The sequence below is a fragment of the Bacillus sp. HMSC036E02 genome (assembly GCF_001836235.1).
Lineage (GTDB): Bacteria > Bacillota > Bacilli > Bacillales > Bacillaceae_G > Bacillus_A > Bacillus_A cereus.
The window spans coordinates 1-57,671 of sequence record NZ_KV827796.1 but is presented as its reverse complement, the minus strand read 5'-3'; the positions used below and the strand labels follow the sequence as shown (position 1 = coordinate 57,671).

Below are 57,671 nucleotides of genomic sequence, written 5' to 3'. Positions count from 1 at the left end.
CAAGTATTAACAACAAATCATGCTGGTGAGCAAACAGCTATTTTATCGTTAGATTCTGGTATTAAATCATTAATGATGCAAAGTCAGTCATTGGTCGAAAGTTCGAAGCATAGTTTAGCAACTTCAGACGATGTATATAAAACATTTGATCAAATTAATGGACAAGCAAAAGAAATTCAAGACAGCGGAACGACAATTGTTTCAAAAGCTGATCTATTATTAAATGACTTTACGAAGAAAATGGAAGATGATAAATCATTCTCCAAAAACTTTACGAAAATTTTAGCGAATAGCCGTATTGGAGATCGTCAAAATGAGATGCTATATGACTTTTTAGCTAGTCCAGTTCAAAAGCAAAATGATGGAGTAATTGTAGCAGGAAATGCTTTTACACCATACTTAATTGTATTAACTTGTTTCATTGTTGCATTATTTACAGCATACGCAATTGCGAATCAAGAAAAGAAACGAATGCAATCAGATCATTTTGAAGAGAAATTCTCATTAATTGATATGAATGTACCAACTACAGTAGTAGCTTTCGGTATATCAATTGTGGAAGGGATTAGTATAGGTATCATTTCTGGGCGTCTTTTAAAGTTCGGTCAGGATCAAAGTTTACTATGGATTGCGTTCATCACATTTATTATGATGGCGTTTGTATTGGTCTCAACCTACTTATTACGACAAATAAAAATGGTAGGTATGTTTATACTATTAGTATTTTTAAGCATGTACCTATTTTTAACTGAGGCAGTTGGAAGTAAAGTAGATCAAATGTCTTCTGTCGGAAAGATACGTCAATTCTCACCGCTTCAGTATATAGAAAGTTTTCTAAATGATTTTATTAGTGGTAAAGATACTGGGAAAGTTATTTTTGTCGTATTGTTTGTAATTGCCATTATTGGATTGGTTAGTAATCTATTTGTATGGCATAAGAAATGGGAGGAAAAAGAAGTAAATGATCAAACAATGGAGCATAGTGGCTAAGTTATCATTTCTCTCTATCCTTTTACTGTTTGTCGCGCTACCGATAAGGAGCGCGGCTGACAGTTATCTTGGTGATGATGGGAAGATTAAGTTTAAAGTGGATCGACTTGAAGAAAGCGACCAAGAAAAAAATAAAAAGGAACATAAGGAAACAGAATTAGATAAAGCATCGATTGAGTTATTTAACAAAGATATAGAAGAAGAAATTGAGAAAAAGAAAAAGAAAGAACAAAAAGATATGGAAGCTTTGCGAGATTCTCTTTTTACAAAACCAAAAGAGAATAATAGTGTTAAAGATACGAAAAATAGTTTGTTTAGCAGTGAATACATTGTCAGAAAAAGTGCAGATGAAGTAGCGAGTAATGAAACAATGAATGAAGAGCCAATTAGTATAACAATAATATTATTATTTGGCGGCGGCATTCTACTTATTTGCATCGGTATTTATACGGTTCTTCGTAAAAGTTGGAGGTAAAGCGATGGCAATACAAACACATATCAATGTGACAGTAGATTTTAGTAAATGGAATGGAAATACATATGATTTGCGTATTCCGAATCATCAATCTATTAAATATTTATTAAAAAACTTATTAGATACGCTAAAGATTGATAATCATGAAGGTTCACATTTTGTAATTAAAGTGAAAAATAAGTCAATTGTTTTAACAGATAATGATCGTTTAATTGATCACCAAATAACAGATGGAGATATTTTGCAAGTTTTATAAAGAATATTTTTTACTTTTAGTTATTTGAAAATAAGTTATTACGGGTTATAAAGAAAAGGAGAAGAGGATAAACATGACGGAAAAAATAATTCAAATTGATGCAATGAACTATCAATTTCAAATAGAAAAAGAAAATTGGAAATTGGAGATGACCAAATCTCAAACACGTATAAAAGACTTCCGTCAATTCGATATAATTACGGGCGAATCATCTGAATTTGTACCATTAACAATAGAAGAAACGGATGATATGTTTACGTTTCTATATCAAGTAGATAAAAAATTATATAAGTGGGACGATCTTAGCCGTTTTGGAAGAAATGAGAAATTAAGACTACTTCGGAATGTTGCGCAGTTTCGTAAATATTTAAATAAACGAATCACGTTCTTTTTACATCCAGACAATATAGTTTTTAATGCTAATTTAATACCAAGTATTATACATAGAGGAATTCGAGATATTGTTCCGCCAACCCCGTTATTAGAAGAGCAATTTTTAACACAATATAAGTGTCTAATTATTGCTTTATTCTCCCAAAAACATAACTTTGATGATTTGTATGCTGGGTTACTAAAAGATGCAAAAGAAACAACATTTGAACAGACCGTTGCTCAAATGGAAAGCTTAGATGCATTACTGCAGTTTCTTGATGACAGCTTTGAGAAGGAACAAACAAAAACAGAAAAAAATATGCAGTTAGTACCTAAAAAAAGCTATAAATCATTTAAATACTTAGCTTTTTCCTTCATAGCGGCGACAGTTATTTTAGCTGCTCCTTTAATATATTTCACTTTTATAAAATTTCCTTATCAAAATAAATTGTTAGAAGCAAATGCAAGTTTCATAGCAACTGATTATGACAAAGTCATTACGCAATTGAATGAAGAGGAGTTTGAATCATTACCGATTGCATCTAAATATGAGTTAGCATTCGCATACATTACAGCTGAAAAACTAGGTGAAGCTCAAAAGAAATCGATTATGAAAAATATTAGTTTGAAAAGTGATGAAAAGTATTTGCTGTATTGGATGTATAACGGAAAAGGTAATTTTGATAAATCATTAGATTTAGCTAAGACACTTGATGATCCTCAGCTTATTATGTACGGCCTTGTTAAACAAATTGAATCACTGAAAAATAATCCAGATTTATCAGGGGAAGAACGTGATCAAAAGTTAAAAACATATGAGCAACAATTAGATGAATATAAAAAGAAATATGGCAATTCATCAAACGATAAAAATTTGTCGGACACAGAGAAAAAAGAGTAAGCACTTGATGAGACAGTTGAAAAGGAGCAGTGAACACGGATGGAGCAACTATTAGTATTGACTTATGGAGACAAAATATATAAGTGCACATTACATCCAAATGAGCAATCAATAGTGTCGATTGGAAAAGAGTGGACAAATGATATTACGAATCCAAGTTTAGAACAAGAAGTAGAGTTAAAGTGGAATAATGAAGTAAATGCTTGGATGGTACAGGATCAATTAATAGAATTCAATAAGGAAATTGAGATTGGGAAAACAAGAGATGTGAGCTTGAAAATCTTTATATCTATTGTTGGCACAACTAAAGTGTTTGATATTGGAACGAAACATTCTCTTACAGTGAGTCAAAACGATTACGATGATATTTCTATTACCGGGACTAGTGTAGATTTAATGCTATCTCGCGAAACGTTGTACGATTCTTTTAAAGTGAACGTGTATGGCGGGGATGTATTTCATAATTATACGAAGTTAAAAGATAGCGTTATGTTGGAATCAGGAGACGTATTATATTTTGATGGTATTTTATTGGAGATTGGTAGTGAAGACATTCAAGTACTTTCTTCAGAAGATAAAGTGAAATCTGCGTTACCTATTTTAGTAGAATCAGAAACGAATTATCAAAGTGGTTATCCAGACTATCATCGTTCACCACGTATTATTTACCGTGAACCAGAAGAGAAAATGACAATTGCAAAGCCTTCAAGTATGCCATCAAAACCAACGGAGCATTTAGCAAGAATCATTGCACCTTCACTTGTCATGATTGTCGTAACTGTATTACTTGCTATTTTCATGAAATATGGAATGTTTATTATCGCATCGATTGCGATGACATTAGTAACAATCATTGTTTCTGTCACATCGTATATTAAAAATTTGAAGCAATATAAAGTCGACATTGTTGAACGAGATAAAAGCTATAGAGAGTATATAAAACAAAAAACGAAAGATTTACATGCAGAAAGTGAAAAACAGCGTCACGCATTACATTATCACAATCCAAATGTAGAAGTAATACGTAATATGGCAGTTCAAGTAAATCCTAGAATTTATGAAAAAACAATGTTACATCATGATTTCTTAACATTTAGCGTTGGAACAGGACAAGCTAATACGAGTTTTGAAATTCAATTTAATGAAGAAGAATTTAGTCAAACGAAAGATGAATTAATCGATATAGCACGTGAACTAAGACAGCGTTATCTATCATTGGAAGATGTACCAGTTGTAACAGATTTAATGAATGGACCAGTCGGTTATATTGGCCAACGCTCTTTAGTGTTAGAGCAATTACAATTATTAGTTGCACAAACGGCTTTATTCCATAGTTATTATGACTTGCAGTTTATTACTATTTTTCCGGAAGAAGAAAAAGAAAAATGGGATTGGATGCGCTGGTTACCTCATGGAAGTGTTCGCGATATAAATGTACGTGGATTTGTATACCATGATCGTAGCCGTGATCAAGTGTTAAATAGTTTGTATCAAATATTGAAAGAACGAAAATTAAAACTAGATGAAAAAAGTTCTACTAATGAAAAAATGTACTTTACACCGCACTATGTCGTTCTCATTACAGATGAAAAACTAATATTAGACCATGTTGTTATGGAATTCTTTAATGATGATCCGAGTCAATTAGGTGTATCACTTGTATTTGTACAAGATGTTATGCAAAGTTTACCGGAGCATGTGAAAACGGTAATAGATATAAGAGATGCAAAACAAGGGAACATCATCTTAGAGCAAGGAGAGCTTGTTAACCGTCAATTTAAACTAAATCACGTACCGAAAGGGTTTAATTTAGAAGATATTTCACGGGCATTAGCACCATTAAATCATTTGCAAAACTTAAAAAATAGTATTCCAGAAAGCGTAACATTTTTAGAAATGTACGGCGTTGAAAAAGTAAAAGAACTGAATATCACAAGTCGCTGGGAGAAAAATGCAGCGCATAAATCTTTAGCCGTACCACTTGGATTACGTGGTAAAGAAGATATCGTAAACTTAAACTTACACGAAAAAGCACACGGACCACACGGATTAATAGCAGGTACAACAGGTTCAGGTAAATCGGAAATTATACAATCGTATATTTTATCTCTAGCAGTCAATTTTCACCCGTACGAAGTAGCCTTTTTACTAATTGACTATAAAGGCGGCGGAATGGCGAATTTATTCAAAAACTTACCGCATTTATTAGGAACAATTACGAACTTAGATGGAGCACAAAGTATGAGAGCGCTCGCATCAATTAAAGCTGAATTACAAAAAAGACAACGATTATTTGGCGAAAATGATGTAAACCATATTAATCAGTATCAAAAACTGTATAAAGAAGGCTTAGTAAGTGAACCGATGCCACATCTATTTTTAATTAGTGATGAATTCGCGGAACTGAAGTCAGAACAACCAGAATTTATGAAAGAGTTAGTTTCAACAGCGCGTATCGGTCGTTCACTCGGAATTCATTTAATATTAGCTACGCAAAAACCAAGTGGTGTTGTAGATGATCAAATTTGGAGTAACTCGAAATTCAAACTAGCACTAAAAGTTCAAAATACGTCAGATAGTAATGAAATCTTAAAAACGCCAGATGCCGCTGAAATTACATTACCAGGACGTGCTTACTTACAAGTTGGGAATAATGAAATTTATGAACTATTCCAATCAGCTTGGAGCGGAGCAGACTATGTAGAAAACAAAGAGGATAAAGAACATTTAGACGCAACAATCTATGCAATAAATGATCTAGGACAATATGAAATATTAAGTGAAGATTTAAGTGGACTTGGTAGCAGTAAAGAAGTAATAAGCGTACCATCTGAACTGGATGCTGTTATTGACTACATTCACGATTACGCAGAAATAAATGAAATTGAAGCATTAGCAAGACCGTGGTTACCACCACTTCCAGAAAGCGTATATTTACAAGACTTACATGCTATTCAGTTCAAAGAAGCATGGACGAAAGAAAAGAAACCATTACAAGCAACAATTGGCCTACTAGATCAGCCTGAATTACAATCACAAACACCATTAACACTAGATATTAGTAAAGACGGACACGTAGCGGTCTTCTCAAGTCCAGGCTACGGAAAATCAACATTCTTACAATCAGTCATTATGGATGTAGCTCGTCAGCATAGTCCGGAGCATTTGCATGTGTATTTAGTGGACCTTGGAACAAATGGTCTTCTACCTTTGAAAGGATTACCTCATGTAGCGGATACGATTACGATTGATGAATCTGAAAAATGTTTAAAGTTTGTTGAAAGATTAACTCAAGAAATGAAAAATCGTAAACGATTATTAAGTGAATATGACGTTGCAAATATTGAAATGTATGAAAAGGCAAGCGGGAAAGAAATACCACATATTATTATTGCAATCGACAATTATGATGCAGTAAAAGAAGCGAAGTTCTATGAAAGCTTTGAAATGCTAATTATGCAAATTGTCCGAGATGGTGCAAGTTTAGGAATTCATACCTTAATTAGTGCAGGGCGACAAAATGCACTTAGAATTCAATTGTACAATAATATTAAAATCCAAACTTGCCTATATATGATTGATCAAAGTGAAGTAGCTAGTATTGTAGGGAGATCTGATATAAAAGTGGAAGAAACAGCAGGAAGAGCGTTAATAAAACTAGAATCTCCTACATTATTCCAGGTTGCACTACCTACGAAAGCAGAAGATGAATTACAGCAAATTCAATTATTACAACAAGAAGCAAATGATATGGATCGAGAATGGGATGGAGAACGTCCGAAGGCAATTCCAATGATGCCAGAAGTGATTGATATTGCTACTTATCGTAAAAATAAAGACGTTACAAAAGCTCTACAAGCAGCAAGAATTCCAATGGGGCTTGATTTTGCAAACGTAGAAGTTGTAGCTCATGATATTGCAGTGAATGATCATTTAATGATTTATAGTGTAGATGATAGTATGAGAAAACAAATTGTATCTAGCATCCTATCTCAATTGAATAAAGATTATTTTGAAAGTGTGACGTTGGTGGATACAGCAGAGTATAGTTTCGTTCAATATAAAGACGATGTGACGCACTACATTGTAGACGAAAATGAAATCAATATGCATGCGAAGTATTGGATGGAAGTAATTCGTGAACGAGCTCTTGAATTAGCACAAGCAAGACAAGAAGGTAGAGAAATTCCTGCATTCACAAAACAACTCATTATCATGACAAATGTTGAAGAGTTTAGTAAATTTGTTTATTTAGAAATGGAGGATGCAGCGACTTTAATTGATTTATCTCGTACAGTAGGTATTTACTTTGTATTAGCAGGTCACCACGACTACATGGACCGAAATCGTGAAGCTCTACCTATGAAAATGAGAAGTAAGCTAACAGCAGCAATTATCGCAATGCCATTAAATGATCAAAGTATCTTCAACATAAAATATATAAGCAACGAAGCACCATTAGGTAAAGATGAAGTGTATTACTATCAAAAAGGGAACATAATGAAACTAAAAATGCCTAGAGTAACTAACGAGGTGACAGTATGAAATTAAAGAAGAAAGCTAAGGTGATGATAGTCGTGTCAATAGTGGCAAGTTTATTAAGTGGGTGTGGTTTTGGAGAGACAAAGATAGAGTATGAGAGATTAGTAAAGGCGTTGGATGAAGGGGATATGAAGACTGTTATGTCTGCTAGTGATGATGGGTATGCGTATGTGAAAGAAGAGGTTAGCGATAGTACTTATGAAGAAAAAGAAGACGGTGAACATAGTAGGATAATATATCAAACAACTCATGGAGTATATAATGTGAAAGATAAAGATTTATATGGGGAAACAACTCAAAAGGTTGCTACTGATATAAAAAATGACAAAAACGTTGGTGACAATCAAAATTACAAAAAAGAAACTGTTTATAGTACAATTTTAAAAAATGAAAAATCCCGTTTAATACCCCAGAATCAAGGCATAGATATTTCATATGTAAAATTAATATTTGGAGGGTTAAACGGACTGAGTAAATTGAAGCCAAGTGAGGATAAAAAAAGATTTAGTGAACCGAGCATAATAAGCTATAATTTAACGGAATTACAGTTTAAAAGCATAATTAATGATAAGTTAAATTTAAAATATGATAAATTTGATTCTGCAGTATTAATGATTGAATTTAATACACCTAATGATGCAAAAGAAAATAATATGAGAATAATGGAAATTACTATTTCGGTAAATTATGAAGAAAAACAAGAGAATAAAATTATAAAGCGAAATCAAGAAATTTCGACATATTATCATGCTAGGGAAGAAAATAATCAAAATTCCAAAAAAGAATATATAGATTATGAAAAGGAGTATATAAATCAGCAATAATTTATATTAGGAGGAGTTTAATGTGGGGAGAGAAATGAAAAATGAAGAGGACTTTAAAATAGATAGCGATGTAGGTAAGCTGAGGTTAGCTGGTAGAGATATTTATCAATATAATGGGAAAGAGAAAATATATAGTAATTCAAATGAAAAGACAAATCAGAGGGAATTAGAGAAAAATTTTAATGCTGAGCTTATAGCTGATGATGATAACCATCCAACATCAGGGTTTGGAGCATATGCCTTACGAAGTAAAGATACGGATGAGATTTTCATAGTATACGTTGGAACTCAACCGAATCAGGTAGGCGATTTAGCAACCGATGGAGCAATTGGGCTACATAATTTAACTAATTCACCTATATTGGGGTCATTAGCGGAATTTCAGTATAGTCAAGCAGAAAAATTTTATGAAAAAGTCAAGGCGAAGAATAAAGGAAAGAAGATAACTTTACTAGGGCACTCCTTAGGTGGCGGAGCAGCGAATACAGTTGCATTAAGACATCAAGAAGATAATATAAACGTATTAGCTTTAAATCCTGCGCCTGTTTTAAATAAAGATGTGGTTAAGTACGGATACGGGACCAATATGAAAAATTGCCGCAGTCTTATAAATGAATATGATCCTTTGTATGGCGCCATTAAGGCCGCAGATTTTGTAATACCTGGACAGGTTTATAAAATGGAAAATGGGGAAGGGCATTCTTTTTTATATGATCCAAAATTTTATTCTAGGAATGGGAATGTAGCAATAGATAAATTGAAAAAGGTTAGCGAAACAGGATTTGATTGGAAATTTGGTTTTTTAGAAATATCAGAATCTGCTGGGGACCTATATAAAGGAATCACTGGAAAAAAAACATTAAGTACAACAGAAGAAGTTGTAGTGGATTTAGTGGTAAATGGAACCCCAGTCAGTGCAATTCTAGTTGCAATAACAGTAGTGGGAGATACTAGTGCTCTAGCAACAAAAATAGCAAGTATAGGTGTAGAAACAGGAAAAAAAGCTTTGAAATTTAGTAAGGAAGTTATACAAGAAGTTAGAAATCAGGTGAATGCGGCTGTGGATTGGATAGAGAATAAATTAGCAAAATGTAAGGAAAAGGTACTTGAAGTGTTAGAATCAGTATTTAACGCAGCTGTAGATTTTTTAGTAGGATGCATCATTCTTTATTTATCCCGTGATGAAATTATAGCAATTGCAAAAGAAGTAGCATCTTCTCTTGTTCAAGATATTTTAGATGTATTTAAAGGTGACTTTGAAATTGATACAAATATTGCTTCAATTGCTGGAGATTATGTAAGAAGCCATCGCCAATCATTATTAAACTATTTTATGAATGATGGTAGTAGAGGATTAAATCGTTCATTATTAGTAGAGATTTCCAGAGATGTGAACGAACTTTCAAATGATTTAAAAGAGTTAAGTCAAGATGTAACAGATGCGGTAATTTCTATGATAGCAAAAGATGAAGAGTTAGCTTCGGTTTCCTATTATTGATAAATGTTAAGGAAGGGGGTATGAGGATGGATTTACATATGATAATGTCGAGGGTTCATAGTACATTTCCGGACAGTGGTGGGCGAGATCAAATTATTAACGTTGTTATGCAACTTGAAAAAGCAGCTGTATCTTTGACAGGAGATATTAGAAGATTAGAAAGTAGTATTGATAATAGTTTGCAAGGTAAAACACGTGATGCTTTTATTGATCGTATCCGCCAATTAGAAAAAAGGCGACAAAAAATAGAAGAGAAAATTATCGTATTAAAAGGATCGGTGAATTAATATGAAAGATTATATGGAGAAAGTTTTGCCTTTAGGAAGTGTAGTGAGGTTGAGTACTGAGGAAGAAAAAGATGTAGAGTATGTAATTACTACAAGAGGAATACTTCTCGATGAAGACACTTTCTATGATTATGGTGGGGTATTACACCCAGTAGGATTGACGGCAGAGACATATAAATTATTCAATGACTTTGATATTTTAGAAGTAAAATTTGAAGGATATAAAAATTCTATTGAAGGAAAATTTGCTCACAATTTTAAAATATGGCGAAATGAATTTGTAAAAACGATAAAGAACAAGGCTGAAAATAATAAGTAACAATTATTAATAAAACAAGGGCTATAATATATTTAGAAATAAATAGACTTTCCTCTTCCAACATGGAAAGAGGAAAGTCTATTTTTGATTGAATAAGAATCTAAATATCTAGTATTACGTGGGAACAACATGAAAAAGAACGTCAAGAATTTATAGCGAATAGAAAAAGAATAAAATAAAAGTTGAAATAACATTTGTAAATAATAGTCATAGACTGTTTTTTATGGTGGAAATCTATTTGTGAAGAAATAAATCATTTTATCCTATACGATGAAAATGGGATATTTCGGTATTTTTATAGTTAGGAAAAAGTTATTCTAAAAGGAGTAAGTTGGGGGAATCATAGACGCAAGAAAAAGAAACCGAAACAAATAAGAAAGGAAGCTGTTCAGATAAAACCGATAGTAGAAGAAAAACCACTAAAGAAGAGTAGCAACAAGTTAGTTGATATTCTCCTAGGTATTCTTCTTTTCCAAATTTTTATATGGGCTGTCTTGGAAGGTTCTACAACACAAGTAAGCAAAGGGAAGACGTTCCTTATTATCGTTTTCTTTCTCTTAATTGCAATAGGGTTATCTATGATAGGAAACAAATAAGGGGGAGTTCAGATGTTTAAGAAGAAGGAGAAAAAAAACATTTACGTTAGACTGGTAAACACACAAGGGGAAATCATTCGAGAGTTTAATTGTACAGAAAAAGACTTGCGAAAAGTAAAAGAAAATGGTGCTGAAATTCGTTTGGTTAGAGATAAGTCATATGAGATGGTAGCAACCGATGAACAATTAGAAAAACTAGCAAGAGCTGAAGCAGAAATCGAAGCGGAAATTAAGGCATGGGAAGATGCTTTAAATGAGAGCTTGGATGAACGCGAAGAAAGAGAAGCGAGACAGAAAGAATTGAAAGAAAAGAATAAATGGAGTACAAAGAAGAAAGTAATCGTATTTGGACTGATATTTTTTGTGTTTATTGGATTACCTATTATCGAAGGGTATCAAAATAGTAAATTAGTTGAAGAAGGTACATCATTAAATGCAGAAATTGTAGGTAGGCACGTAGAGGAGGAATTTATATTTACACACCCCACACTAGTAGTTGAGGTAGATGGTAAAAAGCATAATGTATGGGTAAGTGAAGAGACATATAACGGAGCAGAGTGGTTAGGTAGACTAAAAGTCATCAAAACAAAAGATGGTAAAGTTGAGAAAGACCCTAGATATGAGGGTGAAGACTTAATTACGAGTTATTAAGCAGTATGTTTTTAGTATTCGCTTCTCTCAAATTAAATAACATTATTATTTGCAAAAATCGAATCCATTAAAATAAAAAACAAATTTTAAATAACTGTAATAACCTCCTAGCATATTGTCGATGGGAGGTTATCAACTTTCTGAAGATACAATTGTGATAACAGTAACGTTTTTACTAAGTGAGTGCAATTTCAGAGAAACAAAAATAGAGTATGAGGGATATGGTTAAGTGAAAGAGAGAAGAATATTTAGAGCTTTTGAGGAGAAAGAAGGCTATTTGTACTATCAAAAGCATTCGGATTATGTACGGCAATTAATGTAGTGATGATATACATACAAGATTATCTAAATTTAGTTATACAAAAGATGAAGATACTTAAAAAAGTTACGAATGTAATGGGAATTTAGTGAATGAAAATTATTTAAACTGTATAGAAGGTGAAAAACTGAATGTGGAATATAAGAGAAGGAGATATGGGTCTTTTTGAAATTGAAAATAGAAATCGATTAAGTCCGGATTATATAAGAATTTTTTATGGGGGAGTTTTTGTATATACTTCTATACCAATGCTCATCATGTTTTTAGGTGTTTTGCTGAACGGTGATAAGATTTCTTTAACACCTTTTGAAACATTTTTGGTACGATCTGAGGTAAAGTTATACATTTTGGAGTTGATTTTTTTAATAATTTTCATGTCTTCAAAGGTTGCTTTTAAATTACAGAAACTCCAAGCCATCGTGACTTTATTTTATTCTTTTCAATTAGCAACATTACCATTTATTGTTATGATGGTTGAAGGAATGTTTGATTTTCCAAGTAATAATAAAACGTTAGTTTATATTGGTTTAATAATGTTAGGGGCGCTTTGTACTCACATTGTAACTACAATTGATGTTTTTAAAAAGGCAAAACATGGAGGATATAAATCGGAAGGACCAGCCGTCTCATTTTTTACTAACGCAAAATTATATTTATCGATTGGAATGACAATTGGTGTAATGGTTCTACTTATATTAATTTTTTTAAATCTTAATTATACATTTAGCCAAATGGCAATTTATGTTGTACAAACAATAATATTATATACATTTGCTGTAGTATCAGCAGAATTCGTCCTATTGGTGTATTGTCGCTTTAAAGTTCCATCATTTAATATTACGTGGGAACAACATGAAAAGGAACGCCAAGAATTTATAGCAAATAGAAAAAGAATAAGAGAGAAAGAACAAAAGCGAAACAAAAACTGAAATGAAAGTTATAAATGATACTCGTAAACTTATATTGAAGATAGAATGAATACATTATTCATAAATTAACTAGTAAAGGGAGGAATGTAAGATCTTGAATAAAGATTCTAAAGCCGTAAAAAAAGAAAAAGGTTTTTTTGAAGGTGTAATAGCACCTATTATTGTTGGGATTATATTTATCTTTTTAATTCTATATAAAGTAGCAGAGTTTCTGGGGAAGTGGATTGTTATCTTCGGAATAATATTTTTTATTGGTAGTATATTTCTTTGCATATATCTAGAAGAATATGGAGGGGTGTTGGGCGGTGGGACAGGGTTAATATCGATGTTATTGTTATACTATATGTTTATTAGAAAAAGTAAAAAAGGCTAGTTTAATATGAAATACCAAAACATTTATTTACTCCTAGTTTGTTTACAAATATAGAGTTATTACATGATGTTAGAAAAGATGGTGTAATTATATGTGGAATATAAAAGAAAAAGATTTAGATGAATTTAAAATAACATGTAGAAATCGCTTAAGCCCAGAACGCTCCGTGGTGTTTATACTTGGCGCAACTGTTTATAGTTCATTATTCATGCTTTTTATTTTGGGAGCATTAGTTAAATTTGGCTGGGGTTATTATCAAAATCTCTTTGACAAAATAATTGTTAGTATTGAATTAGTTTTATATACCTTGCAAGTAATCTTTTTAATTCTATATCTATTTCCAAAAGTTCGTTTTAAATGTCAAAAGTTGCAAGCGCTTGTAATATTATTATGTACATTTCAGCTGGGAACTATAGGATTCACATTATTTATACTTCCAGCAATTTCAAATTATTCGATTGATCAAATTACATTATTGTATGTGGATTTATTGTTTCTAGGAGCAGTTTTTGTTCATCTAGTGACAACAATTGATACCTTTAAACAAGCAGAGAGTGGAGTATTTAGTATGGATGAAAGGACAGCTTCATTTTTTAGTAAAACAAAAAACAACGTAATGATTGGTATTACGGTATATGCACCAATCCTTCTTATTTTAATTTATTTTCATAATGATTATGAAATAGAGATATTAGCAGGGTATATAGCAGGAACTCTTGTAATGTACGCGGTAGCCATAGGTGCAGCTGAATTCCAATTATTAGCCTATTGTAGATTTAAGTTTCCGTCATTTTATATTTCGTGGGAAGAGCACGAAAAGGAACGTCAGAAAAGACTAAAGCTTTATGAAGAAAAGGAAAAAAAACAAGCCAAAGAAATAAAATAAGTTTTGATTTCTGAAAATTCGAACGGAATATATAAACAATTAAGGATTGTATAAAAATCGATGCTATTAAAAATTAAAGTATCTTCAATATAATCTGTATGAGTTAATAAATACCGGTAAGTAAAGGTGAACTATATTACTATCAAAATGGGAATGTAATGAACCTAAAAATGCCTAGAGAAATCAAGGGGGTGTCAGTATGAAGTTAAAGAAGAAAGCTAGGATGATGATAGTTCTGTTAATAGTATCAAGTTTATTAAGTGGATGTAGTTTTGGGGAGACGAAGATAGATTATAAGCCATTTGTCAAAGCTTTGGATGAAGGTGACATGAGAAAGGTTATGTCTGCGAGTGATGATGGGTATGCGTATGTGAAACAAAGAGGTATATATAGTACATATGAACAAAAGGAAGATGGAGAGCATAGAAAAACAATCTATCAAACTTCGGAAGGGATATATAATACGAAAGATAAAAGTTTATATGGAAGTACAACACAAGCGGTTACTTCAGCAGTAGACAGCAAAGATAATAAAAAAGAAGGTGTTTATCGTACTAATATTATGTATAAAAATGGACAGGTGAAAAGTCCGGATTCAAATCTGGATGTTTCATACGTAAACTTAATTGTTGATCGTTTAAAAGGAATAGGGAAACTAAAGATGAAGCCCGGAGATGATATAAAAAAGTTTGATCAACCTAGTACAGTTGGATATAAACTAAATGAATCAGAGTTTCAGAGTATTGTTAATGATAAGTTGAAAATACAATATGATGAATATGATGGTGGATCGATTGTACTGCATATAGATTCTAAAGATAGTTCAGAGCAGATATTGGAGGTAAGTATTGTAATAAATTATAAGAAGCGAAATGATGAAGGTAAGTTAGTAGAATATATATCACAAATACACACATCTTTTGATAGTCATCAAGGTAATAACCAAGATGTGAAACAGGAATATATTGATTTTAAAGCAAAGTATAATGAGACGCAGTAATATTTAGAAGGGCATTTGTACGGAAAGATAATAGCGACATAAGTGTGATAAATGTTTCATAAATATTTCTATTTGTAGTGGAAAGAAATTGAGTATAAATATGTAGCCCCAGTTGCTGGAGTAGATGCAACTGGGGCGTTTATCTGTCTAAATTTAGCTTGAATACATGACATGTTTTAGTTAGGGGCACGGCTTTACAAGTAGTTTCTCCATCTTCATAATAACGGTGTGAGTTATTTTGTAATTTGCTTGTATTACTAAGTTACGACTATTTCCTCTTATAGAGTACTTCTTATTATCGATACATCGTCCACATCCCAATGTCTTTAAATCCTAGTCGTTTATAAATTCGTCCAGCAGCTGGATTGTTATAAAATAAACAAAGTGTTCGGCCTTCTTTCGTAAAGTCTTGAATCATTTTTTGTAATATGAGTGAAGCAAATCCATTTCCACGATAATTCGGGTGTGTACATACACCAACTACCATAGCGGATAATGAATTTTCAGCGGAAGTAGAGGCGGATGCGATGATTGCACCGTCTTTTTCAATATAATATGTACGTCCTGTATTTGTTTCAATAGATTGTCGTAAAATTTTTTCTGATTCATGAGCAGTTCGGAATTCAGTGATGCTACTTCTTAATTGCATAATTCGATCTACATCATCTATTGATGCAAGCTTAATCGTTTCATGAATAGGCGTGTCAGGTACGTTGTTGCCATTTAGACATTCACAAAAATACATATCACTTTTGACACCTAGTTGAATAGTAGGAGAAGTTTCAAATTTTTTTACGATAGTTGACTTACCAGATAGTTTAAGCGGCTTATACGCTGAAAGAAGTGCCTCATAATCAGTGGTAACAAAGTCTTCTTTACTATATAGTATAAATGAATCGTGGAATCGGAGTAAAATTGATTTTAATGTTCCATCCTCTTTAAATACTCCCCATAATTCTTGAAAATCTGTGTCATAACCGAAAGCTTCAATATCTCCAATAATAAACAAGTTAAGGGCTGCTTCTTCTTTTAGGTAAGGGAATACTTGTTCATGATCTTTCTTTGTTAATTTTCGCATCATAACGAATCGACCTCTTTTTTATTTTTCTAAATATTACAACTTAAGTTTTTTGAAATCAATATTAAATTTTATGTTTAGTTCACAAACTTTCGGAAAAACTAGGAAAGATATGACAAAGGAGGTTATGAACGGTGGATCATCCAATTCAAGGGTTAATGAAAGCAGCAATGGAAAATTTAAAAGAAATGGTTGATGTAAATACGATTGTTGGAGAGCCTGTTCAAACGGCTGACGGTGGTGTGGTGTTAACGGTTTCTAAAGTAGCGTTCGGTTTTGGAGCAGGAGGTTCTGATTTCCAAACGAATGATGGACAAAGAGCGAACGGTAACGCTGCATTTGGTGGCGGTAGCGCGGGTGGTGTTTCTATTACACCAGTAGCATTTCTTGTGGTGAATAAAGATGGAGTAAATATTCTTCATCTACAAAATGCGACACATTTAGCAGAAAAAATGATTGAATTAGCTCCACAAACAATTGATAAAATTCAATCGATGTTCCAAAAAGAAGAAAAGAAAGAGGGAAATCATCATCCTCAAAACCCTGATGAAATCCTTTAAAAACGCCTGCTCATGAGCAGGCGTTTTTTCTTGTAATCACTATGTAATAAAACACATGAAATTGTAAATAGTTTTTGAAGTTTTTTCTATGTTTCTAAAATTTTTCATGTTAAAATATGCTATAGAATTGAAACATATAAAACGAAGGTGGCTAGGTGCTTTGTCTGGAGGATCTGACCAAGTAAAGAATATGATATATATTAATGGTAATCGTCGAGGTCATTGTTTTATTACATCAGGAATTACGTTTAAAGAGTTTGCGAGTAACATCCCTTCACCGCTTCATCAAGTGTTGCTTTTGAAGCACAACTTTGAATGGACGGATTTTCATTATCATACTTTATTTGAATATGTTGAGGAAGAAAATATACATAAGTTAATTCAAGCAGAGATTGATGAATTTGATGAATTTTGTTGGGTAGATTTTGATGATGCAAGCGATTTAGATGAATTAGAGCCGAAAGAAATTGCAGAATTATTATATTTGGCTCACAAAAAAGAACCACTTGCAAGAACATTCTTTCCGCTGTTGAAAAATCGATTTGTTTATTTTTCACATGATGACGGATGGTACAACAAAGTGTATTATCGTAGAATTGCTGATTTTGTAGGAATGTTAAGTAAAGTCATTCCGTATAAACTCGGTGCTTTCGGTAAGAAACGTTTTTCTTTCTTCCAAAAATCAAAAATTTTCCCAGCAATTTCAAAAGAATTGATCATGGGACTGATTCCACTAATGGAAGATGGTCTTTACATAGATCTAGCAGGGAAGATTGAGTCAAGAAGAGGTCTTGAAATTCCGGTATATGTAGTTGGTTCGTATGAAAGTACGGATGAGGTGTTAGATAATATCGATGAATTGAAAGAGGAAGCAACAGAAACAGGTTGGCTCATTTTTGATAAGAAAGAACAAGAGTGGCAATGGGTTGTTGACTAAGAAAACTTGGCGTATGAAGTCAAGTTTTCTTGTCATTTGAAAGGAGTACAAATGAAGAAATATTATACAATTGTGGGTATTATAAGTATTATTCTCGTGGCAATATTACTTATAACTTGTCCGAAAGAATCAGATTTTAAAGTGTATGTAGAGGATAAGTATGCGTTGAATTGTAATGAGAGTAGTTTTGAATGCACGCAAAATGTAGAGGGTAAAAAAGAAAAACTACAATTTGAAAGTACAGATGCACGAAATGGTGTATTCTTTATGACTGTAAAGCAAACATTTAAAACAGAAGCTGGTGTTTCAAAAGAATATAGCGGAGTAGGAATGTTTGGTACATTTCTTTTTGTTTCAGAGAAGACTTTCTAGTAATAGAAGGTCTTTTTTTTATGCTTATGTTCATATAGATGAAGTAAGACAAGCATAGGAGGGATAGCGATGAAGAACACATGTATCGTTTGCGGTGGTGAGGAGTTTTTTTCCTCAACGTTATATGCACGTACGAAACAAGATTGGGCATATGCACCAAACATGTATCGATTTGAAAAAGTATTTATTGAGCATCGAGATGAAGAAAATTATCCAGTGTTTCAAGAAATTACAGCGAAACATTGTTGTGGATGCGGTCATATTATGTTGTATCACGAATGAACACACCAAGTATAACTTGGTGTGTTTTTTTAAAACGCTGACAAAGCAAGCGGATAAAGTAAAGTAAATAAAACAGAAAAACTACCAAAACCAATTGCTGTATATCCAAGTGTTCTTGCTCCGAAATTGACAGCTAATAAGCCAACTAAAATTGCTAGGGAGCCAAGCGTAACGGGATAAAAAGCAATGGAGAATAACGAAAGAAATAAAGCGACATAGCCTACCATTGCGCCGGTATTTGTACCTTCTATCTCATTTGCAATTTCTTTACGCTTATGTCTAATTGGAATGCCAGCTGGTGATATTTCAGCAGCATACTCTTCGTTTTTTTCACCACTTTTAAAATGATGATTTCTCTTTCTTCGCATGTACATCCCTCTCTTTCAATTGGGTGTATCTATAGTATCTTTCAAAATGAGAAGAGCATGAGTATGAGTTAAACCCAAGTAAAGCAAAAATTGGAGAATACGCATTCCATCGTTAACATATCCATCTCCTAGTGAAGATAAAGTGTGGGATTTTTTCCACTAGGACTGATTATCAGCCAGCAACAATTGGATTTTTATGAGCAGTTCTCTCCCATTAACTGGTCCGCATCCATTGAATTTTGAGGTAGGTATCTTACTGCAAGCGGGATAAAACAGGAATTTTGGAAAATGATGTAGAATGAAATGAATGATAATACGTGAAGGTAGGGGAATGTATGACGAAATTTAATTGGCATGAATCAGCAGAAAAGAAATGGGATAGTAGTGCAGAGTTTTGGAATCAAAATAGTCAAGAGATGTGGGACAGCGGGAGTAGGAGCACAATTATTCCGTTTTTTGAACAATACGTGAAGAAAGAAGCACTAGTGCTCGATGTTGGTTGTGGTGATGGGTACGGTACATATAAATTAAGTCGCGCAGGCTATAAAGCAGTGGGAGTAGATTTATCGGAAGTGATGATTCAAAAAGGTAAGGAACGCGGAGAAGGACCGAATTTATCTTTTATAAAAGGAGATCTTTCTGCATTACCATTTGAAAATGAGCAATTTGAATCAATTATGGCAATTAATTCTTTAGAATGGACGGAAGAGCCATTACGAGCGTTAAATGAAATAAAGCGTGTGTTAAAGAAAGATGGATATGCATGTATTGCAATTTTAGGACCGACAGCAAAGCCACGAGAGAATAGTTATCCTCGCTTGTACGGAAAAGACGTTGTTTGTAATACAATGATGCCTTGGGAATTTGAACAGTTAGCGAAAGAACAAGGTTTTAAAGTTGTAGATGGCATCGGCGTATATAAGCGCGGAGTAAACGAGAAGATGTTAGGTCAACTACCTACAGAGTTGCAACAATCGTTAACATTCTTATGGGTATTTATGTTAAAAAACGTATAAAGAAATGAAAGAATTTTTAGGAGGTAAATAAGTGCAGAAAATACAAAAAACTGATACAATATCATCAGAACCAATTAAAGGGGGACTAGGGTATATGACAACTACTACAACAGTGAAATCCGATATTGAAATCGCACAAGAAGCGAGTATGAAGAAGATTCAAGAAATTGCAGCTGATTTAAATATTTTAGAAGATGAATTAGAGCCATACGGGCATTATAAAGGTAAGTTATCTCTTGATATTTTTAAGCGCTTACAAGATGAGAAAGACGGTAAAGTTGTTTTAGTAACAGCAATTAACCCAACTCCAGCTGGAGAAGGTAAATCAACAGTAACAGTTGGTTTAGGTCAAGCTTTTAACAAAATTGGTAAGAAAACAGTAATTGCACTTCGTGAACCATCTCTTGGACCGACGATGGGATTAAAAGGTGGAGCAGCAGGTGGCGGTTTTTCACAAGTCGTACCAATGGAAGACATTAACCTTCACTTTACTGGAGATATCCATGCGATCACAACTGCCAATAACGCATTAGCAGCGTTTATTGATAATCATATCCAACAAGGAAACACACTTGGAATTGATACGCGTAAAATCGTTTGGAAACGCTGCGTTGACTTAAATGATCGTGCCCTTCGTAACGTAGTAATTGGTCTTGGTGGACCTGTACAAGGTGTACCACGTGAAGACGGTTTTGACATTACAGTAGCATCTGAAATTATGGCCGTGTTCTGCCTTGCAACAGATATTCAAGACTTAAAAGCACGTTTATCTCGCATCGTAGTTGCCTATAACTTTGCAAATCAACCTGTAACGGTTAAAGATTTAGGTGTAGAAGGTGCGTTAACACTATTATTAAAAGACGCATTAAAGCCGAACTTAGTACAAACGTTAGAAAATACACCAGCTATCATTCATGGCGGACCATTTGCGAATATCGCTCACGGTTGTAACAGTGTTATCGCTACAACAATGGCAGCAAAATTAGGTGATTATGTTATTACAGAAGCTGGATTCGGTGCTGATTTAGGCGCTGAGAAGTTTTTAGATATTAAAGCTCGTGCAGCTGGCATTAAACCAGAAGCAGTTGTTATTGTTGCGACGATTCGTGCGCTTAAAATGCATGGCGGCGTTGCAAAAGATCAATTAAAAGAAGAAAATGTAGATGCATTAGCAAAAGGTATGGAAAACTTACAGAAGCATGTTGAAACAATTCAAAGCTTCGGTGTGCCTTTCGTAATTGCAATTAATAAATTCATTACAGATACAGATGCAGAAGTTACATACTTACAAGAGTGGTGTAATGAGCGTGGCTATGCAGTATCCTTAACAGAAGTTTGGGAGAAAGGTGGCCAAGGCGGAGTTGACCTTGCTGAAAAAGTACTAAAAGAAATCGAAAAAGGTGAAAACAACTACGCACCACTTTATGAATTAGAATTACCCTTAGAAGAAAAAATTCGTACAATTGCTCAAAAAGTATATGGCGCAAAAGATATTGAATTTGCTCCGAAAGCACGTAAGCAATTAGCTCAATATGAAGGAGAAGGTTGGAGTAACCTACCAGTTTGTATGGCGAAAACACAATACTCTCTTTCTGACGATGCAACAAAATTAGGTCGTCCATCTGACTTTATTGTTACAATTCGTGAGTTAAAACCATCTATCGGTGCAGGTTTTATCGTTGCGTTAACAGGTACAATGTTAACAATGCCAGGTCTTCCAAAACAACCAGCAGCACTTCAAATGGATGTAAATGAAGATGGAAAAGCAGTAGGTTTATTCTAAAAGGTTGTAATTCATCTCGTTTATCTGTAAACTATATATACATCAAGTGGCGCCTTTCCATCGAAAGGCGCCTGTTTTTTGGAGGAAATTATGTTTGATCCAACTGCTTTTGACAATTTAAAAGTAATCGTAGAAGGTGCTGTGTATGATTTTGATCTACATGGAGATATTCTTGTAACAGATCGAAAAGATATGATGGATCTTGCTTCATTAAGTCGTATATATCATATCTCATTTCAATTAACAGAACCGTTTGAACCATTAGTAGAAGCAACATTTTCATTATCTGTGGATGCAAAGAACTTGTCTGGTGAAATACTAGAAGTGCCTCAGTTTACACCAGGTTGTGAAATGAAGCTAGCATTTTCATTCCCGTTAGAACAACCAGAAGTAAAATGCGAAGAAATTGAAACATTAATGCGTTCTATATGGGGAAAAGAAAGAATGATTATGCAGAAAGTTTCATACGAATATAATAAGCAAGCGATTTCATATCATAATAAGGTAGAGGTTCTATTTCAAAAAGCGATTACAGAAGACCATGTTGATGATTTAATAGCTGTTATTTCACACATGATAGAAACGGTGCGAACAATACAGCATTTTCTTCAAAAATAGAGATAAAGGAGAAAAACAAATGATAAAAGATATGCAACCATTTTTACAACAAGCTTGGGAGAAGGCTGGTTTTAAAGAGTTAACTGAAATTCAAAAACAAGCGATTCCAACTATTTTAGAAGGACAAGACGTTATAGCTGAATCTCCAACTGGAACAGGAAAAACATTAGCGTACTTATTACCACTTTTACATAAAATTAATCCTGAAGTAAAACAGCCACAAGTTGTTGTTTTAGCGCCAACACGTGAACTTGTAATGCAAATTCATGAAGAGGTTCAAAAGTTTACAGCAGGAACTGAAATTTCAGGTGCATCTTTAATTGGTGGTGCAGATATTAAGCGCCAAGTTGAAAAATTAAAGAAACACCCAAGAGTAATTGTCGGTTCACCAGGCCGTATTTTAGAATTAATTCGTATGAAAAAGCTAAAAATGCATGAAGTAAAAACAATTGTATTTGATGAGTTTGATCAAATTGTAAAGCAAAAAATGATGGGCGCAGTGCAAGATGTAATTAAATCAACGATGCGCGATCGTCAATTAGTATTCTTCTCGGCGACAATGACAAAAGCGGCAGAAGATGCGGCACGTGATTTAGCAGTGGAACCACAATTAGTACGTGTAACACGTGCAGAATCAAAAAGCTTAGTTGAGCATACGTATATCATTTGTGAGCGACGCGAAAAAAATGATTACGTAAGAAGAATTATGCATATGGGCGATGTAAAAGCAGTTGCTTTCTTAAACGATCCATTCCGTTTAGATGAAATTACAGAGAAATTGAAATTCCGTAAAATGAAAGCGGCGGCTCTTCATGCAGAAGCAAGTAAACAAGAGCGCGAAGCGACAATGCGTGCTTTCCGCGGAGGGAAATTAGAAATTCTACTTGCTACTGATATTGCAGCGCGCGGTATCGATATTGACGATTTAACACATGTAATTCATCTAGAGTTACCAGACACAGTAGACCAATATATTCACCGCTCAGGACGTACTGGACGTATGGGTAAAGAAGGAACTGTCGTATCTCTTGTAACTCCACAAGAAGAGCGCAAATTACTGCAATTTGCGAAAAAACTAGGCATCGTATTTACGAAGCAAGAAATGTTCAAAGGATCATTCGTAGAAACGAAACCGAAAGCACCAAAGAAAAAGAAACCAGCATTTACTGGGAAGAAAAAGCCTAGATAAATGATGGAGAAGGCGTAACTATTTGTAGTTACGTCTTTTTTGTTTGTAAACAAGTGATAATGGGAATTGTATTAGTGTTTTTAATGTGCCTATCATATATATGCTTCTACTGGGAGTATCGAAAAAAGGGTAGTTTATTTATTTGGTTTATACGAGGAAATAATATAAAAAAGTCGAATATTAAAATGATGCGAAATAATAAAAAGAAGGTACATATATGGATAGGAAATTAGGAATGTTTTTGAATACAAAATATATTGAAGTAAACGAAGGAATAAAAAAGGCGAGAGAATGGGGGTTAGAATATATTCAATTATATGCTATGAATAAAAACTTTAACTTAGCTAATATTCCAATGGCAGAGTGGAATGCTTTAAAGAAAAGCGTATCTTTTAATGGAATAAAGATTCCATCATTAGCAATTAGTTTTGGAGAAAATGGAATTATGGGAATAGAAGCTGAGAGTGCAATAGATCAGTTTAAATATATTACTGACAGAGGTTTGGAGCTTGGGACAAAGAACATAACAGCTCATATTGGGAAAGTTCCAGATGATGAAAAAAGTGCCTACTATGATAAAATGCTACGTGTTTGTAATGAAATAGGGGACTTAGCGTTCAGATTTGGAGGATTCTTCGCCATTGAGACGGGATCTGAAAAAGCAATAGTATTAAAACGATTTTTAGAAACTGCAAACTCGAAAGGACTAGCTGTTAACTTTGACCCAGCAAATTTAATAAGTGATGTAAATGAAAATCCGGGAGAAGGTTTATTACTATTAAAAGATTATATAGTACAAACTCATATTAAAGATTGTAAAGAAGTGAAAAGTGATCGTTCAACTAAGTATATAGAAGTCGCAGCAGGGAATGGTGAAGTAGATTTCGATATATTCTTCAAAGTATTAGATAAAATTGGATTCGACGGATATAACATGATTGAAAGAAATGATTATTTTGATGAACTGGATGGGATGAGTCAGTCGATAAATTTTGCAAAGAAGTACATACCAACTCAAAAGGAATAACGATAGTATTTGTAGAAAGCTACATAGAATATAAAAACCATTAGGGGGAAATGTAATGATCCATAAAGTAGGACAAATTATGTTATATGTAAATAATCAAGATGAGGCAGTAAATTTTTGGACGGAGAAGGTAGGGTTTCATGTAGTTGCAGAGGAAGATAATAAGCAAGGAATGAGATGGATTGAAATCGCTCCGAAAAGCGGTGCGGAAACGAGCATTATATTACATAATAAAGAAGTTATTTCGAAAATGAGCCCAGAATTGAATCTTGGTACACCGTCTTTAATGTTCTTCTCAGAAAATCTTGATCAACTATATACAGATTTAACAAATAAAAATGTTACTGTTGGAGAAATGGTAACTATGCCTTCTGGTAAAGTGTTTAACTTTGCTGATAGCGAAGGGAATTATTTTGCGGTTATGGAGAAGAACCAATAATAATATTGCTATGTGAAAATCCCCCTCAAATATATTTGAGGGGGATTAAATTTTTGAAGTGGATTTTTCATTAGAGAGTTGTTTAATAAAAAATACTCCTTTTTCAATAGCTGTCTCAATATAGCCAACGATTTGATCAAACGTAAATACTTGTAAGTCTTCATGCAAATGTTGCTTTGGATACAACATATCTTCAAAAAGATACTTTCGAAAAGCTAAAACGTTTTCTTTAGAAACCTCTTCAATATCCACAATGTGAGCCTCTTGATTGAGAAGAGAGAAAAGCTGTTGTTCTTGATCGTAATGATGAAGCAACTTTGCATTTAACAATTTAAAATCGTTATAGTACAGGGGTGCGATAGTTTCGTCATTCTCTATTCTATTTTTTAGCCAAGGTAGAAAAAATCCACTTAGCCAATTATCATCGGCAATGAGGTGGGTATAATAGCCTAAAATAAATGGGGAATCTATATGTGATTCATATTTATGAAAAAATGAATCATAATCTATTCTTCTCGTATAGTTCTTCGTTGTACCGGCATAAAAATGTGAGGTTCCTTTTTCTTTTTTTGAATGAACAGCATCAGGGGCTACAGCTCCAAGTAAGAAAGAAGTCTTATCGTGAATTGATAGTTTCTCAGCAATACCACTAGCGATAATAACATGCATAATTCGTGATCCCATGAATGCCACCTCTGTTTCCAGTATTCATTTCAGGAAGAGGACTAAACAGTTAGTATTACTTTCCCTGTACTTTTTCTACTTTCGACCCATTCATGTGCTTTCCCTGCATTTTGAAGTGGAAAAGATTTCGTAGCCTTAATTTGTAAACGTCCGTCACGCAAATAACGGAAAACTTCATTTGCAGTTTCTTGGAGCAGTTTAGGACGCTTTTTTCGTGTGGTTCCAAAGCTAAAACCGAGTATAGAGCGGCAACTTGCATGTAAATCTTTCGTTTGAAAGTTACCAATTTCACCGCTAGCATTACCGAAATGAACGAGGCGACCGTAATAAGCAAGGCAGTTTAAACTTCTTTCAGAAACCGTTCCAGAAATAGAGTCTAAAATTACATCAACCCCTTCACCATTTGTCAGTTCATTGACTTTCTCTACAAAATCTTCATCTTGATGACAAATAACATAATCAGCTCCAGCATCTAAAGCAATTTCTTTTTTTGCTTCACTTCCGACAGTGCCTATAACTGTTCCAGCCTCTAATAGTTTAGCAAGTTGAATAGCAGTAGTGCCAATTCCGCCAGCAGCCGCATGAATGAGTACAGATTCACCTTGTTGAAGCCTTGCAACATTTGCGAGTAAATTATAGCTTGTAAAAGATACGATTGGACAAGCGGCTGCAGTTTGAAAGTCAACTTCATGGGGTAATACGAAAGTAAGATTTTCATTTGCAACAACGTATTCTGCGTAAGATCCATTTTGAGGAAAAGCAATGACACGTTGTCCAGGGTGAATATTTTTCACATGAGAACCGACACGTTCTACAATACCAGTGGCATCTATACCTGGAATAAAAGGTAGTGCTTTATTTCCTTTTTTACCATAACGTGATTTAATATCAGCGAAATTTACACTAGTAGCAACAACGCGAATTAAAACTTGATCTTCTGAAATAGCCGGTATATCCAAATCTGTATATTTCATCACTTCAGGACCACCGAACGACGTTACAACGATAGCTTTCATCATATATCCTCCTAAATTTGACTATATAAATTATTTTAAATCTTTATCAGAAATTGGAAAATTATATAATAGTTATGTGTGGTTATAAGTGAAGCTTATGAACTCAATGAATCATAATATTAATTTATATAAAAAAACTTTAAAAAAATCGAACGAAATATGAATTACCTGCCAATATATAGTGTAAGACAAAGGAGGGCTGGAATATGAAGGGTGAAATAGATTACGCACATTTAATCCAATTAACTTTATCAGGAAATAAAGAAGCATATAGCAAGTTGTATGATAAAACGATTCAAGAAGTATATAAAACAGCACATTTTTTAATAGAGGATAAAACGGATGTAGATGATGTCGTTCAAGAAATATACATACAACTATATGAATCGCTTCGTAAGTATGATAGCGAGAAGCCATTTCGTCCTTGGCTAATTGGACTTGCGATTAAACAAATTCACTCTTATAGAAGAAAGAGGTGGATGCGACTACGAATTATAAAAAAAGCAGAAGAGCAAAGAAAGTCAGTGCAAATTGATTTTTCTAACGATGTTGTAAGTAAAATATCAAACCAAAAACTAATTGAACTCATTCATAAATTACCGTATAAATTGAAACAAGTTATTATCTTAAGATACTTACACGATTATTCACAAGAAGAAGTAGCACAAATATTACATATTCCAATTGGTACTGTGAAATCTAGAATTCACGCAGCATTAAAGAAACTACGTCAAAAAGAGCAAGTAGAAGAAATCTTTTTAGGAGAGGTAGGGAATGTGAAATGAGTTTAGATTGTAGAGTTAGGGAATCTATACAAGAAGAAGCAAAAGGTATTGTTGCCCCGCCGGATTTAAAAGAAAAAGTAATCGTACAAATAAAAATGAAGCACGGGCGGAGTAAGAGGAAGAAACGCCTTATCGCAGGAGTACTTGCAGCAGCTCTTTTAATCCCGACGACTGGTTTTGCGTATCAATCTATTATGGCGGATGGTATATACGGATCTTTCGAGAATTTAAAAAAACATGCCGGAACGATGACATTAGAGGCGTATATGCGTTTTAGTGCAAAATTATCAGAGGCGAAAGATGAAATGGGTACGAAGGAATATGAAGAGTTTACAAAAGAACTAAAAAAATTAACAAATGCAAAACTTACGTACGGAGATTCGAACGGTAATATTGATTATGATCAATTATCACCAGCAAAAAGAGAAGAAATGAAAAAGGTAAGTATGGGTCTTCAGCCATACTTTGATAAATTAAATGGTCATAAGTCTAGTAAAGAAGTATTAACACAAAAAGAGTTTGACCGTTATGTGGAAGCTTTAATGACATATGAAATCGTACAAGTGAAGACAAAATCAACTGGTGGGATGAAAGTAGAAGAAGTACCTGAGGCGTACAAAGAAAGATTTATTAAAGCAGAGCAGTTTATGGAATATGTAAATGAAAAGGTGCAATAATTAGAAAAGCTCATAGCCTTAGCTTTGAGCTTTTTTATTGAAACAAAAAAGAGTGTTCAATTATACTTTTTCATATTTGCATTATCTTTTTGTATAAAACAATCTAAAAGGGAATAACCAGCTATTAAACTAATTATCGTAACAAAAGTTGTATTTATTAGAATAATATTAACTAAATAAGGTAGGTATTCTGCAAGTGGTGAAAAGAGTAGTGCTGGGGAAAAGGAAATGAATAGTGTAGGCACTGTAATAGCAATAAATTTATCCGGTTGAAAGCTCCAGTTTTGTTTACTTGTTTCGCGATTAATAGATTGAAGGAATCGTAATAAAATGCCAACTATAAGAGGGAAGAGTGTAAAGTAGAATAATCTTGGATAAACGTTAAAGTTCACTTGCGTGTCTGTATCTAAATAAAATTGAATTTTTACTCCTACAAATAATAATAAGACGATAAATAATGTAAAGCAGAGGTATAGCATCAATTTTTGCATTATATTCCACCATCCTTTACTCAAAATATATTCAAAAAAAGAAGAGATATACAATAACTACTGTTGTATATCTCTTCTTTTACTGTTAGTTAATAGTGGAGTTTCCTTTTTCTTGCTTCGTGAAATAATCAATAATGCCCATTGCACTAATTTCTATATCTAGATGTAAAATATTATAAACGGAATGATCTGATGGAACGTTTAACTTTGTAAGATGAGAAGAGATTTTATCCATTAACAAAGTTTGTAAAGCTTTAGTCGCTTCATCGAAATCATTATACTTTTCAAAGACTTCCTTACCAGTATGAACGAAAATAGGTAGCCAATGTTCCAGTTGATTGTATACTTCTGTAACATGAGAGGATGCGCCGTAATGACCGAAATAAATAGTATCTACATCCATACTTTGAATATGATTTTTAGAAGCAATCATCGCATCTGGTTGAAATTGTGAAGGGGACGTTGATGGTAGATACAGTTCTACACCAACGTTTGCGAGTTCTCTATAATAAATTCCAATTGTATCACCAGTGAAAATCCCGTTTGTTAATGAATCGTGAATGCTAATATGGTGCTTCGCATGTCCTGGTGTATCGTAAAATGTAAGGGTGCGGTCTTTTGCAATTTTTAACGTATCACCATGTTGTACAATACGAACACGTTCTTCTTCTATAGGAAGAATTGGATCAAATAGTTTATCAAAATCTTCTTTGTATACAGCTTTTGCACCTAAAATGAGTTTTGTTGGGTCAATCATATGACGAGCACCGCGAGAATGCACATATAAAGTAGCATTTGGGCACTTTTCCATCATTAAACCAGCAGCCCCTGCGTGATCTAAATGAACGTGTGTAACGATAATGTTTTTAACTGCGTTTAAATCAATATGTAATTGTTGTAAGCCTTCTAAAATATACGGAAGAGAAGGGGCTGCACAAGTTTCAATTAAAGTAATATCGTCACCTAATAAAACGTACGTACCAGTTCGTTCATTATGTTGTAAATCGAAATCATCAATCAGATATAGGTGAGAAGATAATTGCTCTACTTTTTTCATATTTACCACTCCTTATATACTTCATGTTTCTATTATACGCTAAAATAGAAAAAAGGCAGAAAACGAAGCTCGTCTTCTGCCTTTTTGTAATATTATTATTTCGTTTGTTGTTTATTAATAGACATAATGAACAGTCCAACAATCCCGCCTACTAATGGAAGCATAATCTCTCCTGCTAAATTAAAGTAGGAGCTTAAGAATAAACCATTTACATCGATTACCCAGCCAGTAACATACAATAACATCATATATAGTACGAAATAAAACTCGCGATTTGAAATCGTTTCATGTTGTGCAGTTTTCATAATGGACACCATCCTTTTCTTTTATAATGGAATATAAACTGTCACATTTTGTTCACATTTCAATTGTAAAACTTTCCATCATAAAAGTCTAGTAGTATGTGTCGAATTTTGAACGAAAATAAAGCGCTATCATTATATCTTATAAGTACGTAATAAGAGATGTATATTCACGAATGTAGTATAGTATAAACATAGAATGATAGTGAAGAGAGGGGCAAAGACAATGACAGTTTATGATTTTTCAGCTAAAACAATTACCGGTGAAGAAAAATCGTTAAAAGATTACGAAGGAAAAGCACTTCTTATTGTAAATGTAGCTAGTAAATGTGGTTTCACACCGCAATATAAAGGATTACAAGAGGTGTATGATAAATATAAAGACCAAGGACTTGAAATACTCGGATTCCCTTGTAACCAATTCGGAGGACAAGAACCAGGTACAGAAGCGGACATTACTAGTTTTTGTGAATTAAACTACGGTGTAAACTTCCCAATGTTTGCAAAGGTTGATGTGAAAGGTGATAAGGCTCATCCTTTATATACATACATGACAGAACAAGCACCAGGTTTACTCGGTATGAAAGCAGTGAAATGGAATTTTACGAAGTTTTTAATCGGAAAAGACGGGAAAGTAGTAGGGCGTTTTGCGCCGCAGACGAAGCCGGTAGATTTAGAGGTTGAGATTGAGAAGGTACTTGGAGAATAATTAGGAGTTTCACTTTATTAAAAAACGTCTCAAAGAACAATGTAGTTCTTTGAGACGTTTTCTTTAAACTCACATTTTCAAGATTAAATTACTGTATCAAAGCCATCTGATTTAGGTAGAGAAGCTGCTTTTTTCATAAGCACTTCCCATAAGTGTACGGATTTCTTCCATTCTGCTGCAGCCTGCCCCTGTTTATACATAGCGTTCTCATAACTGGCAGTAAGTTGTTGCATATCGGCCGAGTTGTAAAGTGTATCGATATGGAGAGCGTATTCTCGGAATGTTTGACTTTCACCCCGTGGTATGCCAATTCTTGCAAATTGTTTTAAAAGTGCACCGTAAGCTTTTTGATAAACAGCATCATTTTTTCGGTATTTATAGAAATGAATAATAAGAAATGTCCTCCATATCATTCTAGTGGTGAAGAGAATGTATCCCATAATACTAATTAGTATCGTAGAGAGGAATACGTACCACCAAGAAAAACTAGTTTGAGAATTTGTGACCTTTTTAGTAGAAGCTTCTTCTGTATTTTTTATTAAACTTTTAAGTTTTGCTTCATTATTTCGTTGTTGTATTTGCGTGTTATTAGAATTATTTGCTTCGCTATTTTGTGAAATAGGAGCAGGCGTATTATTTATAAAATTATAGGGATTAGTAAATCCTTTTGTTGGTTCGAATGGAATCCATCCGTATCCTGGGAAATATACTTCGACCCAAGAGTGTGCGTTATCGTTCGTGATTGTATAAACATCCTCACCTTCTGCAGAGGCAAGTGTATTGTCAAGAGTTCCTTCTGTATAGCCTTTTACCCAGCGAGCAGGAATCCCGGCAGAACGAAGTAGTACAATCATAGACGTCGAAAAATTATTACAGTAGCCGCTTTTTGTATCGAAAAGGAATTGATCTACATAATCTTGGCTTTTGGCAGGGAATAAGACATTCGTTGATTCGTATGTAAAAGAGTTGTCTGTAAAGTAATTTTCAATAGCTAATACTTTATCATATCGGTTGTCTTTATCATTTGTAAGATTGACAGCCAAGTCTTTTACGCGCTGTGGTAATGACTTGGGAAGTTGTGTGTACTTTGTCATAAAATAAGGATTTGTTTCTTGACCTTGATTTGTTTTTACAGCTTTCAAGTTTTCTATGGAAAACTCAGGGATCTCATATGTTACTTTATACGAATGTAAAGTAGTAGAAGAGTCTCCATTCATTGTATAAATTTTTTCTGAAAACGGGTCAACACTGTATGATACATCAGAAGCAGCCTCAACTGATACTAATCCTGCTGGATAGGTAAGGTGAGGATAACTTTTTTGCATGGTAATTGTTGCCTCAGTCGTTTTCATTTTTGTATTTTGTTCGTACCAGCTTACGACGTTGTTTTTATTTTTAAAAGAAATCTTTTTCGGATTTTCAGAAATTTCCCAGCCTTTTCCTGTATAAAAATCTTTTGTTTCTACTCTCCAATATTGTTTGTTTTGCGTTCGTGCTGTGAAAACAACTGTAGGATCCGCCTTAAAAGGACCGCCTAATCGCGAGTCATCTAAACCATACCCAATTGTAGAAATTTTTTGTTCTTTACTTGCTTCAGATGTGTTGAATTTTAAAAAATCCATTGGGTTTGGCCATTGAGGGCCAAATTTTGGAGCAAAGTATGCAATGGTTGCTAATAATACGATAAATATTGTAAGTGGTCTAAGTAATTTTGAGATTTCCCTAGCATAATTTTGTAAGTGTTCACGTTCTTTTATTCGTTCTACTTGAAGAAGACTAAGCATAAAAAAGCCGATGACAACAGTACGAATAATAGCGTAGTTTGCATTGTATAAATGTAAGTTATGAAAAGTTGCGATATAAATAATAGTCAATACAAGAAATAGAAACCCACGTTTTTTATGAATAATCCAAAATGAAGTAAAAGAACTCAAAAACCAAAATGAGAGAAAAAATAAAACCGTCGGAAAAACTGGAGAAATATCTAGTAAATTCCCTTGGAAAAACAGGGAGGAATTTCGAAACATATCAGAAAAGAATGCTGTTAGCCAAGATGGATTTATAAAAGCATTTTTATAATATAGGGAATGAATGATAAATAGGACTGTGACAATTTTTATTGGAATCTGCCACCTCGTTTGAAAAAAAGAGAGAGCGAAGCAAATTCCTATAAATGTTACGAAAATATCTAATCTACCTACATTTGTAATACCTATAAGAGGTCTTAGCCATTCTAGTAAAAGAAGAAATACACATGCATGCATGAAGAATCTGTTCGTATCCCACTTGTATTTTGTTTGTAATGTTATCATTTGCTCACCTCAAAAAACACGTTTGTATACCGGTTTTCATAAACCGTGTTTACAAATATTTGTCGTTTTTTTAGAGTTTCTATTATACTGATTTCTCGGTGTGAAAGTTGATTCGCTTTTTCTTTCACGACAAAAACCATACATTTTCTATTTCTTATAGCAGCACAATCAGCCGCCTTTTGAATATCGGGAGAAAGATTACTGGTCACGAGTATAACCGTGACGGGCTCATAAATTTTTCTTAGTTCCATGTCTACACTCTGGGAGAGCGGGAATACACTGTCTGCTTGTACTTTTGCTAAATGACAAAGGATTTGTTGTAACTGCGTATCTCCATTGTCTAAAGGGAAAATAGTTTGTTCTTTTCCGATAGACACGAATGATGCTGGTGAATTTTGTTTCAAGACAGCCCTTACGATAGAGGCAGTAAATGTGACGACTGATTCGAATAGAGGAGACTCGGTTCTGTCTATGAATATCATGATATTATGGCTGCGCTGTTGTTCAAACTCTTTTGTCATAATATTGTTTGTTCGTGCAGTTGCTTTCCAATCGATCCATGAAAAGCGATCGCCAGGTTTATAGTCTCTGACACCGACCGAGATTGTAGAGTCTTTTGCTGAATTTATATTTGCTGAAAGCACTCCTTGTTCGAAATGATTTTCCAATTGTTGATACGCTATATCTACATACTGGGGATAGACTAAAAATGTATTTGGAACTGAAAAAGTTACTTCTTTCTCCATCATGCCGAATAAATCGCCAGTTTTGACACGAACGCTTGAAAAAGTGTGCTCGCCTCTAGGGATTGTGTCAATAACATATTGAAACGAAATATTTCGTTTCAATCCTGGGAAGAGTACTACCTTATTCATCTTTATTTGTTTACAACTTATAAATTGTGGTGGCAGTTCATCTTCTATAACTAAATAAAGTAAGGGAAAAGGAAATTTTCTTTTTATTGTAATCATGCTTACAAATTGTTCTCCTACTACATATCCATTTTGGTTTGTTATTCGCTTTACTTCAGCGTCCCGTAAAGCGTAGAAGGGGAGTAGTAGTGAATAAAGAGCAATGGGAATTATGCTGTAAAATAAAAACCAACTTACAAACCCTCCTTGAAACATAGCGTACACAAATGTTAAGACTAGGCAAAAAGGGAGTAGCAATAACTTCGTAACGTGATATAGCGCTCGCAGTATTCGTTTCATCAAGGGTTCATCGTCCTTTGAGTCGGCACAGTAGTTCGTGCAACGATTTTTGCGATAACTTGTTCGCCAGTTATTCCTTCAAATTTTGCTTCCATTTTTATAATGAGTCTATGTGCTAAAACGTAAGGGGCTAAAAGTTTAACATCGTCTGGAATAACATAATTCCTGCCATGGATAAATGCATAAGCTTGTGAAGCTTTCATTAAAGCAATCGAACCACGTGGACTTGCACCTAACTGTATAGAACTGTACGTACGAGTCTGATTAACAAGCTTTACAATGTAATGCTTAATTGCTTTGTCCATACTTACTACCCGTACGCTTTGTTGTAAATAAATTAATTCTTGTATTGTAGTAATGGTCTGTAATTGAGAGAGTGGATTTGTTTTTTCCATCCGGTTTAAAATTTCAAATTCTTCTTCTGGTGTAGGATATCCCATTTTTAGTTTCAATAAGAAACGATCGAGCTGAGCTTCTGGTAGAGAATATGTTCCTTCATATTCGACCGGATTTTGTGTAGCCATGACAAAGAACGGCTTTGGTAAAGGTCTTGTAATACCATCTATTGTAATATTGCCTTCTTCCATACATTCAAGTAAAGCAGATTGTGTCTTTGGAGATGTACGATTAATTTCATCAGCAAGTACAAAATTCCCCATAATTGGTCCAGGCTTGAACTCAAATTGGAGCTCTTTCGGATTATAAATCGAAACTCCTGTTACATCTGACGGCAATAAATCAGGTGTAAATTGAATTCGCTTATAATCAGCATCAATGGATTTAGAAAGAGCACGTACTAGCATTGTTTTCCCGACACCAGGAACATCTTCTAATAGCACATGACCTTCAGCTAAGAGAGCTGTCAAAGCTAAGGTCGTTTCTTTTCGTTTTCCGACCATTATTTTTTCAATATTATTGATTATTTTTTCTACAGTGGGATGTAATGAATCAAGCTGGGGCATCGTAATCCTCCTAATGTTATTATCGTTTTCTAATCTATTTAGTGGACATATTTCTAATTCTATTTGTAGATAGTAAAACTTCCACCTTTAATTCTTGGAATATTCAGATTATTTTTTCGATTACATCTAGTATAATTGTTTCCGTAACTAAGGGCAATACAGTAAATAATGATTTGTAGTTTTATGTAAAATTAGACTCGATATAAAATAATAACATTGGGAAAAATTTTTTTACATACAATTTATACTCTTTTCCTTATGGCAGTTTTGAAATAATATCAAAACTCTTTTTCTTTTGCAAAATAGTCGATACCTCAAAATAGCATTCTCCTAATAATTAAGATTAACCATAATCTTCACAACGGAACAAAAGATTTTCTCACAAACTTATTTTCTACTGAATTTTTGACAATCTCTTGAACTGTGCGAAATGTCACATCTGTATTTTACAACCTCTCTTATAGTAAGGGTATGTAAGAGAGACGTATTAAAGGAGTGAACAGTATGAAGAAAAAAACTTCAGCACTAATGAGACGTTTAAAATATTTTTCGCCAATAGATCGTTATAACGATAATCATACACAAGAAACATATGAAGATCGCGAATGGGAAAATGTGTACAGAAAGCGTTGGCAGCATGATAAAGTAATTCGTTCTACACACGGCGTGAACTGTACTGGTTCATGTAGCTGGAATATATATGTGAAAGATGGAATTGTAACTTGGGAAGGGCAGGAGCTTAACTATCCGACTACAGGTCCTGATATGCCAGATTTTGAACCGCGAGGATGCCCACGTGGAGCGAGTTTTTCTTGGTACATTTATAGTCCACTTCGTGTGAAATACCCGTATGTACGTGGTGTTCTTTGGAGTATGTGGCAAGAGGAACTACAAAATAACGAGTCACCATTAGAGGCTTGGAAAAGCATTGTGGAAAACCGTGAAAAGGCACGTACGTATAAGCAGGCGCGTGGTAAAGGGGGATTCATTCGTGCGAATTGGGATGAAGTGTTACAACTCGTTTCAGCTTCATTACTGTACACAGTAATGAAATACGGTCCAGACCGAAATGTTGGCTTTTCACCAATTCCAGCTATGTCGATGTTAAGTCATGCTGCTGGTAGTCGCTTTATGCAACTTATGGGTGGACCGATGCTTAGCTTCTATGATTGGTATGCGGATTTACCACCAGCTTCTCCTCAAATTTGGGGTGATCAAACAGATGTACCAGAAAGTAGTGACTGGTATAACTCTGGTTACATTATGACATGGGGTTCAAATGTACCAATGACGAGAACACCAGATGCACACTTTTTAGCAGAGGTTCGATATAAAGGAACGAAAGTCGTTTCTGTCAGTCCTGATTTCGCTGAATCAACAAAGTTTGCGGATGATTGGATTAGTGTGAAACAAGGTACAGACGGTGCACTTGCGATGGCAATGGGACACGTAATCTTACAAGAATTTTACGTGGATAATCAAGTGGAATATTTCACAAAGTATGCGAAGCAATATACTGATTTTCCTTTCTTTGTCACATTGAAACAAAAAGGAGATCAATTCGTTGCTGATCGGTTCTTAAATGCTTCTGATATTGGACGAGAAACGAAGTTAGGGGAATGGAAACCTGTTCTTTGGAACGAGAATACGAATGATTTTGCCACACCTCACGGCACAATGGGGTCACGTTGGGATAATGAAAAGAAATGGAACTTGCGTTTAGAGGATGAAGAAACAGGTGAAAAGATTGATCCACGTCTTTCTTTACTTGGAATGGAAGAAGCGATTGGAACTGTACAAATTCCGTACTTCTCTGATGATGGAAACAAAGTATTAGAACGTACGATTCCAGTGAAAAAGGTTATGACAGAAGAGGGCGAATTGTTCGTTACAACTGTATACGACTTAACGTTAGCAAATTACGGTGTGAACCGAGGGCTTGGCGGACAAGAACCGAAAGACTTCAATGATGACATACCGTTTACACCTGCATGGCAAGAGAAAATGACAGGAGTAAAACGTGAGCTTATTATTCAAATCGCTCGTGAGTTCGCACAAAATGCTGTTGATACGAATGGTCGCTCAATGATAATTGTCGGAGCGGGTATTAACCATTGGTTTAACTCTGATACGATTTATCGCGCCGTTTTAAATCTTGTTCTTCTCGTTGGAGCACAAGGTGTAAACGGCGGTGGTTGGGCTCATTATGTTGGTCAAGAAAAATTAAGACCAGCAGAAGGATGGCAAACAATCGCGATGGCAAAAGATTGGCAAGGTCCACCGAAATTACAAAACGGTACATCCTTCTTCTATTTCGTAACAGATCAATGGCGTTATGAAGATACACCTGTTGGACATTTAGCATCACCAGTTGAAGGTAACTCTCGTTATCAACATCACGGTGATTACAACGTATTAGCTGCACGACTTGGCTGGTTACCTTCTTATCCAACATTCGAGAAAAATGGAATTGAATTATATAAAGAGGCTGTTGCTGCTGGTGCAACAACGCAAGAAGAAATCGGAAAATATGTTGCACAAAAATTAAAAGAAAAAGAACTGAAATTTGCGATTGAAGATCCAGATAACAAAAACAACTTCCCGCGCAACTTATTCGTATGGCGTGCGAATTTAATTTCGAGTTCTGGTAAAGGACATGAATATTTCTTAAAACATTTATTAGGTACAACAAACGGGTTAATGAATGACGACAGTGATTCATTACGACCAGAAGAAATAAAGTGGCATGAAGAAGCGCCAGAAGGGAAGCTTGATTTACTCATTAATTTAGATTTCCGTATGGCTGGAACAGCACTGTATTCTGATATCGTCTTACCTGCTTCAACTTGGTACGAAAAACACGATTTAAGCAGTACAGATATGCATCCATTTGTACATCCATTTAATCCGGCAATCGGTTCACCGTGGGAAGCGCGCTCTGACTGGGATATTTTCACTTCTCTTTCTAAAGCAGTGTCTGATTTAGCGAAGAAAATCGATCTTGAACCAATGAAAGAAGTTGTGGCAACACCGCTTCTTCATGATACACCGCAAGAATTAGCGCAACCACTTGGCAAGATTAAAGATTGGAGTAAAGGTGAATGTGAACCAATCCCAGGTAAAACGATGCCACAAATTCACGTTGTTGAAAGGGATTATAAAACGATTTATGACAAAATGACTGCGCTTGGACCAAATGCCGGAAAACAACCGATTGGTACGAAAGGGATCTCTTGGTCAGCAGAAAAAGAGTATGAGCAATTAAAGAGCAAATTAGGAGTCGTTCGAACGGATTCTATCGCGAAAGGTTGTCCAGACATCAAAGAAGCAATCAATGCTGCTGAAGCGGTATTAACACTATCTTCTACAACAAACGGTCATATGGCAGTAAAAGCATGGGAAGCACTTGAAAAACAAACAGATTTAAAACTACGTGATTTAGCAGAAGAACGTGAAGAAGAATGCTTTACATTCGAACAAATTACAGCACAACCGAAAACAGTAATTACTTCTCCGGCCTTTACAGGTTCAGAAAAAGGTGGACGACGTTACTCACCGTTTACAACAAATGTGGAACGTCTCATCCCTTGGAGAACGATAACTGGTCGACAATCTTTCTACTTAGACCATGACATGATGAAAGAATTTGGTGAAACGATGGCAACATTTAAACCAATTCTGCAACATAAACCGTTCCGTAAATCACGACCTGAAGTAGAAGGGAAAGAAATTACATTAAACTATTTAACACCGCATAATAAGTGGTCGATTCATAGTATGTACTTCGATTCATTACCGATGTTAACGCTATTTAGAGGTGGTCCAACTGTTTGGATGAATAAAGAGGACGCTGCTGAAGCGGGTGTTGCAGATAATGATTGGATTGAGTGCTTTAATCGTAACGGTGTTGTTGTAGCGCGTGCTGTTGTAACGCACCGTATACCGAGAGGAATGGCATTTATGCATCATGCGCAAGATCGTCACATTAACGTACCTGGTACGAAATTAACAAGTAATCGCGGGGGAACGCATAATAGTCCAACTCGAATTCACGTAAAACCGACACATATGATTGGTGGATATGGTCAATTAAGTTATGGATTTAACTATTATGGTCCAACTGGGAACCAGCGTGATTTAAATGTTGTAATCCGTAAACTGAAGGAGGTAGATTGGCTTGAAGATTAAAGCACAAGTCGGAATGGTAATGAACCTAGATAAATGCATCGGCTGTCATACTTGTAGCGTAACATGCAAAAACACCTGGACAAATCGTCCAGGTGCTGAATATATGTATTTCAATAACGTAGAAACGAAACCAGGTATTGGTTATCCGAAACAATGGGAAGATCAGGAGAAATATAAAGGCGGCTGGGAATTGAAAAATGGTGAAATTCAGCTAAAATCCGGTTCGAAAATGAAACGTCTTATGAATATTTTCCACAATCCAGATCAACCAACGATTGATGATTACTTTGAACCTTGGAACTATGATTATGAAACGTTAACAAATAGTCCGCAGCGTAAGCATCAGCCAGTTGCTCGTCCGAAATCAGCAATTACAGGCGAATTTATCGACAAAATTGAATGGGGTCCAAACTGGGAAGATGACTTAGCAGGCGGACATATAACTGGATTGCAAGATCCAAACGTAAAGAAAATGGAAGAAGAAATTAAAACAGATTTTGAAAACGTCTTTATGATGTATTTACCACGCATATGTGAACATTGTATGAATCCATCTTGCGTATCATCTTGTCCATCTGGTGCGATGTATAAACGTGAAGAAGATGGAATTGTTCTTGTAGATCAAAATGCATGTCGCGCATGGAGATTCTGCGTATCATCTTGTCCATATAAAAAAGTGTATTTTAACTGGCAAACGAATAAAGCTGAAAAATGTACAATGTGCTTCCCACGTATTGAAGCTGGTATGCCAACAATTTGTTCAGAAACATGTGTAGGACGTATCAGGTATATTGGAGTAATGCTATATGACGCTGATAAAGTAAAAGAAGCAGCTTCTGTTGAAGACGAAAAAGATTTATATGAATCTCAGCTTACTGTTTTCCTAGATCCAAATGATCCAGAAATAGCAGCTGAAGCGAAAAAACAAGGCATTCCTGAAGAATGGATTAAAGCAGCACAACAGTCACCTATCTATAAAATGATTATCGATTGGAAAATTGCTCTGCCTCTTCACCCGGAGTATCGTACAATGCCGATGGTTTGGTATATCCCTCCGCTTAGCCCAATTATGAACATGGTGGAAGGGAAAGGTAGTAACTGGCAAGCAGAAGAGGTTTTCCCTGCAATTGATAATATGCGTATTCCAATTCAATATTTAGCGAATTTACTCACTGCAGGGGATGAATCACACATTCGTCTTACATTGAAAAAAATGGCTGTTATGCGAACATATATGAGAGCACTGCAAATTAATAAAGAGCCAAATGAAGCTGTATTAAAAGAACTTGGTTTAACGAAACAGGATGTAGAAGATATGTATCGTCTTCTTGCCATTGCGAAATATAAAGATCGCTTCGTTATCCCGACATCTCACCGTGAACAAGTGGCAGATTTATATAGCGAACAAGGAAGCTGTGGTTTATCATTCACAGGTGGTCCAGGCTCTTGTATGACAATTTCTTAAATAAAGGGGGCAGAAAATTATGAGACAAAGTTTACAAACAGCTTTTTCTTGTTCTTCTTTTCTTCTCTCCTATCCTGAACTAGGGTGGAGAGAAGCTGTAACTGAATTGCAAGAAGAGGTTGAAACAATAAAACAGGAAGACGTTAAAGCGTCACTTACAGCCTTTATAAAGCAAGTGCTAAATAAAACGAATGATCAACTCATTGATAGTTACGTATATACATTCGATTTTGGTAAGAAAACAAATATGTATCTTACTTATATGAACACTGGTGAACAAAGAGAAAGAGGTATTGAATTACTGGAGTTAAAACAGCATTATAAAAAATCTGGTTTTGAAGTAACAGATAAAGAATTACCTGATTATTTACCGCTATTGCTTGAGTTCTTTGCAAATGCAAATGAGATAGACAGTGAATCAATTATGAGTAAATACACGGAGAATATACAAGCGTTACACGTTCAATTAAAAGAAGCAGACAGTATGTATGAACCAATTCTTGCGGCTGTTCTACTCGCTATCGAAACATGGGGTGTACAGACAAATTAGAAAGGAGAGTTGTTAAAATGATGGATCAATTTCTATGGGTATTGTTTCCCTATATCATTTTTGCAATCTTTATCGGTGGACATATTTTTAGATACAACTATGATCAATTTGGATGGACATCAAAATCTAGTGAACTATTAGAAAAGAAAATGCTCCGACTCGGAAGTCTATTATTTCACTTTGGGATCATGTTCGTAATTGGCGGTCATGTTATGGGGATTTTAATTCCAGAAGCTGTATACCGTTCAGTAGGTATCTCTGAGCATATGTATCATGTAGTAGCAATTAGTTTTGGGCTTCCGGCAGGTGTTGCTTCTATTAGCGGTTTAATTATATTAACGTACCGCCGCGTAACTGTAAAACGTATCATTGCAACGAGTACAAAGGGAGATTATATTGCGCTTATTTTATTACTTATCGTAATGCTAGCAGGACTTTCCTCAACATTTTTAAATATCGATTCAAAAGGATTTGATTATCGTACAACGATTGGCCCTTGGTTCCGAAGTCTCTTTATTTTCCAACCGAAAGTTGAATATATGATGGAAGTACCAATATGGTTTAAAATTCACATTCTCGCAGGGATGGGGCTTTTCGCAGTGTGGCCATTTACAAGACTTGTACATGTATTTAGTGCCCCAATTAAATATGTAAGCCGTAGTTATGTGATTTACAGAAGACGTATTCCTAATGAGTTGAAAAAATAATACTGCTGTAAACGGATAGGAGCTAATGGTTAAAACGAAACGAGGTCTAATATGGAAGGCCTCGTTTTTGTTTACATAGGGAATAAATGTTAATAAGTAGTTTAAATTGAAAAAAGATTAGCATCTAAATAAGATGCTAATCAATGCTACAAACAGAAGCAGAGCAATCTTCACAAGCAATTTCACATTTTAAAAATTGTAAATCGTGGATTGTAATCTTTCCTTTATGAATTGAAATTGTACCTTGCTTTTTTAATTCATTTAACATTCGATTTACACTTTCACGTGAAGTTGCACAGAAATTAGCGAGTTCTTGATTCGTTAATGGTAAATCGATGAGAATACCATTTTCTTTTAATACACCGTAACTATTTGTCATTCGTATAAGAGTAGAGTACAGGGCACCTTTTTTGCCGTGTAATACTAAATCTCGGAACTTCGTTTGCATTCTTCTTAAATGTTCACTAATCCATTTCATAAATTCAAATACAAGAGCGGGTTTTTGGAGTAATGCTTTTTCTAACGCTTCACGTTTTATTACACCTACTTCAACATCTTCAAGACATTTTGAGTTTAATAAATATTTTGCATTATCCGTGAACAATGTTAATTCTCCAATAATGTCATATTCCGAACAAATTCGAAGTGTTAATTCTTGTCCGTCAGCACTAAGTTTACTAATTTGTACTTTCCCTGAGTGAATGATATAGAGTTCTGTTGCCTCCATACCTTCTTGAAAAATAAAACTACCTTTTTTTATCTGCATTTTATATTCAACAGATGCAAGTAATTCTTTTAAATCTTGAGATAATGTCATACTGTTTGCCACAGTGATCACCTTTCTTCTTATAAGCAATACATTTCCTATTTTGAGTGTAAGTATGATGAAAATGCAAGAGCTATTTAAAAATAAATTGAAATTTCAATGACCGTAAGGAGGAGTGGCTAAAGATGTGAACAAAATGCGAACGGATTTGTGAAAATTTTTTGAATGGGGAAAGTGATGTGAGAAAAGTCACATTGAATATGTAGCTTCTTTTTTATAATGAAGGCAAATAAAAAAATGAAAGCTTACTAAGGATTGCAGCAGAAAAGAAGGGATATAGATGCACGAGAACATGAAAGATTCTTTAAAGCGGCCACTTCAAGATTTACGCATTTCAGTTATTGATCGTTGTAATTTTAGGTGCACATATTGTATGCCTGCTGAAGTGTTCGGACCTGATTATGCTTTTTTACAGAAAGAGTGTTTATTAACATTTAATGAAATAGAAAGGTTAGCTAGATTATTTATAAGTATGGGAGTTAATAAAATTAGGCTTACTGGCGGTGAACCTTTATTGCGTAAAGACTTACCGAAATTAATTGCAAGACTTACAAATCTAGAAGGCTTAAAAGACATTGGACTCACAACAAACGGAATTCATTTAGCAAAACAAGCTAAGGCGCTAAAAGACGCGGGATTAAAACGTGTAAATATTAGTTTAGATGCGATAGAGGACCATGTCTTCAAAAAAATTAACGGAAGAAATGTAAGTACAAAACCTGTACTGAAAGGAATAGAAGCAGCAAATGCTGCTGGATTAGAAGTAAAGGTAAATATGGTCGTAAAAAAAGGGATGAATGATAGTCAAATTCTTCATATGGCTCGTTATTTTAAAGAAAAAGAAATTCAGCTCCGTTTCATTGAGTTTATGGATGTAGGCAGTACAAACGGATGGAATTTTGAAGAAGTCATTACGAAGGAACAATTAATAGAGAAAATTAATCGTGTATATCCAATTGAGCCCGCTCAGCCTCGTTATTTTGGAGAGGTTGCGAAATTGTATCGATATGTAGGGAGTAATGCAGAAGTTGGATTTATTACTTCTGTTTCTGAGTCATTTTGTTCTTCTTGTACGAGAGCTCGTATTTCGGCAGACGGCAAGTTTTTCACGTGCCTATTTGGAGCGAAAGGAACGGATTTGCGAACGCTTCTTCGAGAAAATATTTCTGATGCATCACTATTAAAAATTTTAAATGATACATGGCGATATAGAACAGATCGATATTCAGATGAAAGAACGGTTGAGAATACAAGTAAACGTCCAAAAGTTGAAATGTCTTACATTGGTGGATAGTGAAAGGAGGATTTCTTATGCAAGAGCGTTATTCAAGACAAGTGTTGTTTTCTGGAATTGGTGAAATGGGACAAAGAAAAATAAGAGAAAAGCATGTGCTCCTAATCGGTGCGGGTGCGCTAGGAGCTGCGAATGCAGAAGCACTTGCTAGGATGGGAATTGGGAAATTGACAATTGCTGATCGTGACTACGTCGAATGGAGTAATTTACAGCGGCAGCAGTTATATACAGAAGAAGATGCGCAGCAGTGTAAACCAAAAGCAATTGCAGCAGCAGAACATGTAAGAAAGATTAATTCTGAAGTGGAAATTGTACCAGTTGTAACAGATGTCACAATGCGAGAAATAGAAGAGTTAACAAAAGATGTGGATCTCATATTAGATGCGACTGACAATTTCGATACGCGTCTACTTATAAATGACATTTCACAAAAAGAAAATATACCTTGGATATATGGCGGATGCATTGGGAGTTACGGTGTAACGTATACAATTCTTCCTGGGAAAACACCATGTTTTCGCTGTCTAATGGATCATCCTATGGGCGGTGCAACATGCGATACAGCCGGAATCATTCAGCCAGCTGTACAAATGGTTGTTGCTCACCAAGTTACAGAGGCGATGAAAATATTGGTGGATGATTATGAATCATTAAGAGGGACAATGTTATCATTTGATATTTGGAACAATCAATATCTCTCATTAAAAGTAAATAGACAGAAGAAAAATACATGTCCATCTTGTGGAAATACACGCACGTATCCAAGTTTAACATTTGAAGCACAGATGAAAACGGAAGTGCTATGTGGACGGAATACGGTTCAAATCCGTCCAGGGATAAAACGTGTTCTTCATTTAGAGGAAGTTCAAAAACGATTACAAAAAAGTGTACTTGTCCAAAAAACGCCTTACTTACTATCATTTCTAATTGATGAATATCGTTTCGTTTTATTTACAGACGGTAGGGCATTTATTCATGGAACAAATGATGTGAAAATAGCAAAACGATTATACGCAAAATATATAGGATGAACAGAAAGAGAGTTGCCCCTTATTAAAACGAGGTGAAAAAAGAATGTTAGAAAAACGTATACCAATTCCAGTGGCAGAAGCAGTTGCACGTGTAATGGAATATGCTTACCAAGGTGAAATAGAAAAGGTTTCTCTTATAGAAAGCTACGGTAGAACACTTGGAGAAGATGTTATTGCAGATCATGATGTTCCGCATTTTGATCGCTCTCCGTACGACGGGTTTGCGATTCGAGCGGAAGATACAAAAGAAGCGAGTAGTAGTAACCCCATTCAGTTTGAAGTAATTGGCGAAATTGGAGCAGGCTTTGTTTTTACAGAAGAAGTGAAAGCATTTCAAGCTGTCCGTATTATGACAGGTGCCGCAATTCCGGAAGGGTGTAATGCGGTTGTTATGTTAGAGCTAACGGAAGGATTTGAAGAAAACAAAAAGATTTATATGGTATTAAAACGCTCTTTCTCTTCTGGCGATAACATTTCTCTTAAAGGAGAAGATGTAAACCAAAATAGCATCCTTGTGAAAAAAGGGACTGTTATTAATCCTGGAGTTGCAGCGCTTCTTGCTACGTTTGGTTATAGTACGGTATATGTTGTAAAACAGCCAGTCATTGGAATTGTAACGACAGGAAGTGAACTGCTCGAAGTACATGAACAATTAAAGCCAGGGAAGATTCGAAATAGTAACTCTTATATGGTAGCTGCTCAAATTGAACGAGCAGGTGGAATTGTACAGTATTATGGGCAATTCGCTGACAATTTTGAGACGTGTTATAACACTGTAAAAAAAGCGATAAAAGAAGTTGATATATTAATTACAACTGGTGGCGTTTCAGTAGGAGACTATGATTATTTACCGGCTATTTATGAGAGATTACAAGCTAATGTACTTTTTAACAAAATAGCGATGCGACCAGGAAGTGTGACAACTGTAGCTGAGTTAGAGGGAAAACTATTATTTGGTCTATCTGGTAATCCTTCTGCTTGTTATGTCGGATGTGAATTGTTTGTTCGACCTGTCATTGGAACATACTTGCATAGGAAAGATCCGCACATATATCGTGCAGAGGCAATATTACAGAAAGACATTTCGAAAGCAAATCCGTTTACTCGTTTTGTAAGAGGGAGAGTGGAATTTGTAGATGGTCAATTACAAGTTACACCAGTTGGTTTAGATAAATCTAGTGCAATTTCTTCACTTGCAGAGGCGAACGCATTTATCGTCCTGCCAGGAGGAACGAGAGGATTTGAAGCAGGAATAACTGTTTCGGTACTGTTATTAGAATCAAACGCTGGAAGTGAGTGGCCGTGGGAAGAACCACTTCGATCATACAAATAATAGAAAAATAGATTACTAACTTATACAAAGATAAGAGGTGCAAAATGATACAAACGTATTATGAAGTAATTGATACACCTATTTCAATTGAGGAAGTTACAAACAAAGTAATTCGTCGTGAGTGCGGCGCAGTTACTACTTTCGTTGGTACTGTTAGAGAATTTACGAAAGGGCGTCGTACGCTACATTTAGAGTATGTAGCATATAAAACAATGGCAGAAAAACAACTTGAGAGAATTGGTACTGAAGTAGGAGAGAGGTGGCCTGGGACATTTGTCGCCATTACACATCGCATTGGTACATTACAAATTTCTGACCTTGCTGTTGTTGTCGCTGTTTCTACACCACACCGGAAAGCTGCATATGAGGCGAACGAATATATTATGGAGCGTATTAAACAAATTGTTCCAATTTGGAAGAAAGAGTTTTGGGAAGATGGTGAGTCATGGATAGGTGATCAGTTAGAGAAGGTAACATATGCAAATGGTGAGCCTGGAAAGGGGATGAGTATATGATTGAAGTACTATTATTTGCACATTTACAAGAAGAAGTAAGTAAGCCAGCATTACACATAGATTGTGAAAATATTACAGTTGCGAAGCTGAAGGAAGTTCTGATTAAGGAATATAATGTAGCAATTTCAAACGAGATTATGGTCGCGATAAATGAAGAATACGCAAATGAGGATGACATCATTCAAACTGGCGATATCGTAGCGATGATTCCGCCAGTAAGTGGTGGTTGATTCTTTTCAGCCTAATCATGTAAGAACGTGATTAGGCTGGAGGGAATGAATATAACTACGTATACATAGGAGGGAACAGGATGAAAAGTCCTAATTTTCAATTAAGTTTACAAACTTCTAATCTAATTATAGGTTTTATGGTATGGGTCATTTTATCATCATTAATGCCTTATATTAAAGTGGATATCCCATTAACTGCGGGGCAAATTTCTATGGTCACAGCAGTACCCGTTATTTTAGGTTCTGTTCTTCGCATTCCAATTGGTTATTGGACAAATCGTTTCGGAGCAAGAAAATTATTCTTTATTAGTTTTATTCTATTATTACTTCCTGTCTTTTATATTAGTGTTGCCAATTCTATGATGGATTTAATTATTGGTGGATTATTTGTAGGAATCGGTGGTGCTGTATTCTCTGTAGGAGTAACTTCTTTACCAAAATACTTTCCGAAAGAGAGTCACGGTTTTGTAAATGGTATTTACGGTGTCGGTAACGCCGGAACAGCAATTACTTCATTTTTAGCGCCTGTTATCGCAACTTCAGTTGGCTGGAGAACGACAGTACAATGTTATTTAGTTTTACTTGCAGCATTTGCACTTATGAATTTTTTATTAGGTGATCGTAGGGAGAAAAAGGTGAATACACCATTAATGGAACAAATAAAAGGTGTATATAAAAATGAGAAACTTTGGTTTTTATGTATCTTTTACTTTTTAACATTCGGATCATTTGTCGCATTTACAGTATACTTACCAAACTTTTTAGTATCTCACTTCGGATTAGAGAAAGTAGATGCTGGTATGCGAACTGCAGGATTCATCGTACTCGCAACAATTATGCGTCCGATTGGTGGTTGGCTCGGCGATAAGTTTAATCCATTTAAAATATTAATCTTCGTATTTATCGGTTTAACACTTTCAGGTATTATTTTATCATTCATGCCTAGTATGAACGTGTATACATTTGGTTGCTTACTAGTCGCATTTTGTGCAGGCATTGGTAATGGTACAATCTTTAAACTCGTTCCAATGTACTTCTCAGAACAAGCAGGTATTGTAAATGGACTCGTTTCAGCTTTAGGGGGACTAGGAGGGTTCTTCCCGCCCCTAATTTTAACATTACTATTCCAACTAACAGGCCATTATGCAATTGGATTTATGGCATTATCAGAAGTCGCACTTGCTTGTTTAATCATTACAGTGTGGATGTATAGTCAAGAAAAGCTGTTAGTGATGTTAAAAAATCATTAATAAGGAAAAAGAACCATCCCAAAGTATTTTGGGATGGTTCTTTTAGTAATAGGCTTCAACATGTTTTTATTGATCTCTCAATAAACGCTTGTTTTCTATAAGAATGTGCTTTTAAAATGAAGATGTCAAAAGTTATTCAATTAAAGGGCAGATTAATTAAGGAAATCTTAAATCTATTCTAAAGATCGAACTCATTTTTAGAATGCAAATATTTAATTGAATCGGGATGTTTAGATGAAAAAAATATAAGTCCACTCAAGATAAACAAGTATCAGGTGTGTTAGGTAGTTTAAGCGACAAGTATAGGATTGATGCAAGTATCCTTCGCATAGTAACTGCATTATCAGATTTTTTTAGGGCCAAATTTTTTGGTAAGGTTAATGGATATTGTGAAAAAGTATACTTAAAATAAAGAAGATAGTTTAGGTCAATAAGATAAAATTATGAATTTGTATAAATAATCCATAATTTTCTTTATGAGTTATATTTGGTATGTTAAAGAAAAGAGAGGAGAGGGAAATGAAATAAGAATTTTTGATGCACATTTTCATATTATTGGTTTAAGTTTTTCTGATTATTGAGAATTGAAGGGGTTTTCCGACTGATTAAATGTGATTCATATTTAGTAAAGTGTTTAATCCAACTAAAATATATTTAGAATGAGGTTTTACATGTTTGTTTTTATTATACTAGACGTAATATTACCAATATTAATATTAATGCTAATTGGTGCAATCTTACAAAGAAAGTTCCAATTTAACTTAAAGCAGCTTTCTACACTTATTACTTATTGCTTAATGCCAGCGGCTGTATTTGTGAATATATATGATATTAGTATAGAGACAGGTTTGTTGCTCCAAATAATATACTATTTAATGCTTTATAGTCTGAGTCTGATCATAGTAAGTCATTTCATTTCAAAAACATTAAAGTTAGAAAAAGGAGAAAGTGCAGCTCTAAAAAATAGCATTTCGTTAATGAATTCCGGTAATTATGGGTTACCAGTAAGTCAATTGATTTTCAGTCACAATCCAGTGGGGGGTTTCCATTCAGATTTTTATTGTGATTTTCCAGAATCTTTTAACTTATTCATATGGGATATATAACTTACTATCAGCAACAAAAACAATCGGAGGTATTATTCAATCATTTCTAAGACTGCCTGTATTTCATGCGCTCGTATTAGGGGTTCTCTTTCAATCTTTTAAAATTCAAATACCTAATTCTATCTTGCTACCTCTTAATCAGCTTGCGAATGGTTTTGTTGCAATAGCACTCATATTGCTAGGGGCGCAATTATCCAACATTAAACTTAATTTTTTCCATCGAGTCATAACATGGGCTTTAATTGGAAGGTTACTGATGGGACCATTATTAGCACTTGCTGTAATATACATACTAAACATCGATGGTATTGTTGCACAATCGTTATTTATTGCAAGTTCTTTTCCTACTTCAAGAAATACATCAACCATTGCTATGGAATATCAAATAGAGCCTGAATTACATGCACAAATCGTTTTATTTTCAACAATTTTCAGCATTATTACAGTAACTGTCGTTATTTATTTATCATATATTTTGTTTTGAATATACGTGCAAAAACGAAAAGATTTGAGGCGGTAAATGATGGACAGAAGTCCTATAGATATGAGAAGAAAGCAGTCTTTCATATATTGGGTGTCGTTTACAATTGTACCATGTTTCAAAATCTAGTGATTTAATTCAAAAAAAGAAACTTATTAGGGTTTATTTCGTATGGAAATCTTTAAAGTATTTACATATAGACTTGCGAAAAAAAGACACAATCTCGCTTATAATTAAAGTTATATGAGCTTAGGGTGATAGCGATGGGGTGGGAGTGTCAAGTAAGAATTTTATGCATAATTGCCACTAAGGGAGATGATTAAAAGTTGAGTAAACAGAATATCAGCACAATAGTTTCAGGAGATTTGATTGTTACCCATCTAATTGGCCAGATTAATACAGAAGATGTGTATGAATGGTTTAATGATTTTGAGCAGGTTTGTCAGCAATTTATTTCTGAGGGTCGGAAATACAAAGTGTTGGTGGATAGAAAAGGGTATACCCCAAATCATTTTTCTGTTCAAAAAGTATGGAAAGATAAGTTCTTCAATGAAACCATTTTGAATCATAGTAAGGCAATTGCATTTCTTCTTGAAGAAGGAGAGATACTGAAGTATTTACAACAATCCAATACAAAAGAATCCGTGGAGTTTTTTGATGATTATGAACAAGCGCTAATTTGGTTGAATGAATATCCAATATAAAAACTGAATAGAAAGAGTTGCTCGTAATGTTACACTTGTCATGAAATTTATTTGTTTACAAGTTGCAAACACCATTTATTTTCTTCATAGATTGCTTGTGAAATAAAAGAACGGAACTACAACAAAAAGAACAAACGTCCCCTAAAAAACGTTTGTCCAAAGGTAATTACTATTTTAACTAAGAAATAGATTACAATTTATGTGTACGAGAAATCTTTTTTATAAGTTTAGGCAATATAGATGTTAGTTCTTGCTTCAAACGCTTCGTAAATGATGGATCTTTACCAGAAGTTGAAATAGTGACAACATATTCATTATTTCTTATAACGCCAGGTGTGTGAAAAGATGATTCTGTACCATCACTTACAACGTTAACCCACTGGAAATCATGAGCGGCCTGTTTGACCATCATATTTACAGCGTGTTGATTTGTAGCTGCATAAATAAGGTGAGCATCTTTAATATCATCATTACTAAAAGCTTTTTGCTTCCAAGTAATATAAGAAAGTTCCTTCATTTCCTCGCAAATTTCTGGGCTGACAACAGTGACGAAAGCGCCTGTATCTTTTAATCCAGACGCTTTTCGATATGCAATTTTACCTCCACCAATGATAACAACGACTTTATTTTGTAGATTAAACATAAGAGGGTACATGTTATACATATATGCATTCCTCCATTCGTTCTAACAATGTTAGTTTCATATATGTATCAAACTGAAGACAGTTACAAGTCGTAACATGATTATATTTTTTTGTATGCAATTCAATTTTTTGAAGTAATAATCCGGTAAAGAGAAGGTATGGCATGACATATACATGGGACGCAGTCGATGTTATATCCTTGAGCTCGGCAGTAAAAGAGGGAGTTCCTTTCGTTAAAAAGGAACAGGATACTGGCATACCAAGTTTTCGTTCGACAGCTGCTCCGATTAGTTGTAACTCATGTATCGGTTGTGTATCACTACTGCCTCGTCCTACGAGTAAAATACTACTATTTTGCATTGGCATAGCATCACGTATTCTTTTCACTACAAGTTCCACCATATGTGGATGTGTACTAAAAGGAGGTACAACTGAAAATGTTATTTGTGGATATTTCTTTTGTAGTTGTTCTATTTCAAAAGGAATATCACGTTTATAGTGAGCTGCTGCAAATAATAAAACAGGTACAATCATTATTTCAGTTACTCCCTCTATTATCGTTTCTGTAACTGCATCCGAAATAGTAGGTGTCGTTAGTTCTAGAAAAGCTATTTTTTGAATTCTTTCGTTTCGCTCTTTCATAACAGATTGAATAAATTGAATGAATTGTTCATTACCTTCTTGTAGCCGGCTCCCATGTCCAACATATACAATTCCTTTCATTGTCTCACCATGTCTTTCTTCATAAGAGTTTCTTGTAATTGATGATCTACGTTATGAAACCCAACTTTATTTGCATAGTATAAAGTTGGAACGTCGGTATACGAGAATGGGAGAGTAAGAATATTGATAAAGCCAAGGCGTTTTATTTCTGCTAGAAACGTATCAATAGAAGCACGACCTTCAAATACAATGCTATCCCATGAGAATTCAGAAAGCATACGTGAATGAATTTCATCGAAGCGATGATCAATTGTGTACTCATGAGTCATCATATAGGAACCAGCACCAATTTTTTCTTGTATAAAAGCAATTCGGTTAATGTTTCGTCCTAAATAAACTGTTGTATTGGAAGAGAACTCTGCTTGTTTACTTAGTAGCCCATATTGCATAAGTTTTTCTTGAGTGGCAACGTTCATATGTTGTAGTTGCGCTTGTAAAGAACGAATATCTTTTTGGTGTTTACTACATGATTGCATCAATATTTCTACACTTTCAGCTGAACAAAAAACAAGACGATTAACGTTAAAAATTTCATTGATTTGTTCAAGTGTTAATGTGTATTCTACCTTTTTGAAAGTAGGAATTTGATATATTTCTGCACCGGCTTCTTGTAACTTTTGCTTCATTGAACTTGTTTTATTCGTTGCAGATGCAAATAAAACTTTTTTCTCGTGTAATGGTTTACGTTCTTTCCAAGCGATCTGATCCCGTAAGGAAACGACATCACCAATAATTGTCATAGAAGGATTAGAAATATTTTCGTTTTTGACAATAGAAACAATGGTAGACAGTGTCCCTGTGACAACGCGCTGTTTACCAGTTGTACCCCATTCAATGACTGCTACTGGCGTATCTTCTTTTTTTTCTGCTTGTAGTAAGTTTTCACAAATTGTAGGTAAGTTTTCTATACCCATGTAGTAGGCAATTGTGTCGCTATTGTGAGATGAATTATATTTTCCATGGTCGGTTAAAGGACCTTTTGCATGTCCGGTTAATAAAGTGACGCTATTACTGTAGTCACGGTGGGTGAGGGGAATACCTGCATAGATACTAGCGGCGATGCTAGATGTAATACCTGGTACAATTTCATATGGAATATTTGCTGATGCTAAAGTCTCTGCTTCTTCACCAACACGGCCAAAAATAGATGGATCTCCGCCTTTTAAGCGGACTACGATTTTTCCCTCTTTCGCAAATTGAAGGAGGTGTGCGTTAATCATTTCTTGACGCATAGTATGATTCTTTGGCATTTTTCCGCAATAAATAAGTTCACATGTTTCTTTTGTATAATTAAGAAAGGAAGGGTTTAATAAGCGGTCATATAAGACGATATCTGCACGATTTAAGCACTCTATCGCTTTTTTTGTAATAAGCCCTTCATCACCTGGTCCTGCACCAACTAAATATACATATCCGTTCATATTCGCACCTCGTCTATTTTTATTTAAAAGGAAGCCAGGGGAGGCTTCCTTTTGTAAATTACATGTATATATAAATATCTCCGTCAATAACTTCTACTTCATACGTTTGAATACAACCATCATCAGGTTTTTGAACTTCACCTGTTAGTAGTGAAATTTTCCAATCATGTAGTGGACAAAAGACGAATTCTCCAGATACAATACCTTCCGCTAATGGCCCGTTTTTATGAGGACAACGATTTTCTACAGCTTGAATATCGCCATTTGAAAGGCGGAATAGGGCGATAGACATACCTTTCATTTGTACCTCTTTACCGATTTGAATAGGAAGGTCTTCTGCACGCATAACTTTTATTTTTTCTTTCGTTTGTATCATATAGATCACAGCTCCTTATTTCACAGTTTCTACTTCATACATCGCTTTTAATGATTTCGTTTCTAGTGCTTGTCCCCATGCTTCTTTATATGTGCCACGAGCTTTTTGGAAACGTTCATTTAACTTAGTGACCATATTTGCATCTTGCAGTATTTCCTTTATGTGATCGAAGCCTAATCGTTCTGTCCAGTAGGCAGTACGCTCTCCATAAATACCAGTTTCACGATAATATTGCATGTAAGCTGTAGCGATGCGAAGGACATCATCTTCAGTAGGGACAATCATTACAAAATCAGCTTCGCGTACTTCCGTACCACCATTTCCGCCAATATAAAGTTGGTATCCATTTTCGACACAAACAACGCCAAAATCTTTCGTCAGTACTTCCGCACAGTTACGCGGACAGCCCGTTACACCCATCTTCATTTTATGAGGTGTATCTACCATTTCTAATGATTGTTCAAGCAACATACCAAGTCCTAATGAATCTTTCGTACCGAAACGGCAGAAACGAGAGCCAACACATGATTTTACATTACGAAGAGATTTTGAATACGCATATCCAGAAGCCATATTTAATTCAGCCCATACGTTAGGTAAATCTTGTTTCTTAACACCGTATAAGCCAATTCGGCTCGCACCTGTAATTTTCACAAGTGGAACATCGTACTTTTTCGCAACTTCAGCAATTTTCATTAAATCATCTGCTGTTGTAACGCCTCCGTACATACGTGGAATAACAGAGAAGGTACCATCGTGCTGGATGTTACCATTCATTCTTTCATTCACGAAACGGGATGATTTATCATCTTCATATTCTTCTGGAATCGCCATACGTAAATAGTAGTTTAAAGCAGGACGACATTTCGAACATCCATCTTCATGTACAAAACCAAGAACGTTTCGTACTTCTTTTGGAGATTTTAAACCTTTCTCATGAATGGCCGCTACGACTTCATCACGTGATAAAGGTGTACATCCGCACATACCGGTAGACTGTGCAGAAGCATCAAAAGCATCTCCAAGTGTATGAGATAAAACTTGTTCTACAAGCGGACGACATTTACCACAAGACCCTGCGGCTTTCGTACAGGCTTTAACTTCTTCAAAAGTCTTTAACTCCTGTTCTAAAATGGCGTGAACGATTGTGCCTTTCGTAACACCATTACATCCGCAAATTGTGTCATCCGCACTCATAGTAGCAACGTCAAGTTCACATTCTTCACCAGCTTTGTGAAGAATGGAAGCTGGTGTATATTCTTGTATATCTTCTTCTTTCTTTAACATGCTAAAGAGGCGGGTACCGTCAGCTGTATCACCGTATAAAACGATACCGACGACTTTATTATCACGAATTAATACTTTTTTATAGGAACGTTTACATTCATTAAAGATGGATATTGCTTTCGTTTGATCATCTTCATAAATTTGGCCAGCAGAGAATAAATCACAACCAGCAACTTTTAATTGTGTACCGACGATACTGCCCGAATATCCATCAGTTTGTAAATTTGTTATATGTTTTGCTAATATCGCACCTTGTTCATAAAGAGGAGCAACAAGTCCATATGCGATACCGTCATGTTCTGCACATTCTCCAACTGCATAAATGGACTCATCATTTGTTAGCATATAGTCATTGACTACAATACCGCGATTTACAATTAGACCAGCATCTTTTGCTATTTGCGTATTTGGGCGTATTCCGACAGCCATTACGATTAAATCACAATCTACAACTTCACCGTCTTCAAATTGAATGCCCTCAACATGGTCTGTACCAAGAATTTTTACAGTTTTCTTTTCCATTAAAAACTTCATGCCTTGTGCTTCTAAATCTTCACGCAGAAGAGCAGCTGCTTTCGTATCTAGTTGTTGCTCCATTAAGCTAGGCATTAAATGAACAACATGTACGTCCATTCCTAAATCAATTAGACCTCTTGCGGCTTCTAAACCGAGTAACCCGCCACCAATGACAACGGCCTTTTTCTTTTCTTTAGCGGTATCTATCATAAATTGTGTATCTTCAATAGTTCGAAATCCTGTTACACCAGAAAGTGCGGAACCTTCAACAGGTAAAATAAAAGCACTAGAACCTGTTGCGATAATGAGCTTGTCGTATGTAAGAGTACGCTTCTTTTCTGTAATAATAATTTTTTCTTCTCGGTTAATACTTTGAACTCTTTCATTCGTATACAAAGTTATTTCGTTTTCTTCATACCAACTGTATTCATTCATAATGATATCTTGCATATTTGTTTTGCCTTGTAAAACATGAGAAAGCATAATGCGGTTGTAGTTTGGATGCGGTTCATCTCCAAAAATAGTAATCTCATATGAATCACTATCATGTTTTAAGATTTCTTCCATACAGCGAATGCCAGCCATACCATTTCCGATCATAACTAAACGTTTTTTCATTTTCGTTTCCCCTTTTTATGTGAAATATTGAACAAAGGATTATATTTTTATTATAGAAAATCAAATAAGGGGAAGATGTGATATTTATCACATTTTTATAATGATTCACAAATTGTTAAAATTCGGTTTTATGTGAAGGGGATGTGAATATTTTTCGCAAAACGAAAAAGCAGGCCATAAGTATTTACACTCATGTCCTGCACTTGATTTATGCTTTCGTAATGGCACGCGGAAATAAAATATTATTTTCTAAATGAATATGCTCAAATAAATCAGACTCTAGAGCTTCAAGACGTTGGTAGACAAGTCGATAAGTACCGCAAGCGCCTTCTGGAGGAGTAAAGTCATTTGTCACTTTACGAAGTTCTTTTATAATATTTCCGGCATGATTGTGCTCATTTTCTAGTTCATCCACTACTTTACGTAACTTTGTATAATTTTCATCAGTTGGATTTTGTTCAAATTCTAAAATTAATGGGAAATCTTCCATTTCTTCTTTAATTAAATGCTGTTCTAATTCCATTTTAAGTTCATGAAATAGCTTATGAATTTGAGCTAAATGAGGCTGACTTGCCCCATGAACACGTAATACTTTTGTCACATATGGGCTTAACTGTGGTAATTCTTCATTTAAATAGCGATGATGCTTATTTATAACATAATCAATCAATTCACGATAAGAAGCATTTTTCCAATCAATTTCCGATTCATTTAATCGTTTCGTATTATGATAAAGCGTATTTAACTCTGTAAGCACTTCAGTAGCTGATAAATTTCTTTCATGAATTGCATCAATAAGTGGCTTATTACCGCCACAACAAAAATCTATTCTATATGATTTAAAAAGATCACTAGCTTTCGGAAATTGTGTAACAATCTCACCAACAATTGAAGTTTCAGTAAATGTATGTTCCATATGAATGCCTCCATAAAGTTTTAATGTAATATCTAAATTAAGAATAGCGATAAATTAAAATCTATGTAGTGATTGAAATCACTTATTCTGTGTCGTTTTTGAGAATAATAAGAAGAATGTTATTAAAATAAGGGGGAAAGTAATAAGTGGTAATATTTTACGTTAATAAAAAAGAAGCTTAGTAAAAGCTTCTTTTTTATTACTATTTTTCACATGCAATTCCATCGCCATCACGATCAAGATGAGAGCTATAACCTGGTTGCCCTTTATGTAAAGGAGCTTTCCCAGCTGCTCTAACTGCAGCACAATTTTTGTAGTATGCACTATCAGTATTACCATTAGCTGGTTGTGTTTGAGCTTGCTGTGCTTTTTGTTCTTCTTGTTGTTTACGAGCTTG

At 34.7% G+C, this 57,671-nt stretch carries 56 protein-coding genes and 3 pseudogenes (1 of these 59 running past the window's edge); 41 read left to right on the top strand and 18 right to left on the bottom strand.

What is annotated here, in order from left to right; translation table 11 throughout:
- The 15 genes and pseudogenes from HMPREF2590_RS00460 to HMPREF2590_RS00395 form a co-directional block, all read left to right on the top strand.
- Positions 1–990: pseudogene (locus HMPREF2590_RS00460) on the top strand (type VII secretion protein EsaA); its annotated part reaches 574 nt to the left of the window's first position; the annotation flags it as partial.
- A complete protein-coding gene (essA, locus tag HMPREF2590_RS00455) occupies positions 962–1,465 on the top strand; it encodes a type VII secretion protein EssA (protein WP_000595655.1) in 504 nt (167 codons plus the stop codon). The pseudogene HMPREF2590_RS00460 and the gene essA, both read left to right, overlap by 29 nt.
- A 4-nt stretch (positions 1,466–1,469) precedes the next feature.
- Entirely contained in the window at positions 1,470–1,721 is a 252-nt protein-coding gene (locus tag HMPREF2590_RS00450) for an EsaB/YukD family protein (RefSeq protein WP_001007571.1), read from the top strand.
- A 73-nt stretch (positions 1,722–1,794) separates the two neighbouring features.
- Positions 1,795–2,994 (top strand): type VII secretion protein EssB, encoded by a 1,200-nt coding sequence (gene essB, locus HMPREF2590_RS00445; RefSeq protein WP_000136611.1) that lies wholly within the window; start codon positions 1,795–1,797, stop codon positions 2,992–2,994.
- A gap of 39 nt (positions 2,995–3,033) precedes the next feature.
- Positions 3,034–7,539, top strand: a complete 4,506-nt coding sequence (gene essC / locus HMPREF2590_RS00440) for a type VII secretion protein EssC (RefSeq protein WP_000436743.1) — start codon at positions 3,034–3,036, stop codon at positions 7,537–7,539.
- A complete protein-coding gene (locus tag HMPREF2590_RS00435) occupies positions 7,536–8,360 on the top strand; it encodes a DUF3952 domain-containing protein (protein WP_000768475.1) in 825 nt (274 codons plus the stop codon). The genes essC and HMPREF2590_RS00435 overlap by 4 nt, the downstream gene beginning before the upstream one ends.
- A gap of 34 nt (positions 8,361–8,394) precedes the next feature.
- A complete protein-coding gene (locus HMPREF2590_RS00430) occupies positions 8,395–9,858 on the top strand; it encodes a lipase family protein (protein WP_033689279.1) in 1,464 nt (487 codons plus the stop codon).
- Positions 9,859–9,884: 26 nt separating this feature from the next.
- Complete coding sequence (locus HMPREF2590_RS00425; RefSeq protein ID WP_000363091.1) at positions 9,885–10,145, top strand: hypothetical protein; 261 nt, start codon at positions 9,885–9,887, stop codon at positions 10,143–10,145.
- Between the two features lies 1 nt (position 10,146).
- Complete coding sequence (locus HMPREF2590_RS00420) at positions 10,147–10,464, top strand: DUF4176 domain-containing protein (protein ID WP_000656387.1); 318 nt, start codon at positions 10,147–10,149, stop codon at positions 10,462–10,464.
- Between the two features lie 314 nt (positions 10,465–10,778).
- The gene (locus HMPREF2590_RS28360; RefSeq protein WP_074595851.1) at positions 10,779–11,060 is read left to right on the top strand and encodes a hypothetical protein; all 282 of its coding nucleotides are present in this window, start codon (positions 10,779–10,781) and stop codon (positions 11,058–11,060) included.
- Between the two features lie 12 nt (positions 11,061–11,072).
- The gene (locus HMPREF2590_RS00415) at positions 11,073–11,711 is read left to right on the top strand and encodes a hypothetical protein (RefSeq protein ID WP_000473564.1); all 639 of its coding nucleotides are present in this window, start codon (positions 11,073–11,075) and stop codon (positions 11,709–11,711) included.
- 450 nt (positions 11,712–12,161) lie between these two features.
- On the top strand, positions 12,162–12,959 hold the full coding sequence (locus HMPREF2590_RS00410; RefSeq protein WP_070861258.1) for a hypothetical protein: 798 nt from the start codon (positions 12,162–12,164) through the stop codon (positions 12,957–12,959).
- Positions 12,960–13,053: 94 nt separating this feature from the next.
- The gene (locus tag HMPREF2590_RS00405) at positions 13,054–13,332 is read left to right on the top strand and encodes a hypothetical protein (protein ID WP_001030794.1); all 279 of its coding nucleotides are present in this window, start codon (positions 13,054–13,056) and stop codon (positions 13,330–13,332) included.
- A gap of 91 nt (positions 13,333–13,423) precedes the next feature.
- A complete protein-coding gene (locus HMPREF2590_RS29780; protein WP_000267182.1) occupies positions 13,424–14,218 on the top strand; it encodes a hypothetical protein in 795 nt (264 codons plus the stop codon).
- A 199-nt stretch (positions 14,219–14,417) separates the two neighbouring features.
- The gene (locus tag HMPREF2590_RS00395; protein WP_000768488.1) at positions 14,418–15,218 is read left to right on the top strand and encodes a DUF3952 domain-containing protein; all 801 of its coding nucleotides are present in this window, start codon (positions 14,418–14,420) and stop codon (positions 15,216–15,218) included.
- A gap of 295 nt (positions 15,219–15,513) precedes the next feature.
- Here the strand turns inward: HMPREF2590_RS00395 and HMPREF2590_RS00390 are convergent, their stop codons facing one another.
- Entirely contained in the window at positions 15,514–16,299 is a 786-nt protein-coding gene (locus HMPREF2590_RS00390) for a GNAT family N-acetyltransferase (protein ID WP_070861254.1), read from the bottom strand.
- Between the two features lie 131 nt (positions 16,300–16,430).
- Between HMPREF2590_RS00390 and ytfJ the strand changes: the two genes are divergently transcribed.
- The 4 genes from ytfJ (at position 16,431) to HMPREF2590_RS00370 (ending at position 18,447) form a co-directional block, all read left to right on the top strand.
- The gene (gene ytfJ / locus HMPREF2590_RS00385; RefSeq protein WP_000349986.1) at positions 16,431–16,856 is read left to right on the top strand and encodes a GerW family sporulation protein; all 426 of its coding nucleotides are present in this window, start codon (positions 16,431–16,433) and stop codon (positions 16,854–16,856) included.
- A 160-nt stretch (positions 16,857–17,016) separates the two neighbouring features.
- The gene (locus HMPREF2590_RS00380) at positions 17,017–17,793 is read left to right on the top strand and encodes an oxalate:formate antiporter (protein ID WP_000014087.1); all 777 of its coding nucleotides are present in this window, start codon (positions 17,017–17,019) and stop codon (positions 17,791–17,793) included.
- 51 nt (positions 17,794–17,844) lie between these two features.
- Positions 17,845–18,165 carry a hypothetical protein gene (locus HMPREF2590_RS00375; protein WP_000761172.1) on the top strand — a complete coding sequence of 107 codons (321 nt, stop codon included), beginning with the start codon at positions 17,845–17,847 and terminating at the stop codon, positions 18,163–18,165.
- 69 nt (positions 18,166–18,234) lie between these two features.
- On the top strand, positions 18,235–18,447 hold the full coding sequence (locus HMPREF2590_RS00370; RefSeq protein ID WP_000798747.1) for a hypothetical protein: 213 nt from the start codon (positions 18,235–18,237) through the stop codon (positions 18,445–18,447).
- Between the two features lie 29 nt (positions 18,448–18,476).
- Here HMPREF2590_RS00370 and HMPREF2590_RS00365 read toward each other — a convergent pair whose 3' ends face one another.
- On the bottom strand, positions 18,477–18,815 hold the full coding sequence (locus tag HMPREF2590_RS00365; protein WP_001253201.1) for a hypothetical protein: 339 nt from the start codon (positions 18,813–18,815) through the stop codon (positions 18,477–18,479).
- A 335-nt stretch (positions 18,816–19,150) separates the two neighbouring features.
- Between HMPREF2590_RS00365 and HMPREF2590_RS00360 the strand changes: the two genes are divergently transcribed.
- From HMPREF2590_RS00360 to HMPREF2590_RS00335, 6 genes are all read left to right on the top strand, one after another.
- Positions 19,151–19,831, top strand: coding sequence for a class I SAM-dependent methyltransferase (locus HMPREF2590_RS00360; RefSeq protein ID WP_000160041.1), 681 nt, complete (start codon positions 19,151–19,153; stop codon positions 19,829–19,831).
- A 94-nt stretch (positions 19,832–19,925) separates the two neighbouring features.
- The gene (locus tag HMPREF2590_RS00355) at positions 19,926–21,614 is read left to right on the top strand and encodes a formate--tetrahydrofolate ligase (RefSeq protein ID WP_014482011.1); all 1,689 of its coding nucleotides are present in this window, start codon (positions 19,926–19,928) and stop codon (positions 21,612–21,614) included.
- A gap of 90 nt (positions 21,615–21,704) precedes the next feature.
- Positions 21,705–22,232, top strand: coding sequence for a hypothetical protein (locus HMPREF2590_RS00350; protein ID WP_000460219.1), 528 nt, complete (start codon positions 21,705–21,707; stop codon positions 22,230–22,232).
- A gap of 19 nt (positions 22,233–22,251) precedes the next feature.
- On the top strand, positions 22,252–23,421 hold the full coding sequence (locus tag HMPREF2590_RS00345; RefSeq protein ID WP_000588613.1) for a DEAD/DEAH box helicase: 1,170 nt from the start codon (positions 22,252–22,254) through the stop codon (positions 23,419–23,421).
- Between the two features lie 217 nt (positions 23,422–23,638).
- Complete coding sequence (locus HMPREF2590_RS00340; RefSeq protein WP_000375214.1) at positions 23,639–24,448, top strand: sugar phosphate isomerase/epimerase family protein; 810 nt, start codon at positions 23,639–23,641, stop codon at positions 24,446–24,448.
- 55 nt (positions 24,449–24,503) lie between these two features.
- Positions 24,504–24,887 (top strand): VOC family protein, encoded by a 384-nt coding sequence (locus HMPREF2590_RS00335; RefSeq protein WP_000581467.1) that lies wholly within the window; start codon positions 24,504–24,506, stop codon positions 24,885–24,887.
- A 45-nt stretch (positions 24,888–24,932) separates the two neighbouring features.
- Here HMPREF2590_RS00335 and HMPREF2590_RS00330 read toward each other — a convergent pair whose 3' ends face one another.
- Both HMPREF2590_RS00330 and HMPREF2590_RS00325 read right to left on the bottom strand, forming a co-directional pair.
- Complete coding sequence (locus HMPREF2590_RS00330) at positions 24,933–25,571, bottom strand: zinc dependent phospholipase C family protein (protein WP_000535630.1); 639 nt, start codon at positions 25,569–25,571, stop codon at positions 24,933–24,935.
- A gap of 41 nt (positions 25,572–25,612) precedes the next feature.
- Positions 25,613–26,587 carry a quinone oxidoreductase family protein gene (locus tag HMPREF2590_RS00325; RefSeq protein WP_000644632.1) on the bottom strand — a complete coding sequence of 325 codons (975 nt, stop codon included), beginning with the start codon at positions 26,585–26,587 and terminating at the stop codon, positions 25,613–25,615.
- A 206-nt stretch (positions 26,588–26,793) separates the two neighbouring features.
- On the opposite strand from HMPREF2590_RS00325, the gene HMPREF2590_RS00320 reads away from it, so the two are divergent.
- Both HMPREF2590_RS00320 and HMPREF2590_RS00315 read left to right on the top strand, forming a co-directional pair.
- Entirely contained in the window at positions 26,794–27,372 is a 579-nt protein-coding gene (locus tag HMPREF2590_RS00320) for a sigma-70 family RNA polymerase sigma factor (RefSeq protein ID WP_000675563.1), read from the top strand.
- Complete coding sequence (locus HMPREF2590_RS00315; RefSeq protein WP_000050676.1) at positions 27,369–28,049, top strand: DUF3600 domain-containing protein; 681 nt, start codon at positions 27,369–27,371, stop codon at positions 28,047–28,049. Before HMPREF2590_RS00320 ends, HMPREF2590_RS00315 begins: the two co-directional genes overlap by 4 nt.
- Positions 28,050–28,105: 56 nt before the next feature.
- Here the strand turns inward: HMPREF2590_RS00315 and HMPREF2590_RS00310 are convergent, their stop codons facing one another.
- From HMPREF2590_RS00310 to HMPREF2590_RS00300, 3 genes are all read right to left on the bottom strand, one after another.
- Positions 28,106–28,540, bottom strand: a complete 435-nt coding sequence (locus HMPREF2590_RS00310) for a hypothetical protein (RefSeq protein WP_001170916.1) — start codon at positions 28,538–28,540, stop codon at positions 28,106–28,108.
- Positions 28,541–28,625: 85 nt separating this feature from the next.
- The gene (locus tag HMPREF2590_RS00305) at positions 28,626–29,597 is read right to left on the bottom strand and encodes an MBL fold metallo-hydrolase (RefSeq protein ID WP_000755002.1); all 972 of its coding nucleotides are present in this window, start codon (positions 29,595–29,597) and stop codon (positions 28,626–28,628) included.
- A 95-nt stretch (positions 29,598–29,692) separates the two neighbouring features.
- A complete protein-coding gene (locus tag HMPREF2590_RS00300) occupies positions 29,693–29,902 on the bottom strand; it encodes a DUF3925 domain-containing protein (protein ID WP_000844984.1) in 210 nt (69 codons plus the stop codon).
- A 223-nt stretch (positions 29,903–30,125) separates the two neighbouring features.
- Here HMPREF2590_RS00300 and bsaA point away from each other — a divergent pair, with 223 nt between their 5' ends.
- A complete protein-coding gene (gene bsaA, locus HMPREF2590_RS00295) occupies positions 30,126–30,608 on the top strand; it encodes a glutathione peroxidase (protein ID WP_000219434.1) in 483 nt (160 codons plus the stop codon).
- A gap of 83 nt (positions 30,609–30,691) precedes the next feature.
- On the opposite strand, the gene HMPREF2590_RS00290 is transcribed toward bsaA, so the two are convergent.
- From HMPREF2590_RS00290 to HMPREF2590_RS00280, 3 genes are read right to left on the bottom strand one after another with little or no spacing between them, the layout of a single operon-like run.
- On the bottom strand, positions 30,692–32,920 hold the full coding sequence (locus HMPREF2590_RS00290; RefSeq protein ID WP_000631791.1) for a transglutaminase TgpA family protein: 2,229 nt from the start codon (positions 32,918–32,920) through the stop codon (positions 30,692–30,694).
- Positions 32,917–34,131 (bottom strand): DUF58 domain-containing protein, encoded by a 1,215-nt coding sequence (locus tag HMPREF2590_RS00285; protein WP_000821907.1) that lies wholly within the window; start codon positions 34,129–34,131, stop codon positions 32,917–32,919. Before HMPREF2590_RS00285 ends, HMPREF2590_RS00290 begins: the two co-directional genes overlap by 4 nt.
- A complete protein-coding gene (locus tag HMPREF2590_RS00280; protein WP_001135820.1) occupies positions 34,131–35,093 on the bottom strand; it encodes an AAA family ATPase in 963 nt (320 codons plus the stop codon). Before HMPREF2590_RS00280 ends, HMPREF2590_RS00285 begins: the two co-directional genes overlap by 1 nt.
- Positions 35,094–35,597: 504 nt before the next feature.
- Here HMPREF2590_RS00280 and HMPREF2590_RS00275 point away from each other — a divergent pair.
- From HMPREF2590_RS00275 to narI, 4 genes are read left to right on the top strand one after another with little or no spacing between them, the layout of a single operon-like run.
- Positions 35,598–39,281, top strand: coding sequence for a nitrate reductase subunit alpha (locus HMPREF2590_RS00275; protein WP_000730792.1), 3,684 nt, complete (start codon positions 35,598–35,600; stop codon positions 39,279–39,281).
- Positions 39,271–40,746 (top strand): nitrate reductase subunit beta, encoded by a 1,476-nt coding sequence (gene narH / locus HMPREF2590_RS00270; protein ID WP_000692664.1) that lies wholly within the window; start codon positions 39,271–39,273, stop codon positions 40,744–40,746. The genes HMPREF2590_RS00275 and narH overlap by 11 nt, the downstream gene beginning before the upstream one ends.
- Before the next feature lie 19 nt (positions 40,747–40,765).
- Positions 40,766–41,296 carry a nitrate reductase molybdenum cofactor assembly chaperone gene (gene narJ / locus HMPREF2590_RS00265; RefSeq protein WP_001249926.1) on the top strand — a complete coding sequence of 177 codons (531 nt, stop codon included), beginning with the start codon at positions 40,766–40,768 and terminating at the stop codon, positions 41,294–41,296.
- 17 nt (positions 41,297–41,313) lie between these two features.
- Positions 41,314–42,003 (top strand): respiratory nitrate reductase subunit gamma, encoded by a 690-nt coding sequence (gene narI, locus HMPREF2590_RS00260; protein ID WP_000969222.1) that lies wholly within the window; start codon positions 41,314–41,316, stop codon positions 42,001–42,003.
- A 136-nt stretch (positions 42,004–42,139) separates the two neighbouring features.
- Here the strand turns inward: narI and HMPREF2590_RS00255 are convergent, their stop codons facing one another.
- A complete protein-coding gene (locus tag HMPREF2590_RS00255) occupies positions 42,140–42,832 on the bottom strand; it encodes a Crp/Fnr family transcriptional regulator (protein ID WP_000013866.1) in 693 nt (230 codons plus the stop codon).
- Positions 42,833–43,109: 277 nt separating this feature from the next.
- Between HMPREF2590_RS00255 and moaA the strand changes: the two genes are divergently transcribed.
- From moaA to HMPREF2590_RS00210, 9 genes and pseudogenes are all read left to right on the top strand, one after another.
- Positions 43,110–44,123 carry a GTP 3',8-cyclase MoaA gene (gene moaA / locus HMPREF2590_RS00250; protein ID WP_000545033.1) on the top strand — a complete coding sequence of 338 codons (1,014 nt, stop codon included), beginning with the start codon at positions 43,110–43,112 and terminating at the stop codon, positions 44,121–44,123.
- Positions 44,124–44,140: 17 nt separating this feature from the next.
- Positions 44,141–45,154, top strand: coding sequence for a molybdopterin-synthase adenylyltransferase MoeB (locus HMPREF2590_RS00245; protein ID WP_001158128.1), 1,014 nt, complete (start codon positions 44,141–44,143; stop codon positions 45,152–45,154).
- 43 nt (positions 45,155–45,197) lie between these two features.
- A complete protein-coding gene (locus HMPREF2590_RS00240; RefSeq protein ID WP_070861253.1) occupies positions 45,198–46,487 on the top strand; it encodes a molybdopterin molybdotransferase MoeA in 1,290 nt (429 codons plus the stop codon).
- A 44-nt stretch (positions 46,488–46,531) separates the two neighbouring features.
- The gene (locus HMPREF2590_RS00235; protein ID WP_000616828.1) at positions 46,532–47,002 is read left to right on the top strand and encodes a molybdenum cofactor biosynthesis protein MoaE; all 471 of its coding nucleotides are present in this window, start codon (positions 46,532–46,534) and stop codon (positions 47,000–47,002) included.
- Entirely contained in the window at positions 46,999–47,232 is a 234-nt protein-coding gene (gene moaD / locus HMPREF2590_RS00230) for a molybdopterin converting factor subunit 1 (RefSeq protein ID WP_000573673.1), read from the top strand. The genes HMPREF2590_RS00235 and moaD overlap by 4 nt, the downstream gene beginning before the upstream one ends.
- A gap of 80 nt (positions 47,233–47,312) precedes the next feature.
- Entirely contained in the window at positions 47,313–48,482 is a 1,170-nt protein-coding gene (gene narK, locus HMPREF2590_RS00225) for a nitrate transporter NarK (protein ID WP_000841858.1), read from the top strand.
- A gap of 238 nt (positions 48,483–48,720) precedes the next feature.
- Positions 48,721–48,849 (top strand): annotated as a pseudogene (locus tag HMPREF2590_RS31035) (PspC domain-containing protein); the annotation flags it as partial.
- A gap of 304 nt (positions 48,850–49,153) precedes the next feature.
- Positions 49,154–50,072: pseudogene (locus HMPREF2590_RS00215) on the top strand (AEC family transporter).
- Between the two features lie 323 nt (positions 50,073–50,395).
- Positions 50,396–50,773 carry an STAS/SEC14 domain-containing protein gene (locus HMPREF2590_RS00210; protein ID WP_000043364.1) on the top strand — a complete coding sequence of 126 codons (378 nt, stop codon included), beginning with the start codon at positions 50,396–50,398 and terminating at the stop codon, positions 50,771–50,773.
- A gap of 190 nt (positions 50,774–50,963) precedes the next feature.
- Here the strand turns inward: HMPREF2590_RS00210 and HMPREF2590_RS00205 are convergent, their stop codons facing one another.
- The 7 genes from HMPREF2590_RS00205 to HMPREF2590_RS00175 form a co-directional block, all read right to left on the bottom strand.
- Positions 50,964–51,437 (bottom strand): precorrin-2 dehydrogenase, encoded by a 474-nt coding sequence (locus HMPREF2590_RS00205; protein WP_000282595.1) that lies wholly within the window; start codon positions 51,435–51,437, stop codon positions 50,964–50,966.
- Complete coding sequence (locus HMPREF2590_RS00200) at positions 51,430–52,140, bottom strand: sirohydrochlorin chelatase (protein WP_000676470.1); 711 nt, start codon at positions 52,138–52,140, stop codon at positions 51,430–51,432. Before HMPREF2590_RS00200 ends, HMPREF2590_RS00205 begins: the two co-directional genes overlap by 8 nt.
- Complete coding sequence (locus HMPREF2590_RS00195) at positions 52,137–53,561, bottom strand: uroporphyrin-III C-methyltransferase (RefSeq protein ID WP_001014972.1); 1,425 nt, start codon at positions 53,559–53,561, stop codon at positions 52,137–52,139. The genes HMPREF2590_RS00200 and HMPREF2590_RS00195 overlap by 4 nt, the downstream gene beginning before the upstream one ends.
- Positions 53,562–53,619: 58 nt before the next feature.
- A complete protein-coding gene (gene nirD / locus HMPREF2590_RS00190) occupies positions 53,620–53,937 on the bottom strand; it encodes a nitrite reductase small subunit NirD (RefSeq protein WP_000616684.1) in 318 nt (105 codons plus the stop codon).
- 15 nt (positions 53,938–53,952) lie between these two features.
- The gene (gene nirB, locus HMPREF2590_RS00185) at positions 53,953–56,358 is read right to left on the bottom strand and encodes an NADPH-nitrite reductase large subunit (protein ID WP_050821773.1); all 2,406 of its coding nucleotides are present in this window, start codon (positions 56,356–56,358) and stop codon (positions 53,953–53,955) included.
- A gap of 208 nt (positions 56,359–56,566) precedes the next feature.
- The gene (gene ric, locus HMPREF2590_RS00180) at positions 56,567–57,274 is read right to left on the bottom strand and encodes an iron-sulfur cluster repair di-iron protein (protein ID WP_000401360.1); all 708 of its coding nucleotides are present in this window, start codon (positions 57,272–57,274) and stop codon (positions 56,567–56,569) included.
- A gap of 202 nt (positions 57,275–57,476) precedes the next feature.
- Positions 57,477–57,671: excalibur calcium-binding domain-containing protein (locus HMPREF2590_RS00175; protein WP_141763521.1), on the bottom strand; the 195-nt coding region annotated here is incomplete at its 5' end.

Excerpts from the sequence above, each read along its gene's own strand:
- HMPREF2590_RS00335 (WP_000581467.1), top strand. The coding sequence starts at position 24,504 with ATGATCCATAAAGTAGGACAAATTATGTTATATGTAAATAATCAAGAT.
- HMPREF2590_RS00410 (WP_070861258.1), top strand. The coding sequence starts at position 12,162 with ATGTGGAATATAAGAGAAGGAGATATGGGTCTTTTTGAAATTGAAAAT.
- narK (WP_000841858.1), top strand. The coding sequence starts at position 47,313 with ATGAAAAGTCCTAATTTTCAATTAAGTTTACAAACTTCTAATCTAATT.
- HMPREF2590_RS00300 (WP_000844984.1), bottom strand. The coding sequence starts at position 29,902 with ATGAAAACTGCACAACATGAAACGATTTCAAATCGCGAGTTTTATTTC.
- essB (WP_000136611.1), top strand. The coding sequence starts at position 1,795 with ATGACGGAAAAAATAATTCAAATTGATGCAATGAACTATCAATTTCAA.
- HMPREF2590_RS00390 (WP_070861254.1), bottom strand. The coding sequence starts at position 16,299 with ATGATGCGAAAATTAACAAAGAAAGATCATGAACAAGTATTCCCTTAC.
- HMPREF2590_RS00340 (WP_000375214.1), top strand. The coding sequence starts at position 23,639 with ATGGATAGGAAATTAGGAATGTTTTTGAATACAAAATATATTGAAGTA.
- HMPREF2590_RS00420 (WP_000656387.1), top strand. The coding sequence starts at position 10,147 with ATGAAAGATTATATGGAGAAAGTTTTGCCTTTAGGAAGTGTAGTGAGG.
- HMPREF2590_RS00370 (WP_000798747.1), top strand. The coding sequence starts at position 18,235 with ATGAAGAACACATGTATCGTTTGCGGTGGTGAGGAGTTTTTTTCCTCA.
- ric (WP_000401360.1), bottom strand. The coding sequence starts at position 57,274 with ATGGAACATACATTTACTGAAACTTCAATTGTTGGTGAGATTGTTACA.
- HMPREF2590_RS00330 (WP_000535630.1), bottom strand. The coding sequence starts at position 25,571 with ATGGGATCACGAATTATGCATGTTATTATCGCTAGTGGTATTGCTGAG.
- HMPREF2590_RS00355 (WP_014482011.1), top strand. The coding sequence starts at position 19,926 with ATGACAACTACTACAACAGTGAAATCCGATATTGAAATCGCACAAGAA.
- HMPREF2590_RS00450 (WP_001007571.1), top strand. The coding sequence starts at position 1,470 with ATGGCAATACAAACACATATCAATGTGACAGTAGATTTTAGTAAATGG.
- HMPREF2590_RS00350 (WP_000460219.1), top strand. The coding sequence starts at position 21,705 with ATGTTTGATCCAACTGCTTTTGACAATTTAAAAGTAATCGTAGAAGGT.
- HMPREF2590_RS00285 (WP_000821907.1), bottom strand. The coding sequence starts at position 34,131 with ATGAAACGAATACTGCGAGCGCTATATCACGTTACGAAGTTATTGCTA.
- HMPREF2590_RS00235 (WP_000616828.1), top strand. The coding sequence starts at position 46,532 with ATGATACAAACGTATTATGAAGTAATTGATACACCTATTTCAATTGAG.
- HMPREF2590_RS00280 (WP_001135820.1), bottom strand. The coding sequence starts at position 35,093 with ATGCCCCAGCTTGATTCATTACATCCCACTGTAGAAAAAATAATCAAT.
- HMPREF2590_RS00200 (WP_000676470.1), bottom strand. The coding sequence starts at position 52,140 with ATGAAAGGAATTGTATATGTTGGACATGGGAGCCGGCTACAAGAAGGT.
- moaD (WP_000573673.1), top strand. The coding sequence starts at position 46,999 with ATGATTGAAGTACTATTATTTGCACATTTACAAGAAGAAGTAAGTAAG.
- HMPREF2590_RS00205 (WP_000282595.1), bottom strand. The coding sequence starts at position 51,437 with ATGTATAACATGTACCCTCTTATGTTTAATCTACAAAATAAAGTCGTT.
- HMPREF2590_RS00435 (WP_000768475.1), top strand. The coding sequence starts at position 7,536 with ATGAAATTAAAGAAGAAAGCTAAGGTGATGATAGTCGTGTCAATAGTG.
- HMPREF2590_RS00375 (WP_000761172.1), top strand. The coding sequence starts at position 17,845 with ATGAAGAAATATTATACAATTGTGGGTATTATAAGTATTATTCTCGTG.
- nirD (WP_000616684.1), bottom strand. The coding sequence starts at position 53,937 with ATGATACAAACGAAAGAAAAAATAAAAGTTATGCGTGCAGAAGACCTT.
- HMPREF2590_RS00195 (WP_001014972.1), bottom strand. The coding sequence starts at position 53,561 with ATGAACGGATATGTATATTTAGTTGGTGCAGGACCAGGTGATGAAGGG.
- HMPREF2590_RS00290 (WP_000631791.1), bottom strand. The coding sequence starts at position 32,920 with ATGATAACATTACAAACAAAATACAAGTGGGATACGAACAGATTCTTC.
- HMPREF2590_RS00240 (WP_070861253.1), top strand. The coding sequence starts at position 45,198 with ATGTTAGAAAAACGTATACCAATTCCAGTGGCAGAAGCAGTTGCACGT.
- HMPREF2590_RS00320 (WP_000675563.1), top strand. The coding sequence starts at position 26,794 with ATGAAGGGTGAAATAGATTACGCACATTTAATCCAATTAACTTTATCA.
- HMPREF2590_RS00305 (WP_000755002.1), bottom strand. The coding sequence starts at position 29,597 with ATGAAAAAAGTAGAGCAATTATCTTCTCACCTATATCTGATTGATGAT.
- narI (WP_000969222.1), top strand. The coding sequence starts at position 41,314 with ATGATGGATCAATTTCTATGGGTATTGTTTCCCTATATCATTTTTGCA.
- HMPREF2590_RS00245 (WP_001158128.1), top strand. The coding sequence starts at position 44,141 with ATGCAAGAGCGTTATTCAAGACAAGTGTTGTTTTCTGGAATTGGTGAA.
- moaA (WP_000545033.1), top strand. The coding sequence starts at position 43,110 with ATGCACGAGAACATGAAAGATTCTTTAAAGCGGCCACTTCAAGATTTA.
- HMPREF2590_RS00365 (WP_001253201.1), bottom strand. The coding sequence starts at position 18,815 with ATGCGAAGAAAGAGAAATCATCATTTTAAAAGTGGTGAAAAAAACGAA.
- HMPREF2590_RS00310 (WP_001170916.1), bottom strand. The coding sequence starts at position 28,540 with ATGCAAAAATTGATGCTATACCTCTGCTTTACATTATTTATCGTCTTA.
- HMPREF2590_RS00325 (WP_000644632.1), bottom strand. The coding sequence starts at position 26,587 with ATGAAAGCTATCGTTGTAACGTCGTTCGGTGGTCCTGAAGTGATGAAA.
- essA (WP_000595655.1), top strand. The coding sequence starts at position 962 with ATGATCAAACAATGGAGCATAGTGGCTAAGTTATCATTTCTCTCTATC.
- essC (WP_000436743.1), top strand. The coding sequence starts at position 3,034 with ATGGAGCAACTATTAGTATTGACTTATGGAGACAAAATATATAAGTGC.
- HMPREF2590_RS00360 (WP_000160041.1), top strand. The coding sequence starts at position 19,151 with ATGACGAAATTTAATTGGCATGAATCAGCAGAAAAGAAATGGGATAGT.
- bsaA (WP_000219434.1), top strand. The coding sequence starts at position 30,126 with ATGACAGTTTATGATTTTTCAGCTAAAACAATTACCGGTGAAGAAAAA.
- HMPREF2590_RS29780 (WP_000267182.1), top strand. The coding sequence starts at position 13,424 with ATGTGGAATATAAAAGAAAAAGATTTAGATGAATTTAAAATAACATGT.
- HMPREF2590_RS00275 (WP_000730792.1), top strand. The coding sequence starts at position 35,598 with ATGAAGAAAAAAACTTCAGCACTAATGAGACGTTTAAAATATTTTTCG.
- HMPREF2590_RS00395 (WP_000768488.1), top strand. The coding sequence starts at position 14,418 with ATGAAGTTAAAGAAGAAAGCTAGGATGATGATAGTTCTGTTAATAGTA.
- HMPREF2590_RS00315 (WP_000050676.1), top strand. The coding sequence starts at position 27,369 with ATGAGTTTAGATTGTAGAGTTAGGGAATCTATACAAGAAGAAGCAAAA.
- nirB (WP_050821773.1), bottom strand. The coding sequence starts at position 56,358 with ATGAAAAAACGTTTAGTTATGATCGGAAATGGTATGGCTGGCATTCGC.
- HMPREF2590_RS00425 (WP_000363091.1), top strand. The coding sequence starts at position 9,885 with ATGGATTTACATATGATAATGTCGAGGGTTCATAGTACATTTCCGGAC.
- HMPREF2590_RS00415 (WP_000473564.1), top strand. The coding sequence starts at position 11,073 with ATGTTTAAGAAGAAGGAGAAAAAAAACATTTACGTTAGACTGGTAAAC.
- narJ (WP_001249926.1), top strand. The coding sequence starts at position 40,766 with ATGAGACAAAGTTTACAAACAGCTTTTTCTTGTTCTTCTTTTCTTCTC.
- HMPREF2590_RS00430 (WP_033689279.1), top strand. The coding sequence starts at position 8,395 with ATGAAAAATGAAGAGGACTTTAAAATAGATAGCGATGTAGGTAAGCTG.
- HMPREF2590_RS00345 (WP_000588613.1), top strand. The coding sequence starts at position 22,252 with ATGATAAAAGATATGCAACCATTTTTACAACAAGCTTGGGAGAAGGCT.